This is a genomic window from Streptomyces sp. NPDC005803 (assembly GCF_040630435.1).
In the GTDB taxonomy this organism is placed as follows: domain Bacteria; phylum Actinomycetota; class Actinomycetes; order Streptomycetales; family Streptomycetaceae; genus Streptomyces.
In genome coordinates this window covers 1-57,671 of the sequence record NZ_JBEXXO010000032.1, presented here as the reverse complement: position 1 = coordinate 57,671, position 57,671 = coordinate 1, and the positions used below count along the sequence as shown (strand labels likewise).

Sequence of the window (57,671 nt, the reverse complement as noted above, 5' to 3'; positions counted from 1 at the left end):
CAGCGGTCCCCACTGCGGCTGACGGCCTCCTCGGCCGCCTCCGTACCGGACTTGCCGTCGGCCACGGCCTCCGCGGCCGCGTCGGCCACCGCCCCCCGGTCGACGGCCGCGGCGACGGACCGGGTCTGCGTCCCGGTGCTCCGCCCGTCCCCGCGCGGCAGCGAGCCGGTGGCGGCGGCCGTGGCGAGGACACTCGCGAAGACCAAGGTCAGGGCCGCCCCGCGGCGGAGGCCGCGGGGCCCGACACAGTACGCACGGCCTGACATGGCGCCGATTCTAGGACAACACCCCGGGGGCGCACGGCCGGTTGACCGCGCGCCGCACGGGGCGCACGTCACACCCTGAGGTACTTGCGCAGCGCGAACAGAGCGGCGACCGCGGGCATCAGCAGCCCGATCGCCAGCACCAGCGGGAGCTTGGTGAGGACGGCCTCCCAGCCGATGAAGTCGATCAGGTTCAGCTTGTCCTGGAGGGCGAGTCCGCCGTCGATCAGGAAGTAGCGCCCGGCCAGCAGCATGACGCAGGCCAGTACGCCGCCGATCAGGCCGGCGAACGCGGCCTCCATGATGAACGGCATCTGGATGTAGAAGCCGGAGGCCCCGACGAGCCGCATGATGCCCGTCTCCCGCCTGCGGCTGAACGCGGACACCCGGACGGTGTTCACGATCAGCATCAGGGCGATGACGAGCATCAGCGCCATCACGAAGAGCGCGGCGACGTTCATGCCGTTCATCAGGCCGAAGAGGTTGTCCAGGATGCTTCTCTGGTCCTGGACCGACTGCACCCCGTCACGCCCGGCGAAGGCCGTGGCGACGACCTTGTACTTCGTCGGGTCGTGCAGCTTGACGCGGAAGGACTCCGGCATCTGGTCCGGCGTGATGTTGCCCGCCATCGGGGAGTCGCCGAACTCCTCCTGGTAGTGCTTGTACGCCTCGTCGGACGACTCGTAGATCACCGTCTCGACGACGTCCATCTTCTTGAGATCGCCCTCGATCTCCTTCTTCTGCTGCGCGGTGACCGCACCCTTGGCGCACTGGACCACGGTCTCCGCATCCCCCTTGCCACAGAGGTAGATGGAGACGTTGACCTTGTCGTACCAGTAGTCCTTCATCGTGCTGACCTGCTCGCGCATGAGCAGCGCGCCACCGAACAGGGCAAGCGAGAGGGCGACGGAGACGATGACGGCGAAGGTCATCGTGAGGTTGCGACGGAGGCCGACGCCGATCTCCGACAGGACGAACTGGGCGCGCATGGCGTCCTTTCAGTGCTGGGTGCTCAGTGCTGGTAGCCGTAGACGCCGCGCGCCTGGTCGCGTACGAGACGGCCCTGCTCGAGCTCGATGACGCGTTTGCGCATCTGGTCGACGATGTTCTGGTCGTGGGTCGCCATGATCACGGTGGTCCCGGTCCGGTTGATCCGGTCCAGCAGCTTCATGATCCCGACCGAGGTCTGCGGGTCGAGGTTGCCGGTCGGCTCGTCCGCGATCAGCAGCATGGGCCGGTTGACGAAGGCCCGCGCGATCGCCACGCGCTGCTGCTCACCACCGGAGAGCTCACCGGGCATCCGGTCCTCCTTGCCGCCGAGGCCGACGAGGTCGAGGACCTGCGGGACCGCCTTGCGGATCTCGCCGCGCGGCTTGCCGATCACTTCCTGGGCGAACGCCACGTTCTCCGCGACGGTCTTGTTGGGGAGGAGGCGGAAGTCCTGGAACACCGTGCCCAGCTGGCGGCGCATGTGCGGCACCTTCCAGTTGGACATGCGCGCGAGGTCCTTCCCGAGGACGTGGACCGCGCCCTGGCTGGCCCGCTCCTCGCGGAGGATGAGTCGCATGAAGGTGGACTTGCCGGAGCCGGAGGAGCCCACCAGGAAGACGAACTCGCCCTTCTCGATATCGAGAGACACATCCCGTAGAGCGGGGCGGCTCTGCTTCGGGTAGGTCTTGGAGACGTTGTCGAATCGGATCACGGATGCACCACGGTCGGCCGGGAGTAGGTGAGCGTGACCATACGCGAACCGGGCTCGCACGTGCAGGCGCGCGTACCGGGATGGGTGTTTTACGGTGAAACGGCACCGCTCCGGGCTCCGCCGTGAGGGGAACGGGCCGGGAGGTGACCGGGGGGCCGAGCCGAATTCCGCGAGAGCTGGCACAGTGGTAGGGGAACGGTTGCGTTTCCGTGAGCGTTGGGCGGAGTGAAGGCTTGTGCGGCTCCGCCGCGCGGGAGGAGGAAAGCGCATGACCTATGACCGACTGGTGTGCGCGAACTGCGCGGCGCCCGTGAACGAGGGCCGCTGCCCCGTGTGCCGGGCCAGCCGCGCGCGACTGCAGCAGGAACAGGAGCAGGGAGCGTTCGCGGGGCTCAGCCCGGCGATGCTGGTGGCCCTGATGGTGGTGCTGCTGGCCGCGCTGGCCCTGCTGGCGCACCAGACGGTGTAGCGCGCCCCTGCGTCCGTCTGCCCGCGCTCGCACCGGGCCGGCACCGGATTCATCCTCGTACCCGCAGACGCACGCACAGGGGCCCCGGACGCCCATCGGCGTCCGGGGCCCCTGTGTGTGTACGGGTACCGCTGCTGCCGGTCAGGCGGCCGTGCGGCCGTTCACCAGGCGCGGCAGGAACCGGAAGCCGATGCCTCCGGCGATCATCGTCGCGGCGCCGACCAGCAGGAACGTGGTCTCGGCGGCACCGGTCTCGGCGAGCTCGTCCTTGCCCTTGCCCTGCTCGACCGGCTGGTTGCCGACCGAGTCGGTGTCGGTGTTGTCGGCGCACTCGGCGCCGTCGAGGTCGACGGTGCAGGTGCCGGTGTCGCCGGTGCTGCCACCGTTGGTCGAGGAACCGGAGGTCGCGTCACCGCCACCGGCCGCGCCGCCGCCACCAGCCGCGGCCGCGTCGCCACCACCGGCAGCGGCAGCGTCACCGCCACCAGCGGCAGCCGCGTCACCGCCACCTGCGGCGGCAGCGTCACCGCCACCAGCCGCGGCCGCGTCACCGCCACCCACAACAGCGTCGCCACCACCGGCGGCAGCCGCGTCGCCACCACCAGCGGCAGCAGCGTCACCGCCACCAGCGGCAGCCGCGTCACCGCCACCAGCCGCGGCGTCGCCACCACCGGCGGCAGCCGCGTCGCCACCACCAGCGGCAGCCGCGTCACCGCCACCAGCGGCGGCCGCATCGCCACCACCGGCAGCAGCGGCGTCACCGCCACCAGCCGCGGCGTCACCGCCGCCGGCCACGTCGGCGCCACCGGCGACGTCCGCGCCACCGGCCGCGTCGCCACCACCAGCGGCAGCAGCGTCGCCGCCACCGTCCGCCTCGCCGCCTATGCCGACGACCAAGCCGCCCTCGTCGGCCTCAGCCTTGACACCGATGCCGGCGATGTCGACGCCGATACCGGCGGCCTGGGCCGCGCCTGCCACAGTCAGGGAGGCACCTGCGGCGATCACCGCACCCGCGGCTATTCGCGCGACGCGTACGCGCGTCTTCTTCGTCATGTCCTGCTACCCCCAGTAGCCGTTCTCGTCATGGAGCAGCCATATGCGGGTCCACGGTCCTGCCGGAGTCGCGCCCGCAGCAGGGCCCACGTCGTGCCGTGGCCGTGCCGCCCGCCCCCGATCACACCTGTCCCAGACATACGCATGCTGCCCCAGCACCCTGTCCAGAGTTAAGGAGTACGTCAAGGCCGTTGTGTGAGATGTGCCCGAATTTGAGGTGAGTTGACTGGTGTTCAGAACCACGACTGTGACGCACTCACCACGCCATCTACGCAACTCGCCACGCCAACTCCTGTGCGCCCCGGTCCGTTTCGGACGCCTGTCGGTCGTGCCGCGGCCATGCCCGGTTCATCCGTACGGATCATGATGCGGGCGTCCGACCGAACCGACTCGTCCCGAAGCCCGGTGAACCCATGCAGAAGCGCACCGCCGCACTCTCCCTGACGCTCGCCGTCTCCGCCCTGCTGCCGGCGGCGCTGCCGGCCCAGGCCCAGCCCGGCTCCTCCGGCTTCTACGCCACCAAGACCCCCTACGCGCCGCAGCAGAACCCGCGGACGTACCAGCCCGCCCCCAAGGGCTTCGTGCCGGTGTTCACCGAGAACGTCTCCCGCCACGGCTCGCGCGCGGCGTCCGACAGCGAGGACGGCGACCTGATCCTGGCCCTGTGGGAGAAGGCGCGGAGCGAGGACCAGCTCACCCGCACCGGGGAGCGGTTCGGCGGCGACACGAAGGCACTGCTCGCCGCCATGGACGCGATCGGCTACGGACAGCTCAGCGGGCGGGGCGTACGCGAGATCCAGGACACCGCCGCGCGGCTCGAGAAGCGGCTTCCCGGGCTCTTCCGGCAGATCGCCGAGAACTCCGAGCAGATCAACGTCGTCAACTCCGGCAAGGACCGCGCCGTCGACAGCGGGAACCTGTTCGCCGAGGCGCTGGCGGAGAACGACCCGGCCCTGGCGCCCCTCATCACTCCGGCCAGGACCGACGCCGACCTTCTCTACTTCCACAAGTCGGCCGGCGGCGCCGCGTACCGGGACTACGTCGAGAACGACGAGCGGCTCGCCGCCACCCTCGACGGGATCACCGACCAGCCGGCCTCGCACACCGCGGCCCGCAACGTGCTGAGGAAGATCTTCAAGCCCGCTTTCGTCGAGCGGATCTCGGCGGGTGAGTTCGCCTCCGTCGCCACCGAGGTGGAGGCCGCGCAGGCGGTCTACGCCCTCTACAGCATCGCCCCGGCCATGGCCGACGAGGGCGACTGGGACATGGAGCGCTACCTCGCGCCCCGTGACGCGCGGTGGTTCGCCTACCTCAGCGACGCCGAGGACTTCTACGAGAAGGGGCCGGGCTTCGACGACAGCGACATCACGTACAAGATGGCGAACGTCCTGCTCGACGACTTCTTCACGAAGATCGACGCCAGACGGGCCGGTACGAGCAACGCGGGCGCCGAGCTGCGGTTCACACACGCGGAGGAGATCATCCCGCTGGCCGCGCTCATGGGTCTGCCCGGCAGCACGAAGCCCGTGTCGGAGGCCCGGCCGTACACGTACGCCGACAACCCGTGGCGCGGCGAGTCCGTGGCGTCCATGGCCACGAACATCCAGTGGGACCTGTTCCAGAACGGGAACCGGTACCTGGTGCGGATGCTCTACAACGAGAAGCAGACCGCGTTCAAGAAGGGCTGCGAGCCGGTGGCGAAGGGCAGCTACTACTACGCGGTCGACGAACTGAAGCGGTGCCTGGGCCGTACCGCTTCCTGACCCCGTTCACCCGGTACGACGAGGGGCGTGGGAGCCACGGCTCCCACGCCCCTCGTCGTATCCGTCCCGCCCGGCGGGACTACTTCTCGCTCTGCTTGCGCCAGCGGATGCCGGCCTCGATGAAGCCGTCGATCTCGCCGTTGAAGACCGCTTCGGGATTGCCCATCTCGAAGTCCGTCCGCAGGTCCTTGACCATCTGGTACGGGTGCAGGACGTACGAGCGCATCTGGTTGCCCCAGGAGTTTCCGCCGTCGCCCTTGAGCGCGTTCATCTTCGCCTGCTCCTCCTGACGGCGGCGCTCGAGGAGCTTCGCCTGGAGGACGTTCATCGCGGACGCCTTGTTCTGGATCTGCGAGCGCTCGTTCTGGCAGGAGACGACGATGCCGGTCGCCAGGTGGGTCAGGCGCACCGCGGAGTCCGTGGTGTTGACGCCCTGGCCACCGGGGCCCGAGGAGCGGTACACGTCGACGCGCAGCTCGGACTCGTCGATCTCGATGTGGTCGGTCTGCTCGACCACCGGCAGCACCTCGACGCCCGCGAAGGACGTCTGGCGGCGGCCCTGGTTGTCGAACGGCGAGATCCGGACGAGCCGGTGCGTGCCCTGCTCGACGGAGAGCGTGCCGTAGGCGTACGGCACCTCGACGGCGAAGGTGGTCGACTTGATGCCGGCCTCTTCGGCGTACGCCGTCTCGTAGACCTCTGTCTTGTAGTTGTGCCGCTCGGCCCAGCGGAGATACATGCGCTGGAGCTTCTCGGCGAAGTCCGCGGCGTCGACGCCGCCGGCCTCGGCCCGGATGGTGACGAGGGCCTCGCGCGCGTCGTACTCACCCGAGAGGAGCGTGCGGACCTCCATCTCGTCCAGCGCCTTGCGGACCGACGTCAGCTCGGCCTCGGCCTCGGCGAGCGCGTCGGCGTCGCCCTCGTCCTCGGCGAGCTCGAAGAGGACCGCGAGGTCGTCGATCCGGCCGCGCAGGGCCTCTGTCTTGCGGACCTCGGCCTGGAGGTGCGAAAGCTTGCTGGTGATCTTCTGCGCCGCCTCCGGGTCGTCCCAGAGGGACGGCGCGGCGGCCTGCTCCTCGAGCACGGCGATGTCCCCCCTCAGCGCATCCAGGTCCAGGACGGCCTCGATCGACCCCATGGTCGAGGAGAGGGACTTCAGCTCTTCGGAAATATCGACGACTGCCACGGGTCCAGCGTAACGGCTGTCGGCGCGGGCATTCCTCGGACCGCGTGATCGCGGCTTCGCGGAGGTCCGGATCAGGGGCTGGCCGGGGCCGAATTCCTGGTGTCCTGCGGGTCCGCGCCCGCGTCGTCGCCGCTCAGCGCCAGCCAGCCGCCGACGCCGAGTCCCACCACCAGCACCAGCGCCGCCGCGCCCAGCGTCAGGCGGCGCTTGCGGACGGCCGCCGCGTTGTTGCGGGCCGAGCCGGGGCGGGGCTTGCCCGGGGCGCGGGGGGCTCGTGCGGTGCCGCGGGGGCCGCCCGAGAGTTCGTCGGGGCCCGGGACGCGCATGCTCGTGTGGGTGTCCCGGTTGGAGTCGGGCGACGAGCCGGGGACCAGCGGCACGGCCCCGCGGCGGCGGGGTTCCTCGGCCGCCGGGGTGTACTGCTGCTCGTCGTAGGCCTGGCCGTGCGCCTCGGACTCGGACTCGTCGTCGGGTTCGTCCACGTCCAGCGGCGGGATGCCGGCCAGGTGCGGGAGCTGCTCGCGCAGCCGGGCCGCCAGTTCGGAGGCGCGCAGCCGGGAGGCCGGGGCCTTGGCCAGGCACTGGACCAGCAGCTGCCAGAGCTCGTCGGGGATGCCGGGCAGCGGGACGACGGTCTCGGTGACGTGGCGGCGCAGGACGGCGCCGGGGTGACCGCCGCCGAACGGCGTAAAGCCCGCGAGGAGCTCGTACAGCACGGTCGCCAGCGCGTAGATGTCGACGGCGGCGCGCGGCGGGAGGCCCTCCACGATCTCGGGGGCCAGATAGTCCGGCGTACCGATGATCTTGGTGGCCTTGGTCCGGCGCGGGGTGTCGATCAGCTTGGCCACACCGAAGTCGGTGAGCAGCGCGGGGTGGGAGTTGCCGGGGCCGAGCGGGCCCTCCATGTCGAGCAGGATGTTCTCGGGCTTGACGTCGCGGTGGACCACCCCGGCCGCGTGCGCCGCGGCGAGGCCGTCGGCGACGTCCGCGACGATCGCGACGGCGGCCTCGGGGGCCAGCCGGCGCTCCCGGTCGAGGCGGGTGCGCAGATCCGTGCCGCGGACCAGGTCCATGACCAGGGCCAGGTCGTTGCCGTCCACCACGAGGTCGCGGACGGCGACGACGTGCGGATGGTCGAGTCCGAGCAGGGCGGTGCGCTCCTGGACGAAGCGGCCCACGAGTTCCTGATCGGACGCGAGGTCCTCACGGAGCAGCTTGATGGCGACGGGCCCCTCGGGGCCGTCGCCGAGCCACACCGTGCCGGCGCTGCCGCGCCCCAATATCTGGTGGGCGGTGTACCGGCTGCCGATATTCCGTGCCAAGACTGCTCCCTCAGCGGCTGGCGATGGGCCCTCGCTCAACAACCCCCGGTCGACAAAGCTACGCGGCAAATGGGGGGTTGCGTGCCCTGGATGGCGCCAACCTTCACTTCTGCGGGCGAATTGCCGCGGAATTGATCCGCAGAAGTCGATATAGCCACAAAGTCCGGTCAGGTTCCGCTGCCACCGCTGCCGCTGTCGCCGCCCAGCTTCGAGATCCAGTCGCTGACGGTGGAGAAGGCGTCGGTGATCGCGTCCCAGTAGCCCTGCCCCTGCCCGATCCAGTCCTTCAGCGGGGTGAGCTCCCAGATCAGCCAGCTCGCGACGAAGAGCAGCACCAGCGTGAACAGGCACCCCTTCAGGCAGCCGAGGCCGGGGATCTTCATCGGGTTGGCGCCGCGCTGCCTCGGCTCACGGGGCTGGCGCTGGGCCGGCTGCTGAGGCTGCTGGGGCTGCGGCGGCGCGTACTGCTGGCGCTGCGGCTGGTACTGCTGCTGGGGCTGCGGCTGGTACTGCTGCTGTTGCGGCTGGTACTGCTGCTGCGGTTGCTGGCGGTACTGCGGCGGCTGCTGGCGACGCGGCTGCTGGGGCTGTTGGGGTTGCTGCGGCTGCTGGCGCTGGGGGCGGCGGCGCAGCGGGTCCTGGCTCGGGTCGAGGTACTGGACCTGCGTCTGCTCGTTGCGGTCGCGGGCGGCCTGGAGCTGGGACTGCCAGGGGTGCGGGCCGTCGGGCTGCGGCGACCCCTCGGGGCGCGGCGGGACGGGCGGCATGACGGCGGTCGGGTCGGCGTGACCGCCGCCGGGTCCCGCGTTCTGCTGCAGGACGCTGGTGGCCGCGCTGGGGTCGTAGCCGTTCGGGTCGTACGAGCCGGCGGTGCTCGGCAGCACCTGCGTGGGGTCGGCCGCTCCCGGCGTCTCCGGTACGGCGGTGGGCGCCGGGTCGGGCGCGAGCAGGGCGCCCACCCCGTCGGCGGCCGCGATCTGCGCGGAGTTCGCGTGCACACCGATGCCGGCGGCGACGGTGCGCAGCGCCCGGGCGAGGTTCTCGGCGCTGGGCCTGCGGTCCGGGTCCTTGCTCAGGCAGCGCTCTATCACCGTCCACAGCGGGGCCGGGACGGTGCTGGGGCGGCGGGGCTCCTCGCTGAGGTGGCGGTGCAGGACCTCGAGCGCGGTGCCGCCGGCGAACGGCGGACGGCCGGTGAGCAGCTCGTACAGCAGGATTCCTGCGCCGTAGATGTCGACGGCGGAGGTCTGCGGGCGGCCCTCGGCCGACTCGGGCGCCACGTAGGCCGGCGTTCCGACGAACTCGTGGGTCCGGGTCAGGCCCGGGGAGTCGGCGAGACGGGCGATGCCGAAGTCGGTGAGCATCGGGTGCATCGCGCCGTCGCGCTCCGAGAGCAGCACGTTGGCGGGCTTCAGGTCGCGGTGGACGACGCCGTCGGCATGGCTGGCGGCGAGCGCGTCCGCGATCTGCGCGGTGAGCAGCGAGGCGGCGACCGGGGTGAGCGGGCCGTTCTCGCGGAGGTAGCGGTGCAGGTCGGGGCCGTCGACCAGGTCCATGACGAGGGCGAGGAGATCGCCCTCCACGACCAGGTCGCGGGTGCGCACGATGTTCTCGTGCCTCAGCCGCAGCAGGACGGAGCGCTCGCGCAGGAACCGCATCACGACATCCGCGTCGTTGGCGAGCTCCTCCTTGAGGACCTTGATCGCCACGGTCTCGCCGGGCTGGCCGGCGACGGCCGCCTCGGCACCCGCGGTCTCGCGCTGGCGGGCGCGCCAGACGGTGCCCGTGGCGCCGCGTCCCAGCGGCTCCTCGAGCAGGTACTTGCTGCCTACCGGCCGCACGTCATGCGCTCCCTGCTGCTCGTGGTGCTTGCGGTCCCCCGGATCCGTCCGGAGTTTGCGGACCACTCTAGTGGGGCGGCCGCAGTGGACGGCCGAGTCGGGAAGGTTACCTTTTTGTCGACATTCTCCGTAACTTCCGGAGGGCTGCGGTCTGCCCGCCGCCCGGGCGCACCGGTTGCGGAACAAGACGCTCCCCCCGGGCGGATGGTTGCCGGCCCTGGATCCGGCGGAACGGCTCCGGCCCCCGGCAGGGAGCACGCGGAGCCCGGCCCTGGCCGGGCTCCGCGCGTCCAGGGGAACCGGCCAACCCGGCACTTTTGGGCGCACAGCCGACCTTTCAAGATCACGTAGCGGTGACCCCCGGGCGTGTTGTCAGTGGCAGGTGCGAGGATGCCTCCAGCACGGAACTGTGGGGTCGGGAGCCCTGCGGTACGTGACGAACCTGTACCGGACGACGCGTCCGTGCCGGGTGGGGGGAATCACAGGGCGTCTCCCCTGCCGGACACCGCGCGCAGAAGGGACCGCTGACGGCGATGCAGATCCGGCTGACCGTCCTCGCGCCGCGCAGCGGCCAGAACCCGGCGCGCGCCTGCGACGTGCTGGTGACCGCCCCCGCGGGGACGGCGCTGGCCGCCGTGGCGTCCCACCTGGCCGCCTCCGTCTCCGGGCCCGACGGCTCCCTCGGCAGCGGTGCGGTGGTGCTGTTCGCCGGACGCGAGCGGCTCGACGCGCAGCGGAGCGCGCTCGGTGAGCCGCCCCTGGTCGACGGGGCGGTGCTCTCGCTCCAGGTCCCGGGCGAGGACGAGACGCCGGACGACGCCGTACCGGCCCAGCTGCACGTGATCGCCGGGCCGGACGCGGGCGGGGTCCACCTGCTGCACGGCGGGCAGATCCGGATCGGCCGCTCGGCCGACGCCGACGTCCCGCTCGACGACCCGGACGTGTCCCGGCTGCACTGCGCGGTGACGGTCTCCCCGGACGGCCGGGTCTCCGTCGCCGACCTCGGCTCCACCAACGGCACCTCGCTGGACGGTACGGACGTCCGCGACCGTCCGGTCCGCCTGCACCCCGGCGCACTGCTCCGGCTCGGCGAGTCGACGCTCCGGCTCACCTCCGGCGCGCGGACGCCGACGCTGGACACGGCACCGGACGGCGAGGGCCATCTCCGGGTGGCCAGGGCCCCGGCCACCGCTCCGGCGGCCGAGGATCACGGCTACGGGCCGGCGTACGGGGGGCCGGCGGAACACGACGGTCCGGACACCGCCCAGGAACACGAGCGCTCCGCCGGCCCGGACGGGCCGGCCCCGGCGCACCCCCCGCGCTCCGGCCCCGGGCGTACCGGCCGGGTGCCGGACGACGGCGCGCCCCGGCGCGGCGGCATAGGCGCCTGGGCCCGCCGGCTCGCGAGCGGCAAGGGCGACCCGGTACAGGAGGGCCTGCCCGACGAGGCCGGCCACCCGGAGCCCCCCGAAACGTTCACGGCGCCGCCCACCGCTCCCGAGGGCACCTGGCCGGATCCGGCCTCCGTCCTGCTGACCGCGCTCGGCCCGGGGCCGCGCCTGTGGGAGCGCGACACCGCGCACCCGGAGGCGCTGGTGGTCCGGCTGGGCACGACCGACCGCGCGGCCCTGCCCATCGTGCCGGTGACGGTGGGGCTGCGCGAGGCGGGTTCACTCGGGCTCGCCGGACCACGGGAACGGCTGGCGGGGCTCGCCCGCTCCACCGTGGCCCAGCTGGCCGCCCTGCACTCCCCCGCCGATCTGGAGATCGTCCTGATCAGCACGGACCGGGCGCGCGGCACGGACGAGCGACGGCGCGAGTGGGCCTGGCTCGGCTGGCTGCCGCACCTGCGGCCGCTGCACGGCCAGGACTGCCGGCTGCTGCTGGCGTTCGACCGTGAGCAGGCGGTCGCCCGGACCACGGAGCTGGTGCGCCGCCTGGACGAGGGCCCGCTCGGCCCCGGCTGGGCGAGCCTCGACCCCGGGACGATCGCCGAGGCCGCCCGGCACCACGAGGGCCCGTTCACGGTGGTGGTCGTCGACGGCGACCCCGGTTCCGCGGTGCTGCGCGAGAACACCGCCCGGCTGGCCGCGGCGGGGGCGGCGGCGGGCATCCACCTGATCTGTCTGGCGGAGACCCCTGCCGCCACCCCCACCTCACCGGTCGCCGCGACGTACGAGGCCGCCTGCCACGCCTCGATCGCCTTCCGGGAGTGCGGGGCGGTGGCCATGCTCAGCGGGGATGTGGCGACGGCCCTGCGGCTGCTGCGCACGGCGGGCGGCCGGGCGGCCGGGCACGGCACGGTGGCCACGGTGGACGCGGTGTCGGCGCACTGGGCGGAGCGGTTCGCGCGGGCGCTGGCTCCGCTGCGCGCCGAAGGTTCGACCGCGCTGCCGGGGCACCGCGCGGCGGTGGCGCTCCCCCCGTCCGCCCGCCTCCTGGACGAACTGGGCCTGGCCCGTGCCACCCCCGCCTCACTGATGGCCCGCTGGGCCTCGGCGGCGGACGCCCAGCCGGGGGCCACGGTCCGTGGCGCGGGCAGCTGGACGGGCGGTACGGGAGCGGCGGCCGACGACGCCCGTGGCTCGGCCCGCACCGCCCACCCGGAAGGCGCCGACCCCCGTGTGGGCGCCCAGCGCACCTCCTCCGACCCACCGCGGACCGGCGCCTCACGGGGCGCCGAGGACAGCGGCGACACCCACGGCTCCGGCCGCACGCCGTACCCCGACAGCAGGGGCTCCAGCCGCACCCCGTACCCCGGCGCGGCGGAGACCCACGGCTCGGGCCGCGCCCTGTACCCCGGCAGCTCGGACGACCGCGGCTCCGGCCGCACCCCCTACCCCGGCAGCGCGGACACTCGCGGCTCCGGCCGCACCCCCTACCCCGACACCGCGGACACTCGCGGCTCCGGCCGCACCCCCTACCCCGGCAGCGCGGACGACCGCGGCTCCGGCCGCACCCCGTACCCCGGCAGCTCGGACGACCGCGGCTCCGGCCGCACCCCGTACCCCCGTGCGGGAAGCCCGCGTTACGACGGCGGCCCTGGGGATACCCCGAGTTCGCGCACGCTGCCGGGCTCGGACACCCGTGCCTGGGGTGGGGCCGCGGACGTCCAGGGCGCCGACAGCCTGCGTACCGTCGGATCGGCGCGCTCCTCGAACCGGGTCAGCGGGCCGCGCCAGGCGGACGCGCCCCAGGTCGCCGCGCGCGGTGCCGAGTCCGGGCGGGCGCCCGTGCCCGCCGCGCAGGGATCGGCGGCAGGCGGGTCGGCCGGACGCCCCGTCGTGGTGCTCGGGGCCGGGCCCCGGGGCCCGGTGAGCGTGGATCTCGCCGACGAGGGGCCGCACCTGCTCATCGAGGGGCCCGGCGGCAGCGGACGTACGGAACTGCTGAGGGCGGTCGCCGCATCCCTCGCCGCCTCCGACCGGCCCGACCGGCTCGGGATCCTGCTGGTCGACGGGGCGGGCGGCGAGCGCGGCGAGAGTCTGCGCCCCTGCACCGAACTCCCGCACGCGTTCACGCACCTGGTGGCCTCCGATCCGGTCCGGATGCGGGAGTTCGCCCAGGCACTGGGCGGGGAGGTGAAGCGGCGGGCCGAACTGCTCGGCGGCCTCGGCTTCGCCGACTGGCACAGCCGGCACGAGGTGGCGCGGCGGATGGGCGGACCACGGCCCTCCGGCCCGTCCGAACAGCGCGGTGACATCGACTCCACCATGAGCGGCACCCTGCGGCTGCGGCCCGCCACGGCGCGGGCGGCGGACCCCGGGCCCTCGCCGCTGCCCCGGCTCGTCGTGCTCGTCGACGACTTCGACGCGCTGATAGCCCCGGCGCTGGGCAGCCCGGGCCGGCCGGCCGCGGGCTCGGTCGTACGGGCGCTGGAGGCCGTGGCCAGGGACGGGGGCCGGCTCGGCATCCACCTGGTCGCGGCATCCGCCCGCCCGGACCGCACGGAGGACACCGAGCTGGCCCGCGGGGCGCGGCTGCGCGTCGTGCTCGATCCGCCGGTCGTGCCGCCCTCGCCGGACGAGCCGGCGCCGGGCCGCGGGCGGCTGGGCCACCCCGACGGCCGGGTGACGCCGTTCCAGGGCGGCCGGGTGACCGGCCGCATCCCGCGTACGGCGACCCTGCGGCCCACGGTCGTGCCGCTGGAGTGGGAGCGGATGGGCGATCCGCCCACCCGTCGCCCGCTCCGTGAACTGGGCAACGGGCCCACGGACCTGGCGCTCCTGGCCAGTGCGCTGGAGCGGGCGGCACGCTCGGTGAACGCCCAGCCGCTGCCGCCCCTGGTGCCCGCCCGCCCCTGAGCGAGAGCGGCCCGGCCGTCCGCGATCGGCGGCCACCCGCACTGACCTCACGTCACGAGCCCATTACGATCACCGAGTTGGGCCCGATGGCGCTATTGCGGCACCCGGATGCCGGGCGTAGGACTGTGCGCACAGGACGACGTGAGGGATGAGTGGTACCGGCGGAAGTCCGGCCGGTGCCCGGTCCGTCTACGCGCACAGGAGAGACGGGGCAGGGATGCGCACAACGCTTCGGATTCGCAGGGCCGCCTTGGTGTTCACCGCCATCGGCGCGCTGGCCCTCACCGGCTGCGGCGACGACGGTGACGGCGGAAAGGAATCGAACGACGGGGGTACCCCGTCCAAGGGGACCGACAGCGCGCCGAGCGTCGTACTACCGAAACTGGACGGCGAGAAGATCTCGGTCGCCGCGGTCTGGACCGGGCCCGAGCAGGCCAACTTCGTCAAGGTCCTCAAGGAGTTCGAGAAGCGCACGGGCGCGACGGTGACGTTCGTCCCGGCGCAGGACCCGATCGTGAACTTCCTCGGTACGAAGATCGCGGGCGGCCAGCCGCCGGACGTCGCGATGATCCCGCAGGTCGGCGCCATTCAGCAGGCCGTCGAGAAGAAGTGGGCCAAGCCGGTCGGCAACGAGGCCAAGGCCCAGCTGGGGAAGAACTACTCCCAGGTCTGGCAGGACCTCGGACAGGTGGACGGCACCCAGTACGGGGTGTACTTCAAGGCCGCCAACAAGTCCCTGATCTGGTACAACGCCAAGGCGTTCGAGAACGCGGGCGCGAGCGAGCCGAAGACCTGGAAGGACTTCCTGGCGACTGCGGAGACGGTGTCCGCCTCGGGCGTCACCCCGGTCTCGGTCGGCGGCGCGGACGGCTGGACGCTCACCGACTGGTTCGAGAACATCTACCTCTCCCAGGCGGGCCCGGAGAAGTACGACCAGCTGGCCCAGCACAAGATCAAGTGGACGGACCCGTCCGTCAAGGACGCCCTGACCACGCTGGCGCAGCTGTTCGGCAAGCCGTCCCTGATCGCGGGCGGCGCCGACGGCGCGCTGCAGACGGAGTTCCCGGCCTCGGTCACCCAGACCTTCACCGGCGGTGACCAGCCCAAGGGCGCCATGGTCTTCGAGGGTGACTTCGTCGGCATCAACATCGCGCAGACGAAGGCCAAGATCGGTACGGACGCCAAGGTGTTCCCGTTCCCCGCGGTGGGCGCCGAGTCGCCCGTGGTGACCGGTGGCGACGCGGCGGTGGCCCTGAAGGACAGCAAGGGCGCCCAGGCCCTGCTGACCTGGCTGGCCTCCACCGACGCCGCGAAGATCATGGCCGAGCAGGGCGGTTTCATCTCGCCGAACAAGGCCCTGGACGCCGCCGCGTACCCCAACGAGGTGCAGCGCACGATGGCGAAGGCGCTGGTCGCGGCCGGGGACGCCGTCCGGTTCGACATGTCCGACCAGGCTCCGCAGTCGTTCGGCGGGACGCCCGGGAAGGGCGAGTGGAAGACCCTCCAGGACTTCCTGAAGAACCCGAAGGACATCGCGGGGACCCAGGCGAAACTGGAGTCCGACGCGGCCAAGGCGTACAAGAGCTGACGCGATGACGACAGCCGCAGCGGGGGGCGCCGACGAGGCGCTCCCCGCCGACAAGCAACCGTCCGGCGGGACCTCGGTGCCCGCCCCCAGGGAGCCGGTGTCCGGGAAGCCGTCCGGCCCGCGGGACACCGGGCGCAGCCGCAGGAGCGTGACCGGGACCCGCCGGGTCATCGCGGCCCTGTTCCTGCTGCCGGCGCTGGTCCTGCTCGGCGCGCTCGTGGTGTACCCGATCGTGTACTCCGTCTACCGGTCGTTCTTCGACCAGGCGGGCACCGGGTTCGCCGGATTCGACAACTACAAGGCGCTGTTCGCGGACGACACGATCCGCACGGCGGTCAAGAACAACGCGATCTGGGTGGTCTTCGCCCCGACGATCTCCACCGCCCTCGGGCTGATCTTCGCGGTGCTGACGGAACGGATCCGCTGGGGAACGGCGTTCAAGCTGATCGTCTTCATGCCGATGGCGATCTCGATGCTCGCCGCCGGCATCATCTTCCGGCTGGTGTACGACCAGGCGCCGGAACGCGGTGTCGCCAACGCCGTGTGGGTGGGCGTGCACGACACGTTCGCCGAGTCGGCGGGCTTCCCCAAGGCGCATCCGCTGCCCGTCCATCCGCTGAAGGCGGCGGGCGGCGGCGCCTTCGTCACCAAGACGCCGGTGCGGGCCGGGCAGCCCGTCCCGCTGCCGCTGGTCGGGGTGCTGCCCGCGAAGATGCCCTCCGACGCCCAGCCCGCCCGCGCCCCGGAGAGGGGCGGGGACGGGACGATCACCGGCACCGCGTGGCTGGACTTCACCAAGGGCGGCGGGGGCACGCCGAACGTCATCGACGCCCGGGAGCTCGGCCTCAAGGGAATCAAGGTGGAGGCCGTCAAGGACGGTGAGGTGGTCGCCTCCGCCACCGCGGGCGCCGACGGGGTGTTCACCCTGCCCGCCTCCGCGGACGGGGCCGAACTCCGCCTGCCCGCGTCGAACTTCAGGGAGCGGTACAACGGGGTCGACTGGCTCGGTCCGTCGCTCGTGACGCCCGGGATCATCGGGAGTTACGTCTGGATGTGGGCGGGCTTCGCCATGGTGCTGATCGCGGCCGGTCTGGCGGGGCTGCCGCGCGAACTCCTGGAAGCGGCCCGGGTGGACGGGGCCAACGAGTGGCAGGTGTTCCGCCGGATCACCGTGCCACTCCTCGCCCCGGTCCTCGCGGTGGTGCTGGTGACACTGATGATCAACGTGCTGAAGATCTTCGACCTGGTCTTCATCATCGCGCCGGGCTCCTCGCAGGACGACGCGAACGTGCTGGCGTTCCAGCTCTACCGGTCCTCGTTCGGCACGGACGCGGACCTGGGGGTGGGCAGCGCCATCGCCGTGGTCCTGCTGCTGCTGGTGATCCCGGTGATGCTCTTCAACATCAGGCGGATACGGAAGGAGGGGCGCCGATGACGACACCCTCGGCCACGACCGCCCCGGCCGGACCGGGCGGCGCCCCGGGCCCCGGCGCGGTGAAGGCCCGGCGCTCGCTCGGCGCACGGCTCGCGGCCCTGGCCGCCGGCGGAGCCATGCGGGTCTTCCTCATCCTGGTGGCCCTGTTCTGGCTGATGCCGACCATCGGTCTGATGCTGTCCTCGCTGCGCAGCGCGGACCGGATCGCGGCGACCGGCTGGTGGAAGGTCTTCACCGCCCCCTCCGAGCTGACCTTCGACAACTACGCACGGCTTCTGGACAATTCGACGATCACCGATTCGCTGTTCAGTACGGTGCTGATCACCGTTCCGTCGACGGTCCTGGTCGTGGTGATCGGCTCGCTCGCCGGATACGCGTTCGCCTGGATGGAGTTCCCGGGCCGCGACTGGTGGTTCCTGGTGGTCGTCGGGCTGCTGGTGGTGCCGGTCCAGGTCGCCCTGATCCCCGTCTCCAAGCTCTTCGGCGCGGTCGGGATCTTCGAGACGACGTTCGGCGTGATCCTCTTCCACACGGCCTTCGGTCTGCCCTTCGCGATCTTCCTGCTGCGCAACTTCTTCGCGGAGATCCCGAGGGAGCTGCTGGAGGCGGCGCGGCTCGACGGGGCGGGCGAGATCCGGCTCTTCACCCGGGTCGTGATGCCGCTGGGCGGGCCGGCGATCGCCTCGCTCGGCATCTTCCAGTTCCTCTGGGTGTGGAACGACATGCTGGTCGCGCTGATCTTCGCGGACTCCGGTTCGCCGCCGATCACCGTGGCGCTCCAGCAGCAGGTGCGGCAGTTCGGCAACAACATCGACGTACTGGCGCCCGGCGCCTTCGTGTCGATGGTGATTCCGCTCGCGGTCTTCTTCGCCTTCCAGCGCCAGTTCGTCTCCGGCGTGATGGCGGGCGCGGTCAAGTAGCCGCCGCACCCGCGCACATCGACCAGGGGCGGTCCCGCCGATTCCGGCGGGGCCGCCCCTGCCCGGCGTTCGGCGGGACCGCAGGTGTTCGGCGTAACCCTGTCACTCCATCGGACGTTTACGGAGTACCCGCCTCCGCCATCGGCGCGTGTGCCCCGGCGCGCCGCGCCCGGTCCATGCCGCCGCGCACGCATGTCCGAGAAAGAGTCTGTATGCCCCGCCTGAGTGTCATCGTCCCTGTCCGCCGCGCCCGGGGAAGCCTGCGCGCATGCCTGGAGTCGGTGCTCTCCCAGTCGTTCACGGACATCGAGGTGATCGGTGTCGCCGACGGGACGCCGGACGGCTCGGCGCTGCTGCTCGACGAGTTCGCCGGCCGGGACAGCCGGGTGCAGGCCATCCACCTGCCGAGCGGCGCGGGCCCGGAAGGGTGCCGCAACGCCGGGGCCGAGCGGGCCGTCGGCGAGTATCTGATTTTCCTGGACGCGCACTTCGTCCTCCTGCCGGGGGCGCTGGCGGCCGTCACCGACCGGCTCGGTGCGGCGGGCGACCCCGACCTGCTGCTGTTCGGCCATCACAAGCGGCCGTTCCGTGGGCGCCCCCGGCCCAGCAGGTCCCTCGCGCTGCTGGGCGAGCTGTCCGACGGCCCGCTGGCGGCGGCGGGCCGGTCCGCGCTCCTCGACATCGCCCCGGTGTGCTGGAACCGGGCGGTGCGCCGCACCCTGCACGAAGGCGAGAAGCTGGCCTTCGGCCCGGGGCGGCACGGGGAGCGGATCTACGCCCTCCAGACCCTCGCCGCCGCCGAGTCCGTGACCGTCCTGCCCGTTGCCTGCGTCGAGCACCGCCAGCAGCGCCACCTCCCGGGCCTCGACGACGAGACCGCGCCGGACACGGCGTCCACCGAGCTCGTCGACGCGTACGCCGGGCTGATGGAGTTCGTCCGGGAGCGCCCCCGGCTGCTCCCCGTGCAGGCGCCGCTCTTCGAACGGGCCCTCCAGGAGTTGCTGTCCGGCTATCCGACGGTGACGCGCCGACGCAGGCGGTACGTACGCTCCGTCGCCGCCTTCCACCGCGCGTACCGGCCCGCCGGGTACCGCCTCCCGGGCGGCGCGCGCGGGCTGCGGCCCCGGCTGATCGGCAGCGGCCGGTACGCCGCGCTCGGCGCCCTCGACACGGCCCTTGCCCTGCGCCGCGGGCTGCGGGCCGCGCCGGACGCGGTGCGGGAGCGGTTCAGGCGCGGCCTGAGCAGGCGCTACTACTGGTGCCAGCGCAAACTGCCGCTGGACGGCGGGCTCGCCGTCTACGCCGCGTACTGGAACCGCGGGGTCAGCTGCAATCCGGAGGCCATCTTCCGCAAGGCCCAGGAGCTGGCGCCGGGGGTGCGCGGGGTGTGGGTGGTCTCCCGGAACCAGGTGGAGACCCTGCCGGAGGGCATCGACTACGTGGTGCCCGGCACCCGGCGCTACTGGGCGGTGATGGCCCGCGCCACGTACTTCTTCAACAACGTCAACTTCCCCGACCACGTGGTCAAACGGCCCGGCCAGGTCCATGTGATGACCCACCACGGCACCCCGCTGAAGATCATGGGCCTGGACCAGCAGGACTATCCGGCGGCGGCCCAGGGGCTGAACTTCGACCGGCTGCTCAAGCGCGTCGACCGGTGGGACTGGAGCGTCTCCGCCAATCCGCACTCCACCGAGGTCTGGGCCCGCGCCTACCCGGGCGCCGCGCGGAGCCTGGAGACGGGGTACCCGCGCAACGACGTCCTCGCGTCGGCGACCGACGACCAGGTCCGGGCGGCCCGCGTGGGCCTCGGCATCCGGCCCGGGCAGCGCGCCCTGCTGTACGCGCCCACCCACCGCGACTACGAGGCCGCCTACACCAGCCGCCTGGACCTGGCACGGTTCTGCGCGGCCGTCGGCCCGGACACCGTGGTCATGGTGCGCGCGCACTACTTCTACGGGGGCGCGGGGCTGCCCGAGAGCCCGTCGGTCATCGACGTCAGCGACCACCCGCGGATCGAGGAGCTCTGCCTGGCGGCCGACGCGCTGATCACGGACTACTCGTCGGTGATGTTCGACTACGCGCACCTGAACCGTCCGATCGTGGTGCACGCCCCCGACTGGGAGACGTACCGCACGGTCCGCGGCGTCGTCTTCGACCTGCTCTCCGGCAGGCCCGGCGAGACCCCGGGCGCCGTGGCGACGACCACGGACGAACTGGCGCGGATCTTCACCGACGGCAGCTGGGACGGTCCGGCGAGCAAGGCGCTGCTGACGGCCTTCCGGGCCCGCTTCTGCCCGTACGACGACGGCCGCGCCGCCGAGCGCGTGGTGCGCCGGGTCCTGCTGGGCGAGGAGCCCGCCCCGACCGCGACGGTCTGACCGGGCGCCCGCCGAAGGGCCCGCCACCGGGGCCTTCGGCGGGTGTCGGGCTCAGCGTTGCTGGCCCGCCATCACCGTGGCGAGGCCGATCACCACGAGCAGCGAACCGCCCCAGGTCCACATCGAGGTCCGCTCGTGCAGCACCGTCGCCCCGGCCCCCACGATCAGCAGGTAACCGAGGGCGTTGAACGGGTAGGCGATGGAGAGCGGCACCTTGGCCAGCGTCGACATCCAGGCGAGGGCCGACACCGCGAAGACCACCAGGCCGAGCACGACCCACGGGCTGGTGGCGGCGCGCAGCGCGACGGAGCCGCCGTCCCGGCCCGCGGTGGCCGCGGCGCCCTTCATCCCGTGCTTGAGCATGATCTGACCGCCTGCCGACGAGAAGACGGCGAACAGCAGCAGGATCAGACTGGTGAGGGACAAGGCCTTGCTCCTGACTGCGGCGGCCGGGGGCTCGGATGCCGGGGCGGGGGTGGGTTCGGGGATCGTCGCCTCAGACGCCGACCCGGTCGGCGGGGGCGTACTGGCGGTTGAGGATGTCCTGTACATCGACGTGCTCTCCAGCGATGATCGTCTCGGCCGCATGCGGGGTGAGCAGTGCGACGTGCTGATAGCCGAACAGGGTCGGCCGGATCCGGGTCAGCAGCCTCGACAGCCCGCCGAGTACGGCGGCGAGCGGCCCGCGGCCCAGGAGTGACCAGAACGGCGCCCCGGTCGAGGCGATGTCCAGGACGTCGTAGCCCGCGGCGCGTACGGTGCGGCGCAGGCTGGCCCGGGTGAAGAAGCGCAGATGCGTTTCGTCGAGGATGCCGCGGCGGTCGTAGTCGAAGGCCCCGAGCGCGACCCGCAGCCGTGAGTACCAGTGGCTGAAGTTCGGCACGGAGAGCAGCACCTCGCCGCCGGGCCGCAGCACGGTGGCGACCTCGGTGAGCACGCGTTCGGGGCGCGAGAGGTGCTCGATGACGTCTCCCGCCACCACGTAGTCGAAGCCGGCGCCGATCCCGGCCGGCAGGCCCTCCTCCAGGTCGGCGAGATGGAAGTGGGTGCACTTCTCGCGCACACCGGGCACCTCGACGTAGTCCACGCCCGTCACCTCGTGGCCGAGGGCTTCGAGGCGCTCGGCGAACAGCCCGCCGGAACAGCCGAGATCCAGGACCCGGCCGGGAGGCAACTGGCGCATCTTCTCCAGGATGACCGCGTGCGAGGAGCCGTCGCCCTCCTTGAAGGCGTACTCCACGGGCTTGGGAATCCAGGCGCAGGTGCCGAACCCCTTGACCGCCAGGCGGTATTCGAGGACGTCCTTGACGACGTCCTTCGCGTACTTCATGCCGTTGACGTAGCAGATCTCGTCGCCGTAGTAGGTGGGGACCGGGATCTCCTTGATCCGCATTCCGGCGTTCAGCAGCTGGACGATGATCTGGGTGTCGAAGTCGAAGGCGTCCGTGTTCCGGTCGACGGGCAGCTTCTTCAGCGCCTCGACGCTGTAGGCGCGGTATCCGGAGTGGAATTCGGTGAGATTCGATCCGAGCAGCCTGTTCTCCAGCCTGGTGAGGATGCGGTTGCCCAGCCACTTGTACATCGGCATTCCCCCCTTGAGGGCGCTGCCGGATTTCATCATCCGCGATCCGAACACGGCTTCGCATTCGCCGCGTTCGATCGGTGCGACCATTTCGGGGAGCAGTTCGGGGGCGTACTGTCCGTCACCGTGCAGCAGGACGATGATGTCGAGTCCGTGTGCGGCCGCCAGCGCGTATCCGGCCTTCTGGTTGCCGCCGTACCCGAGGTTCTTGGTGTGCCGCATCACCACGGTCCGCGGCATGCCCTCGGCCTGCGACCAGCGGCAGCCGGCGGTGAAGGTCGCGTCATGACTCGCGTCGTCGAGGATCAGGATCTCGTCGACCCGGGACCGGAAGTCCTCCGGAATCCGGTCGAGGGTCTTCTCCAGCGTGGTCTCCGCGTTGTACGCGACCACCAGGATGCCGATCCTGGGGCTCGGGCTTTCCTTCACGGTGCGTTCTCCAGTTGCGCTCGGTGCTCGTGGCTGGGATCGGGAGGGGAGGGTGGCGGGCGCCGCTCTGGCGGCGCGGTCAGGTGGCGGCGGACCCGGAGGGCTGGGAGGTACGGGGAGCGGAGACCTGGGCCCGCCCGGCGCCGACGGCCGGGTCCCCGCCGGGCCGCGTGGCGAGGAGGCGGTGGACGCCCGTGGCCAGTCCGGCCGCGAGGACGATCCAGCCCGCGGCGCCGAGTTGCAGCACCGGCTCGCTCCAGCGCACGGCGGAGCGTCCGCTGTAGCCGAGGAAGGCCGTCAGTCCGAGCACGCAGTTGTACGCGAACCCCTCCCAGAACCCGAGGACGAACAGGCCGGCCGCCGCCCAGGTGAGGTACTGCAGGCCGGAGGCGGTGGACAGGAGGAGCAGCAGGCCCAGCGTGGCGGCGACGACGCCCGGCAACTGGGCGGGCCGCAGCCACGCGAGCCGGACGCCGGCGACCACGCACAGCAGGACGAAGAGGAAGTGGCCGCCGCCCTGCATGAAGCCGATGACGGACTCGGGCAGGCCGAACGCGTCGGCGAAGCGGACCAGCCCCCAGAGGCGGTAGCCGCCGCCCGCGTACTCCAGCACGTCGGCCGTGAGGTCCTGCGGCACGGTCGCCAGGACCGGCCCCCACACGAGGGCGAACACGGCGGCGAACCCGGCGGCGAAGCGGACCAGTACCGGCCGGCCGCCCCGCAGCGCGCCGACGAGCAGCGCCGGGATCACCACGACCGGGACGAACTTGACGCTGATCGAGAGGGCCGCGGCCACCCCGGCGGCGAGCGGGGACTTCCGGTCGGCCAGCAGATGGGCGGCGGCCAGGGCGAACATGACGGCGACCGCGTCGGTGTTGCCGTGGTAGCCGGAGGTGGCGATCAGGACCGGGCTGACGGCCACCCCGATCGCGCACAGCATCGCGGTACGCGGCGCGGCGCGCCTGCGGACGATTTCGAACACCAGCAGGACGCAGAGGAAATCGGCGATCGACGCGGGCCATCGGATCAACGTCCCGAACGACATTCCGAATTCGGAGAGCCCGTTCAGTCCGAGCAGCATCCAGCCGGCCAGCGGCGGGTGGTTGTAGACGGGCAGACCGGGCAGCGCATGCTCATAGACGCGGACGGGCCCGTACACGGAGACGGCCTTGGCGAATCCCTGGAAGAAACGCACATCGGCGGGTCCCGGAACACAGGCGGCGATGACCACGCGAGCGAGAAGGCCGGCCGCCGCCGCAACGAGTACAGCGGCTCTCGCCCGTCGCACATCCCAGGTCTCGCACCACATTCGGATACCCATGAAAACAGAACGTAGCAACCCGGCGGCGCTATACAGCGCACCGATGAACACACTTATCCGGCCCACGGCTCGGATTCCCTGCACATCCGCGAAAACGCCGCATTCTCCGAATCACTCGAACGGTTCACGCAGTTCGGACAGTCCGTGCGTCAATGCAGGTTCACCACCCCGTGGCCGCGCGGTCCGCCTCCCGTCCGCGCGGTCCGGGGCGGTGCGGCACAGGGCACGGGCTACAGCATCCGGTCGGCCACCCGGGCGGCCGCCCGGCCGTCGTCGAGGTCGCAGAAGTCCCGCCGGAACGCCTCGTACGCCTGCGCGTGTCCCGCCGTGGCACGGACCGGGTCGCGCAGCGCCTCGACGAGGTCCCCGGAGTCCGGGATCAGCGGCCCGGGGGCCCGCGACTCGAAGTCGAAGGCGAATCCGCGCAGCGTGTCGCGGTAGTGCTCCAGGTCGTAGGTGTGGAAGAGCATCGGGCGGCCGGTCTGCGCGAAGTCGAACATCAGTGAGGAGTAGTCGGTCACCAGCGCGTCGCTGATCAGCATCAGCTCACCCACCTCCGGGTAGCGCGAGACGTCGCGGACGAAGCCCGTGCCGCTGTCCGGGAGCCGGTCGGTGACCAGGTAGTGACGGCGCACCAGCAGGACGGTGTCCGCGCCCAGTTGGCGCTCGGCCGCGGCGAGGTCGAGCCGCAGGTCCATGGAGTAGCGCCCGCGGCTGCTCGGCCGGTCCTCGCGCCAGGTCGGCGCGTACAGCACGACCCGTTTGCCGTCGGGGATCTGAAGGGTCTCCCGCACCGCGGCGGCGACCTTGGTCCGGTCCGGGGCGTGGAAGAGGTCGTTGCGGGGATAGCCGCACTCCAGGACCTCCCCCTCGAAACCGAAGGAGCGGCGCAGCACGGGCGTGGAGTACGTGTTCGGGGAGACGAGGAAGCTCCACTGCCGGGCCCGCTGTTCGAGGGTGGCGATGTAGGCGGGGTTCGCGTGGGCGGTGCCGGCGAGGTCGAGGCCGATGCGCTTGAGCGGAGTTCCGTGCCAGGTCTGGACGACGGTCTGGCCCTCGCGCCGTTCGAACCACTCCGGCAGCTGGGTGTTGGTGACGATGTACCGGCTGCGGGTCAGTGCCTCGTGCCAGGCGGCCGAGCCGTACTCCACCGCGGTGACCCCGGCCGGGATGCGCGCCTGCCGGTCGCGCACGACCCACAGATGCTCCGGACCGGCCCCGCGCCGGGTCAGTTCCTCGTGGACGGCGCGCGGTGAGTCCGAGTACTGACGGCCGTCGAAGCTGCTGAACAGCACGGTCTCGCGCAGGGCGGCGGTGCGCTGTGCCGCGTAGGCGCGGCTGAGCAGGCGCCGGGCGCGGGGGCCGCGCTCCGCGGGGCCGAGCGGGGGTGCGCAGCTCAGCAGCAGCTGGTCGTGGAAGCGCCGCTCGACGGCGTACGCGCGGCCCGCCAGGGTGCGGGCCGCGGGCAGGGTGTGATGCACGGCGGCCGGAAGGCGCAGGGCGGATTCACGGGCGTCGTCGGCGGTTCCCTTCTCGCGGAGGAAGAAGTACCAGTTGCCCTCTCCCAGCGGCAGCTCGCCGCCTCCGCCCCGCTCGACGGCGTCCGGCCGCAGCACGGCCGAGAACCGCCGCTCGTCCTGCTGCCCGGTGAACACGACGGGAAGGACCGCCTCCTCGTGATGGCCGCTGTGCCGGGCCACCAGCTCGACCGGGCGCCCGGGATCGCCGGGGAAGGCGCCCTCCAGGAGCAGCTTCCCGTCCTGCGTCCAGGCGGCCAGTTCGACGGCGGGCTGGACGGGGCGGTCGCTGATCAGCAGATTGCCGCGTGCGCTCACGGTGAGGGCGAGTTCGCGGGGCTCGCCGCCCACCGGGGCGAGCGGGTAGCGGCCGGGCGGGACGGGCCCCGGCACGTCGATGGGGGTCCGGTGGCCGCCGGGGCCGATGAGATGGACGCTGTACGGGATGCCCGAGCGCCCCCGCGTCGCCTCCGGCCGGGCGTCGGCAAGGGCGGTGAGCGGGATCGCGGCCGTGAAGCGCCGCCAGCCCGTAGCCGAGGGGGTGGTGTCCTCCTGCACCGTCACCGGGCACGCGAAGGTGGCGCCGGAGGAGCGGTGGGTCAGGCCCAGTCGCAGGTCCTGGCCGCCGAGCCGGTTCCGGAGCATGCCGTCGACGACCACGGTGGCCGTGCCGTCCTGCGTCCCTCCCGCGCGGTGTGTCTCGAAGCGTGCGTCGATCCGCTCGGCGTGCAGGACCAGCCGGTCGGCGTCGAAGGCGGGCACGATCCGGTGGTCGCCGTCCGGCCGGTGCACGGGCGGTGCGACGGAGGCCTCCGCGGTGGAGGGGACGGAGCGTCGCAGCAGCCCGTTCCGCGCGACGCCGAGCTCCAGGCGCCAGGTGACGCGGCCGGCCGGGTCGTCCGCGGGGACACGGAGCCGGGCCGGGTCGAGCACCGTCTCGAAGCCCGACCGGTCGTAGTCGTGCAGGCTCTGCCGGGACCGGGCGGTGGCCTCCGGCTCGTCGGTCCTGCGCAGTCGCAGCGGGATCACGTGATGCCGGCCCGCCCGCAGCCAGCCGGCCCGGAATTCGGCGGAACCCGCGGTGACGGGCAGGTTGCGGATGTACGCGTACCCCTTCAGGTGCAGCTTGCCGTCCTGCCAGCGCACCTCCCGCAGCCGGGCGACCAGCGGCAGATCGCGCTCACCCACGCGCAGCACCCGGGGCGGCACGGGCCGGGTCAGCGGGGGGTAGCCGGCCCGCCGACGGCGCACGCCGCGTACGGCGAACGCTCCGGGCTCGCGCTTGTCGAAGGCGAGCAGGGCCAGCAGTTCCTCCGTGCGGCGCTCGCGCACCAGGTGCCACATCAGCCGCAGCCGCAGCGGGAGGCCGTCGAGCACCGCCGGGTCGATCTGGTCGAGGAACGCGTTGGTGTGCGTCAGGAAGGCGGCGCGGTACTCCTCGTCGCCTTCGGGCAGGACCTCCATGAAGTACCAGAGGTCGTTGGCGAGGGCGTGCGCCTCGTAGTGCTTCTTGTCGGCGGCCGTGCGGTTCTCCGCCAGGAAGGCGCAGACGCCCCGCACGTGCGCGACCCGGTCGCGGATGCCGCGGACGACGGCCCGGCCGGCGGTGATCGAGCCGGGGCGGTCGCGCCAGTGGTAGACGGGGTCCTTCACGATGTCGACGGAACCGGCCAGGAAGTGGGCGGGCAGCACGACCGGGATGTCCTCGTAGAGCGCGCCGACGGGGAAGGCGAACGCGTGCTCGTCCCAGAAGGACCGGCGGAAGACCTTGTTGCAGGCGATCCGGTCGCCGAGGAGTTCCCGGTCGCGGGAGACGTGGGTGCGCAGCCGCGTGGTGGCCATGGGGGCCCGGAACATGGGCGACTGCTGGAGCCTGCCGTCCGCCCGCAGCCGCAGCACGTTGCCGGACGCGAGGTCCGAGCCGGTCTCCTCCAGGGCGCCGAGCAGCAGTTCGTACGCGCGCGGCGGGACGACGTCGTCGCTGTCGACGAAGGCGAGGTAGCGGCCGGCGGGATCGCAGTTGCGGACGCCGGTGTTGCGGGCGTGCCCCAGTCCGCCGTTCTCCTGGCTGACCAGCCGGAAACGGTCGTCCTGTGCCGCGAACCGGGCGGCCAGGGACCCGCTGCCGTCGGTGGACCCGTCGTCCACCATCACCACTTCGAGGTCGGTGACGGTCTGCCCCGCGAGGGACTTCAGGCAGTCCGTGAGGAAGGGTTCCACGTTGTGGACGGGGACAACGACGCTGAGCCGTGGCGGCATGGTGAGCACGTCCGTTCATCGGGGGCCTGGCTATCCGTATGGCTCAACCCCGTGAACGGCAGGGGGTCACCGGTTACGGTCCCCTGCGGGTGATGTCGCGCTCATCGTGCTGACGCCGGCCCCCGGCACCGCAGCGCTTCCGCTCCCTCTCAGCGGGTGAGGGCGGCCACGGCCGAGGCCGCCAGGTCGTCCAGATAGCCCGCGGGCAGCTCGCCCCTGACGACGGCGAGCCGCCAGTAGAGGGGCCCGACGATCAGGTCGAGGGCGCGGTCCGGGTCGCTGTCCCGCGGCAGTTCCCCGCGCGCGACGGCGTCCCGTACGACCACGGCGGCGATGCCCTGCTGCGGGTCGAGCAGGGCGGCCTTGATGGTGTCGGAGATCTCCGGACTGCGGGCCGCCTCGACCAGCAGGTCCGGGATGACCTGGGAGGCGAGCGGGTGGCGCAGGGCGTACGCGGCCAGTTCGAGCACGGCGCGCACGTCCCCGTACAGCGAACCGGTGGCCGGGGCGGGCATGCCCTGCACCGCGACGGCGGATACCAGGTCCAGGACCAGGTGCAGCTTGGACTTCCAGCGGCGGTAGACGGCGGTCTTGCCGACGCCGGCCCGGCGGGCGATGCCTTCGATCGACATCCGGGCGAAGCCGACCGCGGCCAGCTCCTCGAAGACCGCGCTGCGGATCGCATCGGTCACGTTCTCGCGCAGCACGGCGGCTCCGGCGGGGGCACGGCGGCGGCTTCCCGGGTCGGTGGTCATGGCCGAATCATAGTCCGCGACGACGAAACGGTTGCGTAGCGACGTCGAGCGTCCTGCCCTCGGCGTTGCGACGATACGGTCCCGTCCCGTCGATCGCCTGAGTGTTCCCCTCCGCACTTCCCGCCTTCCCTCGAAAGCGATCGTGGTGAGCCAGACAACAGCCCCGGCCCCGGCGGACGCACCACCGTCCGTCTCCTTCCCGCCCGTGTACGCCCCGGGCGAGCTAGCCGCCCTCGCCGCCCGCCATGGACTGACCGTGAGCGGAGCCCGCCCGACCCTGCCGGCGTACGTACGGCAGCTGTGGGGACGGCGGCACTTCATCACCGCCTTCGCCACCGCCAAGCTCACCGCCCAGTACAGCCAGGCGAAGCTCGGCCAGATCTGGCAGATCATGACCCCGCTGCTCAACGCGCTGGTCTTCTACTTCATCTTCGGCGTCCTGATGCAGACGAAGCAGGGCGTCAGCGACTACGTCCCGTTCCTGGTCACCGGCGTCTTCATCTGGACGTTCACCAGCAACTCCATCACCGCGGGCACCCGGGCGATCAGCGGCAACATCGGCCTCGTACGGGCCCTGCACTTCCCCCGCGCCTCACTGCCGATCGCGCTGGCCCTGCAACAGCTCCAGCAGCTGCTCTTCTCCCTGGGCGCGCTGGTGCTGATCATGCTGGTGTTCGGCCAGTACCCGCACGTCTCCTGGCTGCTGGCGGTACCGGCCCTGGCGTTGCAGGCGCTGTTCAACACCGGCGTCTCGATGGTCTTCGCCCGGCTGGCCGCCCGTACCCCGGACATCGCCCAGCTGATGCCCTTCATCCTGCGCACCTGGATGTACGCCTCGGGCGTCATGTGGAGCCTCGACGCGAGCCTGGCGGGCGCGCACGTCCCGTACCTGGCCAAACTGGCGCTGGAGATCAATCCGGCCGCCGTCTACATCGACCTGATGCGGTTCGCCCTCATCGACAGCTTCCACAGCGCGCAGCTCCCCCCGCACGTGTGGGCCGTCGCCACCGGCTGGGCGCTGCTGTGCGGCGTGGGCGGGTTCCTCTACTTCTGGCAGGCCGAGGAGAGTTACGGACGTGGCTGACAGCACGGATCGCGCGGTGCCGACGGTCGTCGTCGACGACGTCCACATCACGTACAAGGTCAACGGGGCCCGTACCGGCAAGGGCAGCGCGACCTCCGCCCTGAGCCGGATCGTCTCGCGCCGGCAGGCGCCCGGGGTGCGCGAGGTGCACGCTGTGAAAGGCGTCAGCTTCGCCGCGTACAAGGGAGAGGCGATCGGGCTGATCGGCTCCAACGGATCGGGGAAGTCGACCCTGCTCAAGGCGATCGCCGGACTGCTGCCCGCGACGAAGGGCCGTGTCCACACCCAGGGCCAGCCGTCGCTGCTCGGGGTGAACGCGGCGCTCATGAGCGATCTGACCGGCGAGCGCAACGTCGTGCTCGGCGGACTCGCGATGGGCATGAGCCGCGAGGAGATCCGCGCACGCTACGCCGGCATCGTCGACTTCTCCGGCATCAACGAGAAGGGCGACTTCATCACCCTGCCGATGCGGACGTACTCCTCCGGCATGGGCGCCCGGCTGCGCTTCTCCATCGCCGCCGCCAAGGACCACGACGTCCTGCTGATCGACGAGGCGCTCTCCACCGGCGACGCCCGGTTCCAGCGTCGCAGCAAGGAACGGATCATCGAGCTGCGCGAGCAGGCCGGCACGGTCTTCCTGGTCAGCCACCACAACAAGTCGATCACCGAGACCTGCGACCGGGCCCTCTGGCTGGAGGCCGGCACGCTGCGGATGGACGGACCCGCGCAGGAGGTCGTCGCGGCGTACGAGCGCCACACGTCCGGCAGGAAGCAGGGGAAGTGACCCGCGCGCCCGCCGCATGAGGACGGGAAGGGGCGGCTGCCAGGACGCGGATGCGTCCGGCAGTCGCCCCTTCGCGCTTCGTCAGGCGTGCGTACGCAGCAGCGTCCGCATCGTCCGCATCGCCACCGACAGGTTCGCCAGGTCGAAGGAGTCCGACCCCTGGATCTCCTCCAGCGTGGACCGCGAGCGCGACAGGATCGCCGCGTTCTTCTCCTCCCACGCCTCGAACCGCTCCTGCGGCGAGGAGGTTCCGTTGCCCACGCTCAGCACGTCGCCCGTGAGCGCGGCGTGCGCCGCGTACAGGTCCTCGCGGATGGAGGCACGGGCCATCGACTGCCAGCGGTCGGCCCGCGGCAGCTCGATGATCCGGTCCATCAGCTGGGTGATGCCCAGCCGGTCCGCGAGGTCGTAGTACACCTCGGCCACGGGCAGCGGGTCCTTGCCCGTACGGTCGGCGATCGCCACGATGTCGAGCGCCGGGAAGGCCGACGAGAATCCGGCGACGCGCTGGGCCAGGGCGTCCGGGACACCCGCCGCGGTGAGCTCGTCCAGGATGGACCGGTACCACTCCTGGTCGGCGCCCATCAGCATCTTGGGCAGCTCGGCCCAGACCTGCTCGACACCGTCGCGGAAGAAGTCGATCGTCCCGGCGATCTCCAGCGGCTGCGGCCGGTTGCCGAGCAGCCAGCGCGAGCCGCGCTCGACGAGCCGGCGCGAGTGCAGCCGGATCCGGGTCTGCACATCGGCGGCGACCTTGTTGTCGAGCGCCTCGACGGCGTCCCACACCTCGCCGAGGCCGAAGATCTCCCGGGCCGCGAACTGCGCCCGCACGATCTCCCCGATCGAGGCGCCGGTCTCTTCCCGCAGCCGGTGCAGGAAGGTCGAACCACCGGTGTTCACCGTGTCGTTCACCAGGACCGTGGTGATGATCTCGCGCCGCAGCGCGTGGCCGTCGACCGCGTCCGGGTAGCGCTCGCGCAGCTGCCGCGGGAAGTAGGCGTGCAGCAGCTTCTGCAGGTGCGCGTCGTCCGGCAGGCTCGTGCCGATCAGCTCCTGCGCCGCCGTGATCTTCGTGTAGGCGAGCAGGACGGCCAGCTCGGGCTGGCTGAGCCCCTTGCCGGCGCTCAGCAGTTCGCGGATCTGCCGGTCGGTGGGCAGGAACTCCAGGGCCCGGTCGAGATGCCCGTCGCGGCCCAGCCGGCGCATGAAGCGCTGCTGGGCGTGGAGCAGGGAGGGAGCCTGGGCGACCGAGTTGGCGAGTGCGGTGTTCTGCGCGTAGTTGTTCCGCAGCACCAGATGACCGATCTCGTCGGTCATCTCGGCGAGCAGCTTGTTGCGCTGCTTGACCGTCATGTCGCCGTCCCGCACCAGGCCGTTGAGCAGGATCTTGATGTTCACCTCGTGGTCGGAGGTGTCCACACCGGCGCTGTTGTCGATCGCGTCGGTGTTGATCCTGCCACCGGTACGGGCGAATTCGATGCGGCCCAGCTGGGTGGCCCCGAGGTTGCCGCCCTCGCCGACCACCTTGGCGCGCAGGTCCTCGCCGTTGACGCGGATCGAGTCGTTGGCCTTGTCCCCGACGTCCCCGTTCGACTCGGCGGAGGACTTGATGTACGTACCGATGCCGCCGTTCCACACCAGGTCGACGGGGGCCTTGAGGATGGCCTGCATCAGGTCGGCCGGCGTCATCTTGGTGACCTTGGCCTCGATGCCGAGCGCCTCGCGCATGTGCGCGTTGACCGGAATCGACTTGGCGCTGCGCGGGTGGACACCGCCGCCCGCCGAGATCAGTTCCTTGCCGTAGTCGGCCCAGGAGCTGCGCGGCAGGTCGAACAGGCGCCGCCGCTCGGCGTACGAGGTCGCGGCGTCCGGCTTCGGGTCGATGAAGATGTGCCGGTGGTCGAAGGCCGCGACGAGCCGGATGTGCTCGGAGAGCAGCATCCCGTTGCCGAACACGTCACCCGACATGTCGCCGACGCCGACGACGGTGAAGTCCTCGGTCTGCGTGTCGTGACCGAGCTCCCGGAAGTGGCGCTCGACGGACTCCCAGGCGCCACGGGCCGTGATGCCCATGCCCTTGTGGTCGTAACCGGCCGAACCGCCGGAGGCGAACGCGTCACCGAGCCAGAAGCCGTACGCGACGGCGACCTCGTTGGCGATGTCGGAGAACTTCGCGGTGCCCTTGTCGGCCGCGACGACGAGGTAGGTGTCGTCCTCGTCGTGCCGGACGACGTCCTTGGGCGGCACGACCTCGCCGGCCACCATGTTGTCGGTGATGTCGAGCAGCGCCGAGATGAAGGTGCGGTAGGCGGCGATGCCCTCGGCCATCCAGGCGTCCCGGTCGACGGAAGGGTCGGGAAGCTGCTTGGCGACGAAGCCGCCCTTGGCGCCGACCGGCACGATGACGGTGTTCTTCACCATCTGCGCCTTGACCAGACCGAGGATCTCCGTACGGAAGTCCTCGCGCCGGTCCGACCAGCGCAGACCGCCACGGGCGACCTTCCCGAAGCGCAGGTGGACGCCCTCGACCCGCGGCGAGTACACCCAGATCTCGAAGGCCGGGCGGGGCGCCGGGAGATCCGGGATCGACTGCGGATCGAACTTCATCGACACGTAGCCGTGCGGCCTGCCGTCGTCGGCACGCTGGAAGAAGTTGGTGCGCAGGGTGGCCTTGATGACGGTGAGGAAGGACCGCAGGATCCGGTCCTCGTCGAGCGAGGCGACCTGGTCCAGGGCGCCGTCGAGCTCCTCGAGGAGCCCGTCGGTCAGCTCCGTACCGGCCTTCTGGCGCTCCGGCGACATCCGGGCCTCGAAGAGCGAGACCAGCAGCCGGGTGGTGTGGACGTTGTTCTGGAGAGTGCTCTCCATGTAGTCCTGGCTGAACGTGGATCCGGCCTGGCGCAGGTACTTGGCGTAGGCGCGCAGCACCATGGCCTGGCGCCAGTTCAGACCCGCGCTCAGCACCAGCGCGTTGAAGCCGTCGTTCTCCGCCTCGCCGGTCCACACGGCGGCGAACGCCTCCTGGAACCGTTCGCGCGCGTCGTCGGCCAGGTAGCCGCCGTTGGCGGTGGCCAGCGGCATCCGCAGCCCGAAGTCGTAGATCCAGGCGTGCGTACGGTCCGCGCAGCGCAGCTCGTACGGACGCTCGTCGACGACCTCGACACCGAGCCGCTGGAGCGCGGGGAGGACGGCGGACAGGGAAACCTGCTCGCCCGTCCGGTAGATCTTGAACCGGCGCTCACCGGGGGCGGCGCCGACCGGCTCGTACAGGCTGAGGGCGAAGTCCTTCCCGTCCTGCTTGAGTGCTTCGAGGTGGACCAGGTCGGCCACGGCGGAGCGCGGCGAGTGGTCGGCCTTGTAGCCCTCGGGGAACGAGTGCCCGTACTGGCGCAGCAGCTCGGCGGCACGCTCCTCACCGCACTCGGCGCCCAGCGCCTCCTGGAAGCCGTCGGCCCAGGAACGGGCCGCCTCGACGAGCCGGGCCTCGATGCGGTCGGCCTCGGCGTCGGTGAGAGCGGCCAGCTCGCTGCCGGGGGCCACCCGGACGACGAAGTGCAGCCTGGAGAGGATCGACTCGGTGTTCCAGGCGGTGAAGTCGACGCTGGTGCCGTTCAGCTCCTCCTTGAGGATCTCGATCAGCCGCAGCCGCACAGCGGTGGTGTAGCGGTCGCGCGGCAGGTAGACGATCGCGGAGTAGTAGCGCCCGTACTCGTCCTGGCGCAGGTAGAGCCGGAGCCGGCGCCGCTCCTGGAGGTAGAGCACCGAGGTGACGACGGAGCGCAGCTGGTCGGGCGGCGTCTGGAACAGCTCGTCGCGGGGGTACGTCTCCAGGATCTGCAGCAGGTCGCGGCCGTCGTGGCTGTTGTACGAGAAGCCCGCGCCCTCCAGCACCTCGGCGACCTTGCGGCGGATGACGGGCACCCGGCGCACGGACTCGGTGTAGGCGGCGGACGAGAACAGACCGAGGAAGCGGCGCTCACCGATGACGTTGCCGTCGGCGTCGAACTTCTTCACGCCGACGTAGTCGAGGTAGCTGGGGCGGTGCACCGTCGCCCGGCTGTTGGCCTTGGTCAGGATGAGGAGCTTGTGCTCGCGGGCCTTGGCCCGGGCGTCCGCGGGCAGCCGGTCGAAGGACGGGCTGACCGGGTGTGCCTCGTCCTCGCTGTGGCGCGGGTCGGAGCGCAGGATGCCGAGGCCGGTGCCGGGCACGGCGGCCAGCGCGTCGGTGTCCTTCAGTTCGTACTCGCGGTAGCCGAGGAAGGTGAAGTGGTCGGCGGCGAGCCAGCGCAGCAGCTCCCTGGCCTCGTTCACCTCGTCGTCCGCGAGCTCGTCGAGCGGCTCACCGGGAAGGTCGTCGGCGATGCGCAGCGCGGCGTCCCGCATCTTCTCCCAGTCCTCGACGGTCTCCCGCACGTCGGACAGGACCCGCAGGAGGTCGGCCTGGATCTGCTTGAGGTCGGCGCGGTCGGTCTCGCGGTCGATCTCGACGTGGATCCAGGACTCGACGAGCGCGTCGTGCGGCAGCGCGGCCTTGGCGTCCTTCGCCCCCTTGGCGTTCTCGCGGCCGTTCTGGGGGCCCGTCGAGATGCCGACGCCCTCGGTGAGGACCTCGATCAGCTTGCCGGTCAGGTCACGGCGGACGATGACCTGCGGGTGGATCACGACGTGGATGCCGCGGCCCTGGCGGGACAGCTCGTTGGTCACGGAGTCGACCAGGAACGGCATGTCGTCGGTGACGACCTCGACGACGGAGTGGCTGCAGGTCCAGCCGTTCTCCTCGACGGTCGGGGTGTGCACCCGGACGTTGGCCGTGCCCTGGGGGCGGTTCTCGGCGAGGCGGTAGTGGGAGGAGGCGGCGCCGAAGACGTCGACCGGGTCACGGCCGGCGACGTCCTCGGGAGCGGTGTGCAGGTAGTAGCGCTGGAGGTAGGCGAGCAGGACGTCCTGGCCCGGACGCTCCTGCCCGGCCCGGGTGCCCTGGTCGGCCCCGGCGGCCGCCACCTGCACCCGGGGGGTACCGCCCGGGCCGCCGACACCACCGCCCGGGCTGTGGTCAGCTACCTGGGCGGCCCGTGCGAGCAGCTCGGCCTTGGCTTCGTCCAGCTTGGTCTGCATGTCCTCTGGCTCCTGTCGCGCGCCGTTGCGTGACGTAGGTGAGAAAGGCGACGTACCGCCGCGACGCGGGGTTTCCGGTCTGGGTCGACGCTATGCCGCTATGAGAGACGCCCGGGACCTTATTGGCCATTTTTGGCATTCGGGCCGGGCTGAGGGGATCAGTCATGGCCCGGGTGCTGAGGCACTCCGGGCGCAGGCCGGGGGCTTCGCTGCCCCCGAGGCGTATCGCGCTGATCACGGGGTCCAGGCTATCTCGCCCGCCCCCGTCACCGTCACGAGCCGCATGTGTACAAAAGAGGGCCCCGAAGTTTGACACTCTGGACAGCGCACACCCCGTCGCTGCCGCACTCTGGTACCGGTAAGCGGAACAGGCCGACGCACCGTGGGGAGCACTGCCATGGCACCGAAGATCCTGATCGTCACCGGCGACGCCGCCGAGTCCCTCGAGGTCCTCTACCCGTACCAGCGGCTGCGCGAGGAGGGTTACGAGGTCCATATCGCCGCTCCTTCCCGCAAGACGCTCCGCTTCGTGGTCCACGACTTCGAGCCCGGCTTCGACACCTACACCGAGAAGCCCGGCTACACCTGGCCCGCCGACCTGGCCTTCTCCGAGGTCGACCCGGACGACTACGTGGCCCTCGTCGTCCCCGGCGGGCGCGCGCCCGAGTACCTGCGCAACGACGCCGGCCTGCGCACGATCCTCTCGGCGTTCTTCGCCACGGACCGCCCGGTGGCCCAGATCTGCCACGGCCCGTTGATGACGGCGGCGGTCGGTGCGCTGAAGGGCCGGCGGGTCACGGCCTATCCCGCGCTGGAACCGGACATGACGACGGCCGGAGCCGCCTTCGAGGACTCCGAGGCCGTGGTGGACGGCACCCTCGTCTCGTCCCGCGCCTGGCCGGACCACTCGGCCTGGATGCGCGCGTTCCTGACCGTGCTCCGCACCAAGGCCCCGGTGACCTGAGGCCGTCCGGCGGGATGCCGACGCCCTGCATCCCGTCCCGGCCTGCCGACCGCCCGTCCGGCACCCCGCTCGGTGTCCGGCAGTCCGTCCGGCGGCCGGCCTGTGCGCTCGGCGGCCGGCTTACTCGCTCAGCTGCTGGGCGAGGGCCGTGGCCTCGGCCAGGGTGTCCACGACGGGCACCCCGGCCGCCTCCAGGCTGGCCCGGCTGTGCGACCCGCCGGTGAAGAGCACCGCCTTCGCTCCGACGTGAGCCGCGGCCACCGCGTCGTCCACGGCGTCACCGATGACCACCGTGCGCTCGGGGGATATCCCGTCCAGGGCCGCGAAATGCCGCTCCATGTGCTGCGCCTTGCTGCCGCCGGACGGCCCGGTGCGCCCGTCGACACGCAGGAAGTGCCGCTCGATGCCGTAGCGCCGCACCACCGGGACCAGGTGCTCGTGTCCGTACATGCTCAGCAGGGACTGGCTCCGGCCGGTCAGCTGCCACTGGGCGAGCAGCTCGGCGGCCCCCTCGGTGAGCCCGCAGGCCTCGCGCTGCTCGGTGTAGTGGCGGTGGAAGACGCCGTCCATCCGCTCCCACTCGGTCTCCGTGGGCAGCCGGCCCATCAGGCGCTCGTAGAAACGAGGGATCGGGACGCAGTACATCTCCCGGTACTGCTCCAGGGTGATCGGCGCCAGGCCGACCTCGACGAACGCGGCGTTCGTCGCGCCGACGACCGCGATGTTGTCGTCGAGCAGTGTGCCGTTCCAGTCCCAGACCAGATGTGTGCGGTGCTTCCCGTGCGTCCCCATGCGAGAAAAATACCCGCTGCCTCTGACAACCGGACGGACAGCCCGGCGGACCAGCCGGCCGTCAGGCCCCGGGGGCACTCGCGGAAGGGGCCACGGCAGGTCCTCCCGGGCCGCTCACCCGATCAGATTCGGGATCTCCTGGATACCGAACCACAGCAGCTCATGGTCCTCGGCGCCGTCCACGGTGAACTGGGCGTCGTCGTCACCGAGGTCCGCCGCCCCCAGCGCCGCGGCGGCCGCCGTGACGTCCTTGTCGGCCTCGTCCGAGTCGACGTGCACCGCGGCGGCCTTGGCCAGCGCCACCGCGGAGGCGACGGTGACCTCGCCGAGCGAGGAGGCGTCCAGGATGTGGTCCGGGTCGGCGACCGCGTCCCCGTCCGGCACGTCGACGGCGACGACGACGCGTCGGCGGGCGGCCCCGGGGTCCCCGGCGATCATCCGCAGCGACGCGGACGCGGCCCGGTTGAGCGCCGCGTACTCCAGCTCCTCGATGTCGTCGGAGACGTACCACTCCCGCAGCGCGGGGGTCACCGCGTAGGCGGTCAGCGGGCCGGGGCCGACTTCGCCGGCCCGGTGCGCCGCTGCGAGCCCGGAGAGGGTCAGGGGGACGTACACGCGCATGGCTGGGGTCGCTTTCGTAGTCGGAACGCCCTCAGGATACGTGGGGCGTCCCCCTTTGGGGTTACGTCTCCGGCCCCCGCCCTGTCCACCCGGCAACCGGGGCTCACCCTGCCCGGCCCGCCCCGGGCCCCGCCCCTTCAGCGGCCCGGCCACCCGGATAGGTGAAATGCCGGGCCCTCCTCCCTCGGCCTACCGACGCTTGCGGCCGCCTCCGCCGTCCCCGTAGAAGATCCACAGCAGAAGTTACCGCCCGGTACTGATCCGGGCCTCTGAAGCACGGGGGCGACAGCGATGAGCATGAACAGGACCCGGCCATCCGGACGGCACGACGCACGCAGGCCCGAAGCCGTACCCGCACAACGCCGCCGGACGCCCCGGCGGATCCGGCCGCACCAATGGTTCGCGGAACGCCTTCTGGCGGTACTCAGCGGCCAGCGCCCCGTCCACTGGATGCTCGGCCACACGATCGGGGAGGCCTACGACCAGCTCGCCGAACTGGCCCCCACCACCCCGCTCAGGAGTCGCGGCGCCCGCCCGGTCATCCGCATGTGCCGAGGCGCCCAGCCCGCTCCGGGCGTCGTGGAGGCCTGCGCGAGCATCGCGGCGGGCGAAGAGGTCCGCGCCATGGCCTTCCGCCTGGAACAGGGTGCCGACCTCCGCTGGCGCTGCGCCGCGGTCGAACTGGGCAACGCCCCGGCACGCCGTCCCTGACGCCGCCCACGGGCCGCCCCGGCCCCTCCGGGGCCCTTCCGGGGCCTCCGGCGTGAGAGGAGCGGACGGCCCCGGTCACGGAAAGGGGTAACGGACACCGCCCGCAGCGGGCGTCCCTGCGCCCCTCCACCGCGCGCAGGGGCTCGGACAACGGCCGGGGCCGGACACCTGACGGTGCCCGGCCCCGGCCGCATCCTACGATCAGCGCGCGCTACTTCTTGCGGCGACGCCCACCGCCACCGCTCTTCTGCGCCTTGCGCCGCTCGGCCCGCGTGAGCCCGTCCGACTCCGGCCCGGCGCCACCGTCACCGTTGGAGAAGTCGCCCTCGACGACACCGCCCTCGCCGTCGACCGTGGGAGCGGAGAAGTGCAGCCGGTCCGGACGCTGCGGAGCGTCGAGCCCCTTGGCACGGATCTCCGGACGCGCCGCCGGAACGGCGTCCTCCTTGGACAGCGACGTCGCCGCGTCCTGGACGGGGACCTCCTCGACCTGCTGCTCGACCTGGACCTCCAGGTTGAACAGGTAGCCGACGGACTCCTCCTTGATGCCCTCCATCATGGCGTTGAACATGTCGAAGCCCTCGCGCTGGTACTCGACCAGCGGGTCCTTCTGCGCCATGGCCCGCAGGCCGATGCCCTCCTGGAGATAGTCCATCTCGTAGAGGTGCTCACGCCACTTGCGGTCCAGGACGGACAGCACCACGCGCCGCTCCAGCTCACGCATGATGTCGGAGCCGAGCGTCTTCTCACGCTCGTCGTACTGCTCGTGGATGTCGTCCTTGACGGACTCGGCGATGAACTCGGCGGTGACACCGGCGAGATCCCCGGCGGCCTCCTCCAGCTCGGCGACCGTGACCTTCACCGGGTAGAGCTGCTTGAAAGCACCCCACAGCCGGTCCAGGTCCCACTCCTCGGCGAACCCCTCCGCCGTCTCCTGGCGGATGTAGTCGTCGATCGTGTCGTCCATGAAGTGGCGGATCTGGTCCTGCAGGTCCTCACCCTCCAGAACCCGGCGGCGCTCACCGTAGATGACCTCACGCTGCCGGTTGAGCACCTCGTCGTACTTCAGGACGTTCTTACGCGTCTCGAAGTTCTGCTGCTCGACCTGCGACTGCGCCGACGCGATCGCCCGCGTCACCATCTTGTTCTCGATCGGCACGTCGTCCGGCACGTTGGCCATCGACATGACGCGCTCGACCATCTGCGCCTTGAACAGACGCATGAGGTCGTCGCCGAGCGAGAGGTAGAAGCGGGACTCGCCCGGGTCGCCCTGACGGCCGGAACGACCGCGCAGCTGGTTGTCGATCCGGCGCGACTCGTGCCGCTCGGTGCCGAGGACGTACAGCCCGCCGAGCTCCTTGACCTCCTCGAACTCCGCCTTCACGGCCAGCTCGGCCTTCTCCAGGGCGGCCGGCAGCGCGGCCGCCCACTCCTCGACGTGCTCCACCGGGTCGAGCCCGCGCTGGCGCAGCTCCGCCTCGGCGAGGTCGTCCGGGTTGCCGCCCAGCTTGATGTCCGTACCACGACCGGCCATGTTCGTCGCGACCGTGACCGCGCCCTTGCGGCCGGCCTGGGCGACGATCGTCGCCTCACGGTCGTGCTGCTTGGCGTTGAGGACCTCGTGCTGGACACCGCGCTTGGACAGCTGCTGCGAGAGGTACTCGGACTTCTCGACCGAGGTGGTGCCGACCAGGATCGGCTGGCCCTTCTCGTGCTTCTCCGCGATGTCGTCGACGACGGCGGCGAACTTCGCGACCTCGGTGCGGTAGATCAGGTCGGACTGGTCGGCGCGGACCATCGGCCGGTTGGTCGGGATCGGCACCACGCCGAGCTTGTAGATCTGGTGGAACTCGGCGGCCTCGGTCATCGCCGTACCGGTCATGCCCGAGAGCTTGCCGTAGAGGCGGAAGAAGTTCTGCAGGGTGATCGTGGCGAGCGTCTGGTTCTCGTCCTTGATGTCCACCCCTTCCTTCGCCTCGATCGCCTGGTGCATGCCCTCGTTGTAGCGGCGGCCGGCGAGGATACGGCCGGTGTGCTCGTCGACGATCATGACTTCGCCGTCGATGACGACGTAGTCCTTGTCCTTCTTGAAGAGTTCCTTCGCCTTGATGGCGTTGTTCAGGTACCCGACGAGGGGGGTGTTCACCGACTCGTAGAGGTTGTCGATGCCGAGCCAGTCCTCGACCTTCGCCACACCGGGCTCATGGATCGCGACGGTCCGCTTCTTCTCGTCGACCTCGTAGTCGCCGGTCTCCTCGATGCCCTTGAGCGGGTTGCCCGCCTCACCCTTGGTGAGGCGCGTGACCAGCTTGGCGAAGTCGCCGTACCACTTGGTGGCCTGGTCGGCCGGGCCGGAGATGATCAGCGGCGTACGGGCCTCGTCGACCAGGATCGAGTCGACCTCGTCGACGATCGCGAAGTTGTGGCCGCGCTGGACGAGCTCGTCCTGCGACCAGGCCATGTTGTCGCGGAGGTAGTCGAAACCGAACTCGTTGTTCGTTCCGTACGTGATGTCGCAGGCGTACTGCTCGCGGCGCTGGGCCGGAGTCATGTTGGCGATGATGCAGCCGACGGTCAGTCCGAGGAACTTGTGGACCCGGCCCATCAGCTCCGAGTCGCGCTCGGCCAGGTAGTCGTTGACCGTGATCAGGTGCACGCCCTTGCCGGAGAGCGCGTTGAGATACGCGGGCAGGGTGCCGACGAGGGTCTTGCCCTCGCCGGTCTTCATCTCGGCCACGTAACCGAGGTGCAGGGCTGCGCCGCCCATCATCTGGACGTCGTAGTGGCGCTGTCCGAGGACCCGCTTGGCGGCCTCACGGACGGTCGCGAATGCCTCGGGAAGCAGGTCGTCCAGGCTCTCGCCGTCCGCGTACCGTTCCTTGTACTCGTCGGTGAGCGCCCGCAGCTCGGCGTCGGAGAGGTTGACGAAGTCCTCTTCGATGGAGCTGACCTGGTCCGCGATGCGGTGCAGTTTGCGCAGGATCTTGCCTTCGCCTGCACGCATGAGCTTGTTGAAGACGGACACTGAGGCTGGTCTCCTTGCCGGTCGGGCCTGGCACTGGGTCGTGTTATGGACTCTGGCGCGGGCACGGCAGGTGGGCCCCACCGCAACGGCCATCGTAAGCGAGGACCCCGCCGCGCCGGGAGGGCTGCCACCGCGTTGACTCCGCAGTGCCCTTCCGAGTCAACGGCCGAAGGACGCCGAAGGTGCCGGGAAGCCCGAAAAGTACTCGCTCCGCCGCCGCTCCCTCACCAGAATCCGGACATGGAGCCGATCACTCTCACCACCGACCGCCTGCTGCTGCGCCCCTTCGCCCCGGGCGACGCGGACGCGGTGCACGCAGCCTGTCAGGACCCCGACATCCAGCGCTGGACGGTCGTCCCCTCGCCGTACGGCCGCGCCGACGCCGAGCTCTTCACCCGGCAGCTCTCGCCCGCCGGCTGGCAGGACGACTCCATGTACGACTTCGCCGTGGTGCTGCGCGACGGGGGCGCCCTGGCCGGCGCGCTCGGCATCAACCGGCGCACCGGGCCGGGCACGTACGAGGTCGGTTTCTGGACCGCCCGGGAGCACCGCGGTCTCGGTTACACGACGGAAGCGGTCCTGTGCGCCGCCCGCTGGACCTTCACCGCGCTCGCCGGGGACCGGCTGGAGTGGCGGGCCGAGGCCGGCAACCGCCCCTCCCGGGCCGTCGCGCTTCGCGCGGGCTTCCGCATGGAGGGCGGCCAGCGCTCGGGGCTGGTCAACAAGGGAGTGCGCCGCGATACGTGGACCGGTGCCCTGCTCCCCTCGGACCTCGGCCTGCCCGGCACGGACACGTACCTCCCGGCGGGCGTGGGCCGGGCCGGGCCGTGAGCGGGCGCCGGTCCTGGCCGGCGCCCGGAGCCTCCCGCCCATGGGACGGGGGCGGGAGGGATGTCAGTGCCGCCCTCTAGGGTGCGGGGCATGACGTCTGTGCAGCCACCCGCAGTCGAACTCTCCACCGACCAGGCCCGCCGGATCGCCCTGCGCGCCCAAGGGTTCCTCGGCGCCCCGGACCGCCGGGCCGGCGTGCCCGGCGTGCTGCGGCACCTGGGCGCCGTACAGCTCGACACGATCTCGGTGCTCGCGCGCTCGCACGAGCTGATTCCGTACGCGCGCCTGGGCGCGGTCGGGCGGCGCACGGTCGAGGAGGCGTACTGGTCGGGCGGCCGCGCCTTCGAGTACTGGTCGCACGCCGCCTGCATCCTGCCGGTCGAGGAGTGGCCGCACTTCGCCTTCCGCCGCCGCGCCTACCGCGCGCGCCCGCAGTGGCACCACGACCTGCCGGACGGCGCCTACGACACCGTCGTCAAGCAGTTGCGCGCGGAGGGCCCGCTGACGGCGACGGAGCTGGGCGGCGCGAAGAACGGCGGGGAGTGGTGGGACTGGTCCGCTTCGAAGGTGGCCGTCGAACGGGCCCTGATGTACGGCGAGGTGGTGTGCACCGAGCGGCGCGGCTGGAAGCGGGTCTACGACCTCGCGGAGCGCGCCCTGCCCGACACCGTGCTGCACGACGATCTGGACGACGCGGAGTGCCTGCGGCGACTGGTGGCGCTCGCGGGACAGTCCCTGGGCGTCGGCACCCGCGCGGACATCGCCGACTACCACCGCCTCAAGGGCGAACAGTTCGACGCCGTGGTGGCGGACTCGGGACTGGTGCCGGTGACGGTGCGGGGCTGGGCGAAGCCGGCCTGGGCGGACCCGGCGGCCCTGGCCACCGAACCACGCGGACGCCACCGCACGACGCTGTTGTCGCCGTTCGACTCGCTGGTCTGGGAACGGGCGCGGACCGAGCGGATCTTCGGCTTCGCCCACCGTCTGGAGGCCTACGTCCCCAAGCCGAAGCGGATCCACGGCTACTTCGCCATGCCACTGCTGGCGGGCGGGAAGCTGCGGGGCCGGGTCGATCCGGCCCGCGAGGGCACGACCCTGGTCGCCCGGCAGGTGTCCCTGGCGGACGCGAAAGCCGTGGCGCCGATGGCGCAGGCCCTGGTGGAAGCCGCTTCCTGGGTGGGCTGCACGGACGTCCGGCTGGAACGGGTGGACGCACCCGAGCTGCGCGGGCCGCTCGCCCGGGAACTCGCCCGCGCGCTGGCCTGACCGCGCATTCCCCGGGCTTTACCTGCCCGCCCGGTCACCTGATCTCGAGGATCTTCTCCCGCATGGCGTAGACCACGGCTTCCATCCGGGAGTGCAGCTGGAGCTTCTCCAGAATGTTGCGCACGTGGTTCTTCACGGTGTTCTCGGAAATGAAGAGTTCCTTCGCGATATCCCGGTTGTTCATGCCCGTGGCAACCAGTTTGAGGACCTCCAGCTCCCGTTCGGTGAGCCGGGGCGCCGGGACCAGCCGGCGCTCGTCGGTCCGCTGGATCATCGACTTGAACTCGGTGAGGAGCTTGGACGCCATGGAGGGGCTGATCTGTGACTGCCCGTCGGCGACCGCGCGAATCGCGGTGGCGACCTCGTCGGTGGAGATCTCCTTGAGGAGGTAGCCGGTGGCTCCCGCCTTGATGGCGTCGTAGAGATCCGCTTCCTCATCGCTGATCGTCAGCATGATGATCTTCGTGCTGGGGGCCACCTCCTTGATGGAGGTACAGGCCTCGATGCCGCCGCGCTTGGGCATGCGCACGTCCATCAGGACGATGTCCGGCAGCAGGTCGGCGGCCTTGTCGACCGCCTCCGCCCCGTCGCCCGCCTCACCGACGACCTGGATGTCCTCCTCCTGCGCGAGGACGATCTCCAGGCCTCTGCGGAACAGCGCGTGGTCGTCGACCACGAGGACCCGGATCGGCTCCTTACGGGAACCGCCGTCGTCGTCCGCGCCGGTATGCGCACCGGCGTCGTCGGCATCATTCGCATCGCGCACGGGCCCGAAGGTGTCCGCCATCGTTCCTCCCCCTGAAGGCCACGGCCTGAGTTCACACACGTCCGCCAACGGCAGTTCACAGAGCACCGATTGGCTTGGGCCGCCATGATTTCATGCCTGGACGTCAGAGCGGTGATCCTGTGGTCGCACGCGGGTGCCCCTGGGGGCGCACAGGCGCTCCAGGGGCACCACGAAGGGGTGGCGTCAGCCGCCGAGTGCGCCGCCCGCACCGCCCGCCTCATCGGCGGCCAGGGGGTCGGTCCTCAGATGGATGACACCGTAGTCGTAGGCATGCCGCCGGTAGACGACACTGGGCTCCTTCGTCTCGGAGTCGACGAACAGATAGAAGTCGTGACCGACCAGTTCCATCTCGTAGAGGGCCTGGTCGAGCGACATGGGCGCCGCCACGTGCGTCTTCTCGCGCATCACCAGCGGTCCTTCGCCCTGTACCTCGAGCGGGCCGATCCTGGTGGTGGGCACGGTCTGTGACGTCTCCTCGGCGATCAACTCGCCGTCGCCGTTGAACGACGCCGCGTCCGGCACCATTTCCCCGACCTCCGCAGCGGGGATGCGACCCGTGCCACGGCGGCTGTAGCGCTTGTCGTGCTGCTTGCGCAGCCGCGCCTCGAGCTTGCCTGTGGCCAGGTCCAGCGCTGCGTACGGGTCGCCTGCGGCCGCTTCTGCCCTGATGACCGGCCCACGCGAGCGGAGCGTGATCTCCACCCGGTCGCAGCGGTCCGCCTGACGAGGGTTCGGCTCCTTGGACACCTCCACGTCGAGGCTGATCACCTTGCCGTCGAACTTCTGGATCTTGTCCAGCTTCAGCTTCTCGGCCACGTGCTTGCGGAACCGCTCGGGCACCTCGGTCTTGCGGCCCTTGACGACGATGTCCACGCAGAACTCCGTTCCCGGATCGCTCCGCTCGGCGGCGGAGCATCTCCCTTTTGCACCAGGCTCCGGTGATCGCCGGAGCCGCGGACTCGGTGACTTCCACCTCCTCCTCCCCCGTCGGCGAGGTATCCACCCCACCGAATTCCTGGTTTCCGAACTCAGTGGGTCGCCTGCCCGAAACCTGGGGGTGCATTCGTCGAGGCCTGGCATTCACCATTCCTCACAACCGAACATAGCCTGCCAGGACGGATGTCGGCACCCGCTACTCGCGCGTACCTCCGTTCAGGTCTTTTTACCCCCTCACCACCTGCAACGATGCAAGTTCAGTTCCGGTTCCGGTTTATTTCGAAGGCGGAGGGAGAAGCTGCCACGACGGCCGCGTGGCGCAGCCCTGAACCGCTGCTCCCCCACCCACCGGCCCCGTCGATCGCCCGTGCCGCTTCGGCCAACGAGGCTCCGGTCGTCAACAGGTCGTCGACCAACACCACCCTTCCGGCGGCAAGCAGCCGCCCACCCCCGGCCACCACTCCCAGGGCGCCCGCCAGGTTCGCCCGGCGCTCCCGGGCTCCGAGCCCCGACTGATCGGCCACCGGACGCCGCTGCCGCAGCACGGCGGCCACCCGGGCGGACGTGCCCGAGCGCCGCAGTTGGGCCGCGGCCGCCAGGGCGATCCGGCGTGCCGGATCGTGCCCGCGCGCGGCAACGGCACGCCGCGCCGACGGCACGGGCACGAGCAGCAGCGGTCCCTCGCCGGGCGACACCCCCGCCCCGGCCCTCACAGCACCCGCCAGCGCCCTGCCGACGGCCCCCGCGAGGCGGAGTGCCCCGCGCTCCTTGTGGGCCAGCAGCACCGCGCGTACCGCGTGCTCGTAGCCGGCGGCCGCATGCACCACGGGCAGACCGGTGGGCTCGGGATCGGGTCTCACCCGGCGCGGCGCGCCCCCGTACAGCTGTGCGGCGCACTCCTCGCACAGCTCGGTCCGCGTCCTGCCGCACCCCCCGCAGTCCACCGGCAGGACCAGTCCGGCGATCTCCCGCCACCACCCGCGCATGGCTCCACTGTGCCCCCGCCGGGACAGCCGGGCCACCCCTGTGGACAACGGCCGGGCGACGGCCCGGCGACCAGGGGCCATGGCCTGGCCGGGCGGCCCGTCTGCGGGCGTCAGCCCGGGTAGACCAGCTCCGAACCTTCCTTCAGCACCGTCTGCCAGTTGTCACCGGGCAGTAGCTTCACTATCCCGTCCCCGACCGTGTCCGCCATCAACGGCAGCTGTTCGTCGTCCGCCGCCGCGATGGCCCGTACCTGGTTGACTCCGGGCAGCACGCCCGAGGACGGCGTCGAACCGTCCGCCTGCGCATAGCGGACCTGCTGCACCCCGCCCTCTTCCTTGCCCACCACCACGAGACGGCTGCCGCCCGACCACGACATCGCGGTCACATCGGCCAGTTGCGGTGCGGCCTGCCGCAGGTCCACCACGGAGACCTGCTCCTTGCCCTGCCGGCCCTGCCTCTCGATCCGGCCGATCTTCAACGTCGTCCGGTCGTCCCGCGTCAGCAGCAGGGCGATGCGCACCCCGTCCGAGGACAGGCGCAGTGCCGAGATCCGGCTGCCGTCCAGGCTCGGCACGGTGACCTCCTGCGGCTTGCCCGTACCCCCGGCCAGCCGCAGCAGCCGCGAGTTGCCGGGGTCGCGGTCGGCGACCCAGAGGTCGCCCCGGCTGTCCCAGCTGGGTGCCGTCAGGCGGTCCTCGACCTTCGCGGCCCCGCTGGTCACCGCCGGGGCGGGAAGCTCGCCGTCCGCGGCGATGGAGGCCACGTAGAGCGCGTCCTTGCGCTGCGAGAGCGCTGCCGCCGACTGCTCGTCCCGGGCCACGCCGACCGCGCTCACCCGCAGCGCACCGCTGCCGAACGGACCGGCCACCGGCTCCGGCTCACCACTGCCCCGGGTACTTCCCGGGATGCGCTCCACGTGCCCCTTGGCATCGACGAAGTACTGGCTGTCAGGGCCGCCCGACGACCCGTCGGGCGCGTACTCCTCGGCCTGGTCCGCGCCCAGCACACACAGCGCGGAGCCGTCGGAACGCTGCAGCTCCACCTGCTCGACACGAGCGGACGTCAGATCCCGGAGGGTGAAGAGCACTTGGGACGCCATCATCCGGCAGGAGCGCTGCCCGGCCCCGTCCGCCTTCTTGTCGAGCGGGACCTTCAGCACGTTGCGGTCGTCGGGGGTCAGGGACGTGACGCCCTTGCGCAGTCCGGTACCCGCGGGGAAGCGGGAGGCGACCACGGGCCGCAGCCAGTCGGTCGGCCCCCTCAGGAGGCTGCGGACGGCCTGCGTCACGGTGTCCATGCCCGTGGCCGGATCGGTCCGGTTGCGGATGTAGACGGGGTCGGCGACCAGCGTGGACTGAGCCTCCGTCCGCCCGGTGGCGAAGTAGAACTTGTTGACGGACCGGTAGAGCCGCTTGAAGTCGGACTGCCCCAGAACCAGGCCGTCCGGCACGATGTCGATGCGCCATTCCTTGCCGTCCGGGCCGTTCTGCCGCACCAGGTGAAGGGTGCGGGTGTAGTCCGTCGGGGCGAGCGGCTGGTAGGCGTTCTGGTCGTCGACCGTCGCCACCTTCTCGCCGGTCAGGGTGTAGCTGACCTCGTCGGTGCTGCGGTCGCTCTCGTGGACCGGCCGGTCGCTCCGGTTCGGCGCCTTGGCCAGCACCGTGGTGAGCGCGCCCGGCTTCCAGCTGCTCGACGCCTCCTTCGTGAGGTACTGGCGCGTCGTCCGGAAATCGGAGTCGTCACTGGTCATCGACTCGAGGAAGCCGTCGACCACCTCGTTCGGTGTGGCGCCGTCACGCGGTGCGACCGCGTAGACCTGCACCTGCGAGTCACCGGGCTGCGAGGCGTCCACGGCCTTGACGTCCCCCGTGACGGGCATCGAGCCGCACGCGGACAGCAGCACGGCGCCGCATCCGAGCAGCACGGTCGCCCCCACCGCACGTCCACGGCCGCCCTGACGACGGTCAGTGCCCACGAGTCGTGTCCTCCCGCCCCGGATCCTGCCCCGGAGAGTCGTCGTGACGGTCCGGCCGCTCCCCGGCGGGACGCGGCACCACCCGCGCGCCGTTGCCCGGGAGGGCCGCCGGATGCACCGAGACCGGTGCGGTCCGGGCCGGCATGGGGGCGCGGGCCGGTACGGACAGTGCTGCCCGGTCCGTGCCGCCCGCCTGCGAGGGCACCGCCATCAGGCGGTGCTCGCTGCCCTGGGCGGGAGCGGAGGCGGCCCGCTCCCGGTTCGCGCGGTTGCGCCGCGAGTCCTCGGGCTCCAGGGGTATCGGCGAACCGCGCAGCGGTTCGTCCGCCGTACGCGGCAGCGTCAGCCGGAACTGCGAACCCCCACCGGGCTCGCCCCAGGCCTGCAGCCAGCCGCCGTGCAGCCGTGCGTCCTCGACGGCGATGGACAGCCCCAGTCCGGTGCCTCCGGTCGTCCTGGCCCGGGCCGGGTCGGCCCTCCAGAAGCGGTTGAACACCCGGGTCGCCTCGCCGGGCTTCAGCCCGACGCCGTAGTCCCGGACGGCCACGGCGACCGCTCCGCCGGCCACCCCCATCCGCACCACGACATCGCGGCCCTCGCCGTGCTCGACGGCGTTGACGACCAGGTTGCGCAGGACCCTTTCGACCCGGCGCGCATCGGCCTCGGCGATCACCGGCTGCTCGTCGCCGACGACCCTGATCCGGGTGCCCTTGCGCTCGGCCAGCGGCTCGGCGCCACCGATCACCCGCCGCACTACCTGCCGCAGGTCTATCGGCTCCGCCTCCAGCGCCGCGGCGCCCGCGTCGAACCGGCTGATCTCCAGCAGATCGGACAACAGCGATTCGAACCGGTCGAGCTGGTCCCCGAGCAGTTCCGCGGAACGCGCCGTGACCGGATCGAAGTCGACGCGTGCCTCGTGGATGACATCGGCGGCCATCCGCACCGTCGTCAGAGGCGTCCGCAGCTCGTGCGAGACGTCCGAGACGAAGCGGCGCTGCATGCGGGAGAGCTCCTCCAGCTGCTGGATCTTCAGCTGGAGGTTCTGCGCCATCTTGTTGAAGGCCTCACCCAGCCGGGCGATGTCGTCCTCGCCGGTGACTTTCATCCGCTCCTGGAGCCGCCCGGCCGAGAGCCGTTCGGCGATGCCCGCCGCCATACGTACGGGGGTGACGACCTGGCGCACCACGAACCACGCGATGGCCCCGAGCAGCACCACCACGAACAGACCCGCGGTCGCCAGCGTGCCCTTGACCAGCGTCAGGGACTTCTCCTCCTGCGTCAGCGGGAAGACGTAGTAGAGCTGGTACGGATTGCGGTCGATGTCGTAGAGCCGCTTGCCCACGACGAGACCGGGCTGCGACTCCTGTCCGTTCGCGTACTTGATCCGGGAGTACGTCTGATACGCGCCCGGGCCCTTGTTCACCGACTCACGCAGCTTCTGCGGAATGCTCGCCGCCTCGACGCTGCCCGAGCCACGGGGCGCACGGGACCCTTCGTCGGCGCTGAGCGCCACCACGTTGAACGCGTTCTTCCCGCCACTGGCGAGCTGGTCGACGAGCTCGGTCCGCCAGGAGTTGTTGGCCGTCGTGCCGTCGGCCGCGTCACCGCCCTGCCCACCGGCGGCGAGCGGGGCGTTCGCCTTCTCCTGGGCGGCCACGAACCCACCGGCGGCCTGTGTCTGGGCAGCCTTGCCCTTCGCGTCCAGCAGGCCGTTGCGCACCTGCCCGATCACGACGAGGCCGAGCAGCAGCACCACACCGAGTGACATCAGCAGCGTGCCCGCCACGACCCGCAACTGGAGGTTGCGCCGCCACAGCCGTACGGCAGGCAGCAGCGGACGCCTCACCCAACGCATCAGCAGTCGCGGCACCGGCCCGCCGGGCGCCCGGTCCTGGAACAACCGGCCGCCCTGCAGGAAACGCCCGACCGGAGACGACGTGTGCCCTGAACCGGCAGCCCGCTCCGCACGGACTCCCGGCTCCCCGGGCTTCGGAGCAGTGCTACCCAGGGACATGTCAGCTCGGTCCGGCCTTGTAACCGACACCTCGGACGGTAACGACGATCTCCGGCCGCTCCGGGTCCTTCTCGACCTTGGAGCGGAGCCGCTGCACGTGCACGTTCACCAGACGGGTGTCAGCGGCGTGACGGTAGCCCCAGACCTGCTCGAGGAGCACCTCACGGGTGAAGACCTGCCACGGCTTACGGGCGAGTGCGACCAGCAGGTCGAACTCCAACGGGGTCAGCGCGATGGACTGACCGTCCCGCTTCACCGAGTGACCGGCCACGTCTATGACCAGGTCCCCGATGGTCAGCTGTTCGGGGGCCGGCTCCTCGGACCTGCGCAAACGTGCCCTGATCCGGGCAACCAACTCCTTAGGTTTGAACGGCTTGACGATGTAGTCGTCGGCCCCGGACTCCAGGCCCACCACCACGTCAACCGTGTCGCTCTTGGCAGTGAGCATGACGATCGGCACACCGGACTCGGCCCTGATCAACCTGCAGACCTCGATGCCGTCCCTACCGGGCAGCATGAGATCCAGCAGAACCAGGTCCGGCTTTGCCTCACGAAATGCAGCAAGTGCCTTGTCGCCGTCCGCTACGAACGACGGCTCGAACCCCTCACCACGCAGCACAATCCCGAGCATCTCGGCCAGTGCGGTGTCGTCGTCGACGACAAGGACGCGTCCCTTCATAAACGACATCATCCCATTAGCTAATCGTTACCTGCGATGATCTGGCACACAGCGCTGCCAGTCCCACTCCTGTGACGGGGGAGATTACGCCCTCTTCCGTGACGATCGCCGTGACCAGCTCCGGCGGTGTGATGTCGAAGGCGGGGTTGTACGCCGAGGTTCCCACCGGCGCCACGGGCACTCCACCGATTCCTCTCCCGTCAGCCCCCAGCTGCGGAGATGTGAGCTCGGTCACTTCCCGTGCCGACCGCTGCTCCACCGTGATGGAAGCACCGTCCGCGGTGCCCAGATCGACGGTCGTGGTCGGTGCCACCACGATGAACGGTACGTGGTGATACTTCGCGAGCACCGCCAGCGGATAGCTCCCCACCTTGTTGGCCACCGATCCGTCCGCCGCGATGCGGTCCGCCCCGATGAGCACCGCGTCCACCTCCCCCGCGGCGAACAGTGACCCGGCGGCGTTGTCCGTGAGCAGGCTGTACGGCATGCCGTTGCGCGCCGCCTCGTACGCGGTCAGCCGGGCGCCCTGCAGGAGCGGGCGGGTCTCGTCCACCCACAGCCGCCTGAGCCGGCCCACCCGGTGCGCGCCCAGCGCCACCGCGAACGCGGTCCCCTCGCCCCCGGAGACGAGCGCCCCGGTGTTGCAGTGGGTCAGCAGCCGGTGACCACCGCCGGGAAGCAACTCGTTCAGGAGAGCGAGCCCGAACCGGGCCATGTGCCCGCTGGCCACGGCATCTTCCCGATGGAGCGCCCGGGCCTCGTCCAGCGCCACCGCCGCCGCTCGCTCCGGGCCGGCCCCCTTGTCGACGGCCGCCCAGTACGCCCCGGCGGCACGCCGGACCCCGTATCCGAGGTTCACCGCGGTGGGCCGCGCCTGCTCCAGCATGCCCGCGGCCTCCGCCACGTCATAGCCCCGCGTGGCGGCGAGAGCCACCCCGTAGGCCCCCGCGATGCCCAGCAGCGGCGCCCCGCGCACCGCCAGTGTGCGGATCGCCTCAACCAGTGCGGGAACGTCGGTACACGCCAGTTCAGCCTCCTCCGCCGGCAGCTTCGTCTGGTCGAGCAGCACCAGCACCGGGCCTTCCGGGGGCTCGTCCCAGCGAAGTACGGGAAGCGCGGCGGGCTCGCTGCCCACCGGCGATTGCGCGTCCTGATCAGCCATCCGTCCAGTCTGCCCCGTGGGACGCCCGTGCAGGAAGGAACGCAGGAGATACAACGCCAGGCCCGGACGGGTGCAACGCGTGGCACGATGGCTGCCAACCTGACGCCCCGATGCGCGGACAGGACCGTGAAGGAGCGAGAATGAACGACACTCCGGGCTGGGCCTCGCCCGGATCTGCCCCCTCCGGCGATCAGGAGGCAGGCGTCCCCCGGCCTTCCGAGCCCGTCGACGACAGCGGACCCGCGGGGAACCGGTCTTCCACGCAGCCGCCCGCAGGGCAGTGGTCCCCGCAGTGGTCCCCGCCGAGCGGATCCACACCCGGCCCCGGCACGCCGCCTCCCTACCCCGGCTGGGGCGTCCCCCCGCAGGGCCCGGGCTGGGGACGCCCGCCCGCGGCGGCCAAACCCGGCGTCATCCCCCTCCGCCCGCTGGGTGTCGGCGAGATCCTGGACGGTGCCGTCTCGACCATGCGCGCGCACTGGCGCACGGTCCTCGGCCTCACCCTCGCCGTTTCCGTGGTCGCCCAGGTCGCCATCCTGCTCGTGCAGCGGTACCTGCTGCCGGAGCCCCCCTCGATCGACCGGAACGCCACCGGCTCGGAGGCCCTGCGTCAGGCCACCGACTCGCTCCGCTCCAGCCTGCTCAACAGCGCCCCGCCCCTGCTCATCTCGATGCTCGCGACGATATTCACCACCGCGGTACTGACCGTGGTGATCAGCCGCTCGGTGCTGGGCCGCCCCGTCACCCTCTCCGACGCCTGGGCCGAGGCCAAGCCCCGGCTGCTCCCGCTCGTGGGCCTGACCCTCCTGCTGGCCGTCATGGCCGCAGCCATCATGACCGCGGGAATCCTCCCGGGCTTCCTGATCGGCGACACCGCGGGTGTCGGCCTCGCCTTCATCGGACTGCTCGCCGCAGGGGGAGTGTTCCTCTGGCTCATGGTCCGTTTCTGCCTCGCCTCCCCGGCACTGATGCTGGAACGGCAGTCGATCGCCGCATCGATGCGACGCTCCGCCAAGCTGGTCCGCGGCGCCTGGTGGCGGACCTTCGGCGTCCTCGCGCTCACCTGGCTGCTGACACTCATCGTGACGCTGGTGATCGGCATCCCGTTCGGCATCATCGCGATGGCGGTGGACGACGGCGGCCTGAGCGCTTTCCTCACGGACGGAGCCACCAGTTTCGGCTGGCCGTTCCTGATCGTCTCCGCCATCGGCGACGTCGTCATCGCGACGATCACCTATCCGCTGTCCGCCGGTGTCATGGCCCTTCTCTACGTGGACCAGCGCATCCGGCGGGAAGCACTCGACCTCGATCTCGCCAGGGCAGCCGGTCTGCCCGGCTACGACGACAGGAGCTGACACCGTGTCGGGGGCGGGTGGCACAGCGGCAGCAGAACTACTGGTCCGGGCGAGCGGCGAGATACCCGTGGACACCCCACGGGTGCCCGCCCGCGAAGCCGCGCGGCACGAACTGTCCCGACCGATGTACCACGAGAACGACCCGAACCCTCTCCAGCGCGCTCTGGACCATGTGTGGACCTGGATCGGCGACCTCCTCTCGACCGCCTCCGACGCCGCCCCGGGCGGATCCGTCGGACTGGTAGTGCTCGTAGTGATCGTCATCGTCCTGATCACCGCCCTCCTGTGGCGCCTGGGCACCCCGCAACGCCCCCTACGAGCAGCGGACGCCCTCTTCGGGAGCGGGCCCCTCGGCACGGGGGAACACCGCGCCGCCGCCGAGGCCCACGCGGCCGCCGGCCGCTGGAGCGAAGCGGTCCAGGAGCGGATGCGCGCCATCGTCCGCTCCCTGGAGGAGCGCGCTCTGCTCGACGTCCGCCCCGGGCGCACCGCCGATGAAGCCGCCACGGAAGCGGGCCGCACCCTTCCCGCGCAGGCCACGCGGCTCCGGGCGGCAGCCCGGGCGTTCGACGACGTCACATACGGCGGCCGCTCTGCCGACCAGGAGACGTATCTGACCGTCCTGGCCCTGGACCTCGACCTCGAAGCCGCCACACCGCAGCTGTCCGGCACCCTCCCGGGGGCCGCCGAATGACCGCGGCCACCGCAGCCTCCACCTCCGCTTCTCTCACTCCGCGTCAGGTCTGGATCCGCGCTCGCGGACTGCTGCTGGCCCTCCTCGTGCTCGTCGCCGCAGGGGTCGCCCTGGCGGCCACCCGCTCCGGAGACCAGCACGGCCGGCTCGACCCCCGCTCCGCAGACCGGTACGGCAGCCGGGCCGTCGCCGAACTCCTCAAGGACCGGGGCGTCTCCGTCCGCGTCGTCACCACCCTCCAGGCCGCCACGTCCGCAGCAGGACCCGACACCACACTGCTCGTCGCCGCCCCCAACCTCCTGACGCCAACTCAACAAGGCGTGCTCCGCTCGGCCCTCACCGATACGGGCGGCCGGACCGTACTCGTCGCCGCCGGTCCGCCCTCGGTGGGCGCCCTGGTCCCCGGTGTCCGCGCGAGACCCTCCGCACCGGTCTCCCCCCGCGCTCCCCAGTGCCTTCTGCCCGCCGCGCGCCAGGCCGGCGAGGCCGAGACCGGAGGCTTCCGCTACACATCGGACGGTCTCGACGCCGTCGCCTGCTACCCGGCCGACGGTCTTCCCTCCGTATTGCTGCTGGGGCAGTCGGCATCGGGTGACACCGTCCTGCTCGGATCCCCCGACCTCCTCCACAACGACCGTCTGGACAACGAAGGCAACGCCTCCCTGGCTCTTCAACTCCTCGGCTCCCGACCGCATCTGGTCTGGTACCTCCCCTCCCTCAGTGACCCCTCCGCCGCAGGCAGCGACCGCACGGGTGACGACAGTGCGGATGGCGACAGGGCGGATGGTGACAGGGCGGAGAACGAACGCAGCTTCATCGATCTGATCCCGTCGGGCTGGCTCTGGGGGACCTTGCAACTGGCCCTCGCCGCCGTACTCGCCGCCATCTGGCGGGCACGGCGTCTGGGCCCTGTGGTAGCCGAACAGCTGCCCGTGGCCATCCGCGCCTCCGAATCCACCGAGGGCCGTGCCCGTCTCCAGCGCAAGGCCAACGCCCGCGACCGGGCCGCCGCCTCCCTGCGCCACGCCACTCGTAGCCGCATCGCTTCTCTCGTCGGCGTCTCCCCGCGCGACGCCCACTCTCCCGCGGCGCTCCTGGCCGCCGTGTCCGTCCGCCGAAGTGCTCACGACACCGGCCTTCATGAGCTGCTCTTCGGTTCCGCCCCCTCCGACGACGCAGGTCTCGTCCTTCTGGCTGACCACCTCGACACCCTCGAAAGAGAGGTCCGTACCTCATGAGCGCCCCGCCCCCCATCCCCACCGCGACCGCCGGGACAACCGGGGCCGTCAGCAGCGATGCCGCGGCCCGCGCCTCCCTGGAAGCGCTGCGCTCCGAGATCGCCAAGGCGGTGGTCGGCCAGGACCCGGCGGTCACCGGGCTCGTGGTCGCACTGCTGTGCCGCGGCCACGTGCTGCTCGAAGGCGTCCCCGGCGTGGCCAAGACCCTCTTGGTCAGGGCCCTCGCAGCCTCACTGGACCTGGACACCAAACGCGTCCAGTTCACCCCCGACTTGATGCCCAGCGATGTCACCGGGTCACTCGTCTACGACGCCCGCACCGCCGAGTTCTCCTTCCAGCCGGGGCCGGTGTTCACCAACCTGCTGCTCGCCGACGAGATCAACCGCACCCCTCCCAAGACCCAGTCCTCCCTCCTGGAGGCAATGGAAGAACGCCAGGTCACTGTCGACGGCACCCCCCGCCCCCTGCCGGATCCCTTCCTCGTGGCAGCTACACAGAACCCGGTGGAATACGAGGGCACCTATCCCCTCCCTGAAGCCCAGTTGGACCGGTTCCTGCTCAAGCTGACGGTCCCGCTGCCGTCCCGGGACGACGAGATCAATGTCCTGACCCGCCATGCCGACGGCTTCAATCCTCGCGACTTGCGGCAGGCGGGCATACGCCCGGTCGCCGGGCCCGCCGACCTGGAGGCCGCCCGCTCCGCTGTCGCCAGCACCACGGTCTCCCCCGAGATCGCCGGCTATGTCGTGGATATCTGTCGTGCCACGCGTGATTCCCCCTCGCTCTCCCTCGGAGTCTCGCCCCGAGGTGCCACTGCTCTGCTCTCCACTGCCCGGGCCTGGGCCTGGCTGACGGGCCGCGACTACGTCACCCCCGACGACGTGAAGGCCCTCGCGCTCCCGACACTCCGCCACCGCATCCAGCTGCGGCCCGAGGCGGAGATGGAGGGAGTCACCCCGGACTCCGTCATCACCGCAGTTCTCGCCCACGTCCCCGTACCCCGTTGAGGCGGTGAATGGTGGCCCTTACCGGACGCACCGCCCTGATCGCCGCCCTGGCGTCACTCCCCGTAGGCATCCTTGCTCCGAGCTGGGCAGGCATGCTCGCGGTCAACGCCCCGCTCTCTCTAGCAATTCTGTGCGACTATGCCCTGGCAGCGCCAGTGCGTCCGCTTCAGTTCACTCGATCCGGTGATACAACCGTTCGACTCGGCGAGAGCGCCGCGGTGCAACTCACCGTAGTCAATCCTTCCCGCCGCCGCTTGCGGGCACACCTCCGTGACGCATGGCCTCCCAGCAGCTGGGACCCCGGCACGGATCAGACGGCGTCTCGGCACAGACTGGATGTCCCGCCTGGTGAGCGCCGCCGTGTCACCACGTTTCTGCGCCCCACCCGCCGCGGCGACCGCCAGGCCGAGCGGGTCACCGTCCGCTCCTTCGGGCCGCTGGGACTCGCAGCACGCCAGGGCAGTCACCGCGTCCCTTGGAAGGTGCGCGTACTGCCGCCGTTCACGAGTCGCAAGCACCTGCCGTCCCGTCTGGCCAGGCTGCGCGAACTCGATGGCCGCACCAGCGTCCTCACGCGGGGCGAGGGCACGGAATTCGACAGCCTGCGCACCTACGTCCCCGGCGACGACACACGCTCGATCGACTGGCGGGCCACTGCCCGCCAGTCCGCCGTCGCCCTGAGGACCTGGCGCCCCGAACGCGACCGTCACATTCTCATCGTCCTCGACACGGGCCGTACGTCGGCAGGCCGGGTCGGTGATGTCCCCCGGCTCGACGCGTCGATGGACGCCACACTGCTTCTCACCGCTCTCGCCACCCGCGCCGGTGATCGCGTGGACCTTCTCGCCTACGACCGTCGGGTACGCGCCCAGGTCCGGGGCCGGGCGGCCGGCGACGTCCTGTCGGCCATGGTCGACGCCATGGCACCGTTGGAGCCGGAACTGGTGGAGACCGACGCCCGCGGTCTGAGCGTTGCCGCGTTGACGCACGCACCTCGGCGCTCCTTGATCGTGCTTCTGACCAGCCTTGACGCAGCCCCCTTGGAAGAGGGTCTGCTGTCCGTGCTTCCGCGACTCACTCAGCGCCATACCGTGCTCCTGGCAGCCGTGCGTGACCCGCACGTCGAGGACATGGCGGGCGCGAGGGGCACAGTGGACGCGATCTACGAGGCGGCTGCCGGGGCCCAGGCTCAGGCGGAACGGCGTCGAACCGCGGAACAACTCCAGCGTCACGGCGTCGTCGTGGTGGACGCCACCCCGGACCACCTCGCGCCGGCCCTGGCGGACGCCTACTTGGCTCTCAAGGCAGCCGGCCGACTCTAGCGCCCCCGGACAATCCCCACAGGGGGCCCCGGGGCGCGGGAGCTCAGTGTCCGGCGACCTCCGTGGGTCTGGCTCTGCTTGCCGTAACTGGGCGACCCTTTACCCTCGGCGGCACGGCAGCCAGGTTCACATGCGTTCTGGTCGGGAACGCAGAAAAGCCCCGTGCCACAAGGGCACGGGGCTTAACTGTTCAAAAGGAGTTCGGCGGCGTCCTACTCTCCCACAGGGTCCC

Annotated in this window: 41 protein-coding genes (1 of these 41 running past the window's edge); 18 read left to right on the top strand and 23 right to left on the bottom strand. The window is 71.4% G+C overall.

The window, feature by feature from the left end:
* The 3 genes from ABZ454_RS33250 to ftsE form a co-directional block, all read right to left on the bottom strand.
* A protein-coding gene (locus ABZ454_RS33250; RefSeq protein WP_356319251.1) for a S41 family peptidase crosses the window boundary here: on the bottom strand, nucleotides 1–266 show its start. Its footprint begins 922 nt before the window's first position; 266 of the gene's 1,188 nt are visible here — the first part of the coding sequence; it begins with the start codon at nucleotides 264–266; its stop codon lies off the left edge, out of view.
* Nucleotides 267–334: 68 nt separating this feature from the next.
* Complete coding sequence (gene ftsX, locus ABZ454_RS33245; protein WP_356319252.1) at nucleotides 335–1,252, bottom strand: permease-like cell division protein FtsX; 918 nt, start codon at nucleotides 1,250–1,252, stop codon at nucleotides 335–337.
* 23 nt (nucleotides 1,253–1,275) lie between these two features.
* Nucleotides 1,276–1,965: a cell division ATP-binding protein FtsE gene (gene ftsE / locus ABZ454_RS33240; protein ID WP_356319253.1), complete on the bottom strand. Its 690-nt coding sequence runs from the start codon at nucleotides 1,963–1,965 to the stop codon at nucleotides 1,276–1,278.
* Nucleotides 1,966–2,233: 268 nt separating this feature from the next.
* Here ftsE and ABZ454_RS33235 point away from each other — a divergent pair, with 268 nt between their 5' ends.
* The gene (locus ABZ454_RS33235; RefSeq protein ID WP_356319254.1) at nucleotides 2,234–2,434 is read left to right on the top strand and encodes a hypothetical protein; all 201 of its coding nucleotides are present in this window, start codon (nucleotides 2,234–2,236) and stop codon (nucleotides 2,432–2,434) included.
* A gap of 141 nt (nucleotides 2,435–2,575) precedes the next feature.
* Here ABZ454_RS33235 and ABZ454_RS33230 read toward each other — a convergent pair whose 3' ends face one another.
* Nucleotides 2,576–3,487, bottom strand: a complete 912-nt coding sequence (locus tag ABZ454_RS33230; RefSeq protein ID WP_359543318.1) for an LPXTG cell wall anchor domain-containing protein — start codon at nucleotides 3,485–3,487, stop codon at nucleotides 2,576–2,578.
* Between the two features lie 413 nt (nucleotides 3,488–3,900).
* Here ABZ454_RS33230 and ABZ454_RS33225 point away from each other — a divergent pair, with 413 nt between their 5' ends.
* The gene (locus ABZ454_RS33225; protein ID WP_359543317.1) at nucleotides 3,901–5,250 is read left to right on the top strand and encodes a histidine-type phosphatase; all 1,350 of its coding nucleotides are present in this window, start codon (nucleotides 3,901–3,903) and stop codon (nucleotides 5,248–5,250) included.
* A gap of 79 nt (nucleotides 5,251–5,329) precedes the next feature.
* On the opposite strand, the gene prfB is transcribed toward ABZ454_RS33225, so the two are convergent.
* From prfB to ABZ454_RS33210, 3 genes are all read right to left on the bottom strand, one after another.
* Nucleotides 5,330–6,436 carry a peptide chain release factor 2 gene (prfB, locus tag ABZ454_RS33220; protein WP_356321567.1) on the bottom strand — a complete coding sequence of 369 codons (1,107 nt, stop codon included), beginning with the start codon at nucleotides 6,434–6,436 and terminating at the stop codon, nucleotides 5,330–5,332.
* 71 nt (nucleotides 6,437–6,507) lie between these two features.
* Entirely contained in the window at nucleotides 6,508–7,758 is a 1,251-nt protein-coding gene (locus ABZ454_RS33215) for a serine/threonine-protein kinase (RefSeq protein ID WP_359543316.1), read from the bottom strand.
* Nucleotides 7,759–7,925: 167 nt separating this feature from the next.
* Nucleotides 7,926–9,599: a protein kinase gene (locus ABZ454_RS33210; protein WP_359543315.1), complete on the bottom strand. Its 1,674-nt coding sequence runs from the start codon at nucleotides 9,597–9,599 to the stop codon at nucleotides 7,926–7,928.
* Nucleotides 9,600–10,132: 533 nt separating this feature from the next.
* On the opposite strand from ABZ454_RS33210, the gene ABZ454_RS33205 reads away from it, so the two are divergent.
* The 5 genes from ABZ454_RS33205 (at nucleotide 10,133) to ABZ454_RS33185 (ending at nucleotide 20,227) form a co-directional block, all read left to right on the top strand.
* On the top strand, nucleotides 10,133–13,903 hold the full coding sequence (locus ABZ454_RS33205) for an FtsK/SpoIIIE domain-containing protein (RefSeq protein ID WP_359543314.1): 3,771 nt from the start codon (nucleotides 10,133–10,135) through the stop codon (nucleotides 13,901–13,903).
* 217 nt (nucleotides 13,904–14,120) lie between these two features.
* Complete coding sequence (locus ABZ454_RS33200; RefSeq protein ID WP_359543313.1) at nucleotides 14,121–15,491, top strand: ABC transporter substrate-binding protein; 1,371 nt, start codon at nucleotides 14,121–14,123, stop codon at nucleotides 15,489–15,491.
* Between the two features lie 148 nt (nucleotides 15,492–15,639).
* Nucleotides 15,640–16,926, top strand: a complete 1,287-nt coding sequence (locus ABZ454_RS33195; RefSeq protein ID WP_359543333.1) for a sugar ABC transporter permease — start codon at nucleotides 15,640–15,642, stop codon at nucleotides 16,924–16,926.
* Nucleotides 16,923–17,846, top strand: a complete 924-nt coding sequence (locus ABZ454_RS33190; protein ID WP_359543312.1) for a carbohydrate ABC transporter permease — start codon at nucleotides 16,923–16,925, stop codon at nucleotides 17,844–17,846. The genes ABZ454_RS33195 and ABZ454_RS33190 overlap by 4 nt, the downstream gene beginning before the upstream one ends.
* A 212-nt stretch (nucleotides 17,847–18,058) precedes the next feature.
* Nucleotides 18,059–20,227, top strand: coding sequence for a bifunctional glycosyltransferase family 2 protein/CDP-glycerol:glycerophosphate glycerophosphotransferase (locus tag ABZ454_RS33185; protein ID WP_359543311.1), 2,169 nt, complete (start codon nucleotides 18,059–18,061; stop codon nucleotides 20,225–20,227).
* A 51-nt stretch (nucleotides 20,228–20,278) separates the two neighbouring features.
* Here the strand turns inward: ABZ454_RS33185 and ABZ454_RS33180 are convergent, their stop codons facing one another.
* The 5 genes from ABZ454_RS33180 to ABZ454_RS33160 form a co-directional block, all read right to left on the bottom strand.
* On the bottom strand, nucleotides 20,279–20,653 hold the full coding sequence (locus ABZ454_RS33180) for a hypothetical protein (protein WP_356321548.1): 375 nt from the start codon (nucleotides 20,651–20,653) through the stop codon (nucleotides 20,279–20,281).
* A gap of 70 nt (nucleotides 20,654–20,723) precedes the next feature.
* Nucleotides 20,724–22,238: a bifunctional glycosyltransferase/class I SAM-dependent methyltransferase gene (locus tag ABZ454_RS33175; protein WP_356321546.1), complete on the bottom strand. Its 1,515-nt coding sequence runs from the start codon at nucleotides 22,236–22,238 to the stop codon at nucleotides 20,724–20,726.
* A 79-nt stretch (nucleotides 22,239–22,317) separates the two neighbouring features.
* Nucleotides 22,318–23,559: a glycosyltransferase family 39 protein gene (locus ABZ454_RS33170; RefSeq protein WP_359543310.1), complete on the bottom strand. Its 1,242-nt coding sequence runs from the start codon at nucleotides 23,557–23,559 to the stop codon at nucleotides 22,318–22,320.
* Nucleotides 23,560–23,789: 230 nt separating this feature from the next.
* Nucleotides 23,790–27,335 (bottom strand): CDP-glycerol glycerophosphotransferase family protein, encoded by a 3,546-nt coding sequence (locus ABZ454_RS33165; RefSeq protein WP_359543332.1) that lies wholly within the window; start codon nucleotides 27,333–27,335, stop codon nucleotides 23,790–23,792.
* Between the two features lie 149 nt (nucleotides 27,336–27,484).
* Complete coding sequence (locus ABZ454_RS33160; RefSeq protein WP_359543309.1) at nucleotides 27,485–28,090, bottom strand: TetR/AcrR family transcriptional regulator; 606 nt, start codon at nucleotides 28,088–28,090, stop codon at nucleotides 27,485–27,487.
* Between the two features lie 142 nt (nucleotides 28,091–28,232).
* On the opposite strand from ABZ454_RS33160, the gene ABZ454_RS33155 reads away from it, so the two are divergent.
* Together ABZ454_RS33155 and ABZ454_RS33150 are read left to right on the top strand one after the other, a co-directional pair.
* A complete protein-coding gene (locus ABZ454_RS33155; protein ID WP_356321538.1) occupies nucleotides 28,233–29,174 on the top strand; it encodes an ABC transporter permease in 942 nt (313 codons plus the stop codon).
* On the top strand, nucleotides 29,167–29,958 hold the full coding sequence (locus ABZ454_RS33150; RefSeq protein WP_359543308.1) for an ABC transporter ATP-binding protein: 792 nt from the start codon (nucleotides 29,167–29,169) through the stop codon (nucleotides 29,956–29,958). The genes ABZ454_RS33155 and ABZ454_RS33150 overlap by 8 nt, the downstream gene beginning before the upstream one ends.
* 81 nt (nucleotides 29,959–30,039) lie before the next feature.
* Here the strand turns inward: ABZ454_RS33150 and ABZ454_RS33145 are convergent, their stop codons facing one another.
* Complete coding sequence (locus ABZ454_RS33145; RefSeq protein WP_359543307.1) at nucleotides 30,040–35,073, bottom strand: NAD-glutamate dehydrogenase; 5,034 nt, start codon at nucleotides 35,071–35,073, stop codon at nucleotides 30,040–30,042.
* A gap of 397 nt (nucleotides 35,074–35,470) precedes the next feature.
* Here ABZ454_RS33145 and ABZ454_RS33140 point away from each other — a divergent pair, with 397 nt between their 5' ends.
* The gene (locus ABZ454_RS33140) at nucleotides 35,471–36,037 is read left to right on the top strand and encodes a DJ-1/PfpI family protein (RefSeq protein ID WP_356321532.1); all 567 of its coding nucleotides are present in this window, start codon (nucleotides 35,471–35,473) and stop codon (nucleotides 36,035–36,037) included.
* Nucleotides 36,038–36,157: 120 nt separating this feature from the next.
* Here ABZ454_RS33140 and ABZ454_RS33135 read toward each other — a convergent pair whose 3' ends face one another.
* Nucleotides 36,158–36,829 carry an HAD family hydrolase gene (locus ABZ454_RS33135; protein ID WP_356321530.1) on the bottom strand — a complete coding sequence of 224 codons (672 nt, stop codon included), beginning with the start codon at nucleotides 36,827–36,829 and terminating at the stop codon, nucleotides 36,158–36,160.
* 114 nt (nucleotides 36,830–36,943) lie between these two features.
* Entirely contained in the window at nucleotides 36,944–37,450 is a 507-nt protein-coding gene (locus tag ABZ454_RS33130; protein ID WP_356321528.1) for a hypothetical protein, read from the bottom strand.
* A 291-nt stretch (nucleotides 37,451–37,741) separates the two neighbouring features.
* Here ABZ454_RS33130 and ABZ454_RS33125 point away from each other — a divergent pair, with 291 nt between their 5' ends.
* Nucleotides 37,742–38,161, top strand: a complete 420-nt coding sequence (locus ABZ454_RS33125; protein ID WP_356321526.1) for an Rv3235 family protein — start codon at nucleotides 37,742–37,744, stop codon at nucleotides 38,159–38,161.
* Between the two features lie 211 nt (nucleotides 38,162–38,372).
* On the opposite strand, the gene secA is transcribed toward ABZ454_RS33125, so the two are convergent.
* Complete coding sequence (secA, locus tag ABZ454_RS33120) at nucleotides 38,373–41,186, bottom strand: preprotein translocase subunit SecA (protein WP_356321524.1); 2,814 nt, start codon at nucleotides 41,184–41,186, stop codon at nucleotides 38,373–38,375.
* A gap of 240 nt (nucleotides 41,187–41,426) precedes the next feature.
* Here secA and ABZ454_RS33115 point away from each other — a divergent pair, with 240 nt between their 5' ends.
* On the top strand, nucleotides 41,427–42,017 hold the full coding sequence (locus ABZ454_RS33115) for a GNAT family N-acetyltransferase (RefSeq protein WP_359543306.1): 591 nt from the start codon (nucleotides 41,427–41,429) through the stop codon (nucleotides 42,015–42,017).
* Between the two features lie 90 nt (nucleotides 42,018–42,107).
* A complete protein-coding gene (locus ABZ454_RS33110; RefSeq protein ID WP_359543305.1) occupies nucleotides 42,108–43,283 on the top strand; it encodes a crosslink repair DNA glycosylase YcaQ family protein in 1,176 nt (391 codons plus the stop codon).
* 34 nt (nucleotides 43,284–43,317) lie between these two features.
* Here ABZ454_RS33110 and ABZ454_RS33105 read toward each other — a convergent pair whose 3' ends face one another.
* From ABZ454_RS33105 to mtnA, 7 genes are all read right to left on the bottom strand, one after another.
* Complete coding sequence (locus ABZ454_RS33105; protein WP_359543304.1) at nucleotides 43,318–44,070, bottom strand: response regulator transcription factor; 753 nt, start codon at nucleotides 44,068–44,070, stop codon at nucleotides 43,318–43,320.
* 183 nt (nucleotides 44,071–44,253) lie between these two features.
* The gene (gene raiA, locus ABZ454_RS33100; RefSeq protein ID WP_356321515.1) at nucleotides 44,254–44,943 is read right to left on the bottom strand and encodes a ribosome-associated translation inhibitor RaiA; all 690 of its coding nucleotides are present in this window, start codon (nucleotides 44,941–44,943) and stop codon (nucleotides 44,254–44,256) included.
* Between the two features lie 320 nt (nucleotides 44,944–45,263).
* On the bottom strand, nucleotides 45,264–45,992 hold the full coding sequence (locus tag ABZ454_RS33095) for a ComF family protein (protein ID WP_359543303.1): 729 nt from the start codon (nucleotides 45,990–45,992) through the stop codon (nucleotides 45,264–45,266).
* A 110-nt stretch (nucleotides 45,993–46,102) separates the two neighbouring features.
* On the bottom strand, nucleotides 46,103–47,872 hold the full coding sequence (locus ABZ454_RS33090; RefSeq protein WP_359543331.1) for an LpqB family beta-propeller domain-containing protein: 1,770 nt from the start codon (nucleotides 47,870–47,872) through the stop codon (nucleotides 46,103–46,105).
* An 85-nt stretch (nucleotides 47,873–47,957) separates the two neighbouring features.
* The gene (gene mtrB / locus ABZ454_RS33085) at nucleotides 47,958–49,982 is read right to left on the bottom strand and encodes an MtrAB system histidine kinase MtrB (protein ID WP_359543302.1); all 2,025 of its coding nucleotides are present in this window, start codon (nucleotides 49,980–49,982) and stop codon (nucleotides 47,958–47,960) included.
* A gap of 1 nt (nucleotide 49,983) precedes the next feature.
* Nucleotides 49,984–50,673, bottom strand: coding sequence for a two-component system response regulator MtrA (gene mtrA, locus ABZ454_RS33080; protein WP_005316841.1), 690 nt, complete (start codon nucleotides 50,671–50,673; stop codon nucleotides 49,984–49,986).
* 4 nt (nucleotides 50,674–50,677) lie between these two features.
* Complete coding sequence (mtnA, locus tag ABZ454_RS33075) at nucleotides 50,678–51,823, bottom strand: S-methyl-5-thioribose-1-phosphate isomerase (protein ID WP_356321509.1); 1,146 nt, start codon at nucleotides 51,821–51,823, stop codon at nucleotides 50,678–50,680.
* A 140-nt stretch (nucleotides 51,824–51,963) separates the two neighbouring features.
* On the opposite strand from mtnA, the gene ABZ454_RS33070 reads away from it, so the two are divergent.
* From ABZ454_RS33070 to ABZ454_RS33050, 5 genes are read left to right on the top strand one after another with little or no spacing between them, the layout of a single operon-like run.
* The gene (locus ABZ454_RS33070) at nucleotides 51,964–53,178 is read left to right on the top strand and encodes a hypothetical protein (RefSeq protein WP_359543301.1); all 1,215 of its coding nucleotides are present in this window, start codon (nucleotides 51,964–51,966) and stop codon (nucleotides 53,176–53,178) included.
* 4 nt (nucleotides 53,179–53,182) lie between these two features.
* Nucleotides 53,183–53,872: a DUF4129 domain-containing protein gene (locus ABZ454_RS33065; protein ID WP_359543300.1), complete on the top strand. Its 690-nt coding sequence runs from the start codon at nucleotides 53,183–53,185 to the stop codon at nucleotides 53,870–53,872.
* Entirely contained in the window at nucleotides 53,869–55,110 is a 1,242-nt protein-coding gene (locus ABZ454_RS33060) for a DUF4350 domain-containing protein (RefSeq protein WP_359543299.1), read from the top strand. The genes ABZ454_RS33065 and ABZ454_RS33060 overlap by 4 nt, the downstream gene beginning before the upstream one ends.
* A complete protein-coding gene (locus ABZ454_RS33055; protein ID WP_359543298.1) occupies nucleotides 55,107–56,117 on the top strand; it encodes a MoxR family ATPase in 1,011 nt (336 codons plus the stop codon). Before ABZ454_RS33060 ends, ABZ454_RS33055 begins: the two co-directional genes overlap by 4 nt.
* 11 nt (nucleotides 56,118–56,128) lie before the next feature.
* Nucleotides 56,129–57,439, top strand: a complete 1,311-nt coding sequence (locus ABZ454_RS33050) for a DUF58 domain-containing protein (protein WP_359543330.1) — start codon at nucleotides 56,129–56,131, stop codon at nucleotides 57,437–57,439.
* The last annotated feature ends 232 nt before the right edge of the window (nucleotides 57,440–57,671 follow it).

What these genes read in the sequence shown, in the direction of transcription:
- ftsX (WP_356319252.1), bottom strand. Translation starts at nt 1,252, where the DNA reads ATGCGCGCCCAGTTCGTCCTGTCGGAGATCGGCGTCGGCCTCCGTCGC.
- ABZ454_RS33235 (WP_356319254.1), top strand. Translation starts at nt 2,234, where the DNA reads ATGACCTATGACCGACTGGTGTGCGCGAACTGCGCGGCGCCCGTGAAC.
- ABZ454_RS33230 (WP_359543318.1), bottom strand. Translation starts at nt 3,487, where the DNA reads ATGACGAAGAAGACGCGCGTACGCGTCGCGCGAATAGCCGCGGGTGCG.
- ABZ454_RS33225 (WP_359543317.1), top strand. Translation starts at nt 3,901, where the DNA reads ATGCAGAAGCGCACCGCCGCACTCTCCCTGACGCTCGCCGTCTCCGCC.
- ABZ454_RS33205 (WP_359543314.1), top strand. Translation starts at nt 10,133, where the DNA reads ATGCAGATCCGGCTGACCGTCCTCGCGCCGCGCAGCGGCCAGAACCCG.
- ABZ454_RS33200 (WP_359543313.1), top strand. Translation starts at nt 14,121, where the DNA reads ATGCGCACAACGCTTCGGATTCGCAGGGCCGCCTTGGTGTTCACCGCC.
- ABZ454_RS33190 (WP_359543312.1), top strand. Translation starts at nt 16,923, where the DNA reads ATGACGACACCCTCGGCCACGACCGCCCCGGCCGGACCGGGCGGCGCC.
- ABZ454_RS33185 (WP_359543311.1), top strand. Translation starts at nt 18,059, where the DNA reads ATGCCCCGCCTGAGTGTCATCGTCCCTGTCCGCCGCGCCCGGGGAAGC.
- ABZ454_RS33170 (WP_359543310.1), bottom strand. Translation starts at nt 23,559, where the DNA reads ATGGGTATCCGAATGTGGTGCGAGACCTGGGATGTGCGACGGGCGAGA.
- ABZ454_RS33165 (WP_359543332.1), bottom strand. Translation starts at nt 27,335, where the DNA reads ATGCCGCCACGGCTCAGCGTCGTTGTCCCCGTCCACAACGTGGAACCC.
- ABZ454_RS33160 (WP_359543309.1), bottom strand. Translation starts at nt 28,090, where the DNA reads ATGACCACCGACCCGGGAAGCCGCCGCCGTGCCCCCGCCGGAGCCGCC.
- ABZ454_RS33145 (WP_359543307.1), bottom strand. Translation starts at nt 35,073, where the DNA reads ATGCAGACCAAGCTGGACGAAGCCAAGGCCGAGCTGCTCGCACGGGCC.
- ABZ454_RS33140 (WP_356321532.1), top strand. Translation starts at nt 35,471, where the DNA reads ATGGCACCGAAGATCCTGATCGTCACCGGCGACGCCGCCGAGTCCCTC.
- ABZ454_RS33135 (WP_356321530.1), bottom strand. Translation starts at nt 36,829, where the DNA reads ATGGGGACGCACGGGAAGCACCGCACACATCTGGTCTGGGACTGGAAC.
- ABZ454_RS33130 (WP_356321528.1), bottom strand. Translation starts at nt 37,450, where the DNA reads ATGCGCGTGTACGTCCCCCTGACCCTCTCCGGGCTCGCAGCGGCGCAC.
- ABZ454_RS33125 (WP_356321526.1), top strand. Translation starts at nt 37,742, where the DNA reads ATGAGCATGAACAGGACCCGGCCATCCGGACGGCACGACGCACGCAGG.
- ABZ454_RS33115 (WP_359543306.1), top strand. Translation starts at nt 41,427, where the DNA reads ATGGAGCCGATCACTCTCACCACCGACCGCCTGCTGCTGCGCCCCTTC.
- ABZ454_RS33110 (WP_359543305.1), top strand. Translation starts at nt 42,108, where the DNA reads ATGACGTCTGTGCAGCCACCCGCAGTCGAACTCTCCACCGACCAGGCC.
- ABZ454_RS33105 (WP_359543304.1), bottom strand. Translation starts at nt 44,070, where the DNA reads ATGGCGGACACCTTCGGGCCCGTGCGCGATGCGAATGATGCCGACGAC.
- ABZ454_RS33095 (WP_359543303.1), bottom strand. Translation starts at nt 45,992, where the DNA reads ATGCGCGGGTGGTGGCGGGAGATCGCCGGACTGGTCCTGCCGGTGGAC.
- ABZ454_RS33090 (WP_359543331.1), bottom strand. Translation starts at nt 47,872, where the DNA reads ATGCCCGTCACGGGGGACGTCAAGGCCGTGGACGCCTCGCAGCCCGGT.
- mtrB (WP_359543302.1), bottom strand. Translation starts at nt 49,982, where the DNA reads ATGTCCCTGGGTAGCACTGCTCCGAAGCCCGGGGAGCCGGGAGTCCGT.
- mtrA (WP_005316841.1), bottom strand. Translation starts at nt 50,673, where the DNA reads ATGATGTCGTTTATGAAGGGACGCGTCCTTGTCGTCGACGACGACACC.
- mtnA (WP_356321509.1), bottom strand. Translation starts at nt 51,823, where the DNA reads ATGGCTGATCAGGACGCGCAATCGCCGGTGGGCAGCGAGCCCGCCGCG.
- ABZ454_RS33070 (WP_359543301.1), top strand. Translation starts at nt 51,964, where the DNA reads ATGAACGACACTCCGGGCTGGGCCTCGCCCGGATCTGCCCCCTCCGGC.
- ABZ454_RS33060 (WP_359543299.1), top strand. Translation starts at nt 53,869, where the DNA reads ATGACCGCGGCCACCGCAGCCTCCACCTCCGCTTCTCTCACTCCGCGT.
- ABZ454_RS33055 (WP_359543298.1), top strand. Translation starts at nt 55,107, where the DNA reads ATGAGCGCCCCGCCCCCCATCCCCACCGCGACCGCCGGGACAACCGGG.